Consider the following 57671-nt stretch of genomic DNA (forward strand, 5'->3'; position numbering starts at 1 on the left):
GCTTTTCTATCCGCAACTACCTTTGAAATTCTTCCCTTGCCTTCTAGAACTTTATATTCATTAAAGTTTAGAAACTTATTAACACTTTCAGCAAGTTGTTGCATTGTAAAGGTATTTTGCCTTTCTATCAATCCTTCTATGTAATCAAAATATCCTGAAACAGTTCTTTCCAACTGCTGTATCTCTTTCTCTTGAAGATAATTTTTTGCAACTACTACATCTTGTTTTAAAATTCTTCCATCTGGAGCATTTTTCCACGTAGCTAACCCCATATTTTCTCTTGCTTTATTAGCAGAAGAATAAATAATTTCTGGTGCTGTTTTTCCTGTTATCGCATAATGAAATTTATTCTGAACCATAGCATAAAATCCTTTTGTTATCTCAGAATTTTTATCATAATCTATGCTACATTCTGCAAAAATATCAGTAACCTGTTGATAGATCCTTCTTTCACTAGCTCTAATAGAGCGGATTCTTTGGAGTAATTCTTTAAAATAGTCTTTACCAAATATTGTTTGACCTTGTTTCAATCTATTATCATCTAAAATAAAGCCTTTAATAATATATTCTTTTAAAGTTTGCGTCGCCCAAATCCTGAATTGAGTAGCCTTTGTAGAATTCACCCTATAACCAACAGAAATAATAGCATCTAGATTATAAAACTCTATTTCTCTACTTACGCTTCTATCCCCCTCTTGCTGAACTTGTGCAATTTTTGCACTTGTTGATTTTTTTTGAAGTTCAGCCGTCTCATAAATATTACCTAAATGCTTAGTAATCACACTCCTATCTACACCAAACAATTCTGCTATAGTTTTTTGGGTTAACCATACAGACTCATCCTGTAATAATACATTAAGTCTCACATCTCCTTTAGGAGTGGTGTAAAGAATAAAGCTTGAGGTATTTTCTTCCATAGAGTAAATTTCTAAAAAAATTTCTAAAAAATAAAATTTTAAAATGTCTATTATTAAACTTTTCCCTAAACTCTCTAATACCTACTAAAAAAAATCTGCAGAAAATTAATTTCTGCAGATTTATATTTTAAAATGAATCGATGACACTAGTCATTCAGTTTCAAAACAGCCATAAATGCAGATTGCGGAACTTCTACTCTACCAATTTGCTTCATCTTCTTTTTACCCTCTTTCTGTTTCTCAAGAAGTTTTCTCTTTCTTGAAATATCTCCTCCGTAACATTTTGCAGTAACGTCTTTTCTTAAAGCTTTAATGGTTTCTCTTGCAATAACTTTCGCTCCTAAAGCAGCCTGAACAGCAATATCAAACTGTTGTCTAGGAATTAGTTCACGCAATTTCTCACACATTCTTTTACCAATGTAATAGGCATTAGAATCGTGAATTAATGAAGATAAAGCATCCACCATATCTCCATTAATAAGAATATCCATTTTCACTAATTTAGAAGCACGCATTCCGATTGGTGAATAATCGAATGAAGCATATCCTTTAGAAATAGATTTTAATCTGTCATAGAAATCGAAAACAACTTCCGCCAAAGGCATATTGAAGGTTAGCTCTACTCTATCAGCTGTCAAATAACTTTGGTTAACAATTTCACCTCTTTTCTCAATACACAATGTCATTACCGCTCCAACGAAATCAGATTTTGTAATGATAGAAGCTTTAATATAAGGCTCTTCTACTCTATCTAAAAGATTAGGATCAATCATTTCAGACGGGTTGTTAATCAAGATGGCTGTATCAGGATCTTTTTTAGAATATCCGTGATACGAAACGTTGGGAACCGTAGTAATCACGTTCATATTGAATTCTCTCTCTAATCGTTCCTGAACAATTTCCATGTGAAGCATTCCTAAGAATCCGCAACGGAAACCAAAACCTAATGCTGCTGAGCTTTCAGGTTCGAAAACTAAAGAAGCATCATTTAATCTTAATTTTTCTAATGAAAATCTTAATTCTTCGAAATCTTCAGATTCGATAGGATAAATTCCGGCAAAAACCATTGGTTTTACTTCTTCAAAACCATCAATCGGTCCATCAGCAGGATTTACAAAAGAAGTAATGGTATCTCCTACTTTTACTTCACGAGCATCTTTAATACCGGAAATAAGATAACCTACGTCACCACACTCCACCGTTTTTTTGGGTACTTGCTTTAGCTTTAAAGTTCCTACTTCATCAGCGCCGTATTCTTTTCCTGTTGCAAAAAATTTGATTTTTTCGTTTTTAGAAATACTTCCATTAACAATTTTAAAATACGCTTCAATACCTCTGAACGGATTGTAAACAGAGTCAAAAATTAATGCCTGAAGTGGCGCATTTGGATCTCCAACTGGTGGTGGAACCCTATTTACAATCTGCTCAAGCAGTTCATGAACGCCTTCTCCTGTTTTACCAGAAACTCGAAGAACGTCTTCGTATTTACAACCTAGAAGTCCCATAATTTCATCGGTAACTTCTTCAGGATTAGCAGACGGAAGATCTATTTTATTAAGGATTGGAATAATTTCCAAATCATTTTCTAAAGCCAGATACAAATTACTAATCGTTTGTGCCTGAATACTTTGCGCAGCATCTACAATCAAAAGCGCACCTTCGCAAGCAGCAATCGAACGAGAAACTTCGTAAGAAAAATCTACGTGTCCTGGTGTATCGATAAGGTTTAATATATATTTTTCGCCATTAAGCTCATAATCCATCTGGATGGCGTGAGATTTAATCGTAATCCCACGTTCTTTCTCCAAATCCATATCATCGAGCGTCTGAGATTGTAATTCTCTTTGGGTCACCGTATTGGTGTACTCCAAAAGACGGTCTGCCAAAGTAGATTTACCGTGGTCGATATGAGCGATTATGCAAAAATTTCGTATGTTTTTCATTTAAGAACTATGTAATTTGCAAAGATAACAATTTGAAGGATAATTTATCATTCTTAATTTTACGGAGAGGAAATTATTTTTCAAAAACATAAGCTCCTGTTAAAGAATCAATATAAACATTTGCTTCTATAGTAGATTTAAAACCAATTCCGTTTATTGCTCCACTGTTCCTGTTCGAACCCGAATCTATTGCTGCTCCAATAACAGCGCCTACAACTCCTCCTGCAACAGCACCAACAAGAACACCTCCCGTTTTGGATTCTTCAAAAAGATTTGCTCTTGAAGAGTAAATATAAAATCCTTTTTCATTTTTTTTCATTTCATCAAAACCCACTGGTGTAAGTTTGTACCCCTTACCTTCTTCCACATAGCAATACATTTCTGATAAAGAAGTTTGTACGTCTTTATCTATCAGTTTTACCACTTTACCATTTTTATTTTTTTTAAGAGAATAATTCGCATTAGGCTCTTGTTTATAAAAGCTTTTAAAATCAGTATAAACTCCCTCTTTTAATTCAGAATTATTTAAAGCATTATAATTTTTACTTAAATATTTACTGTAATTATGAATCTCATTTTCAGGAATTGAATAAGAAGTAACCGTATTAGTATAAGAAGCCTTGATAAAGTCTGTGATAATCTCTGAAATCTGCTCAGCCAAATATTTCGGTGCGTGAGCCACTCTTTTAGGGTTGCAAACAATCACATTATCAAAACGATAAATAAAATAGTAATTATTATTTCTTTTTAGAAAACTTGAAACTTTTATTTTGGTTTTGGCATAAGGATATTCTTTATCTGAGTCTTGCTCATTATAGACTTTTAATTCTTCCAATACTACAACAATGTCTGTATTACCCGTCTTTTTATTGTCTTTTAAAAACCAACTTTCTACGTGACTTTTCAAATCTTCATCTTCAAATCTTATAGTTACAAGTTCTCCTTTATCATCTATTTTACCGATATTTTTATCAGTCCTGTTATCTATTAAGGTAAGTGATCTGGTAAGAGATTTTCTATCTTTAATACTTTGATCAAGCTTAATGAATTCTGTTTTTTGGGCAGAGATACTTATTGAAATAATCAAAAAGAAAAATATTTTTATCATAATTATTTTTTTTTGCAAAAATAGATATTTCCTAAAAACTAAACGACCCTTACAATAAATTGTAAGAGTCGTCCAACATTAAAAAAATAAACTATTATGGAGTTTGCTTTGCTCCTGAAGTATTTTTTTTACCACCATGAGGGTGTTTTTCATTCATTTTATCTCTCATCATTCCTTCAGATTGAAAAAGCTTCAAAACCTTTTGACAAGGAATCACAGTCTGCATCTTCTCAGCATACTTTTTTCTGTTATCAAATAGTTTTTGACCTACTTCAAAACTTTGCTGCAATTTTACTTTTGCTTCATCCTCAGAAAGTTTTTCAGGATCAAAATTAGAATCAAATTGATTTTTTATATGTTTCTGATTATCTAAATATTCGTTGTACATTGCAGTAAACTCAGCTTTATCCTGTGGAGCAACATCCAGCATATCAATAACCATATTATTTCTAAATTGGGTAAGAAGTGCTTTTCTTTCATCTGGCGAAAGATTGTTTATTACCTCTTTTCTTTGATCTGGATTCATTTTTTTCCAATCATAATCCTTGATTTGTGCGCTGAGCCCCAAACCTGAGATAATAAAAAGTGTAAATAATAATTTTTTCATCTTTCTTTTAATTATATAAATCTAAATAAACATCTTGGCTAGAATTGTTTGCCAATTCTGCTATTTCCGAATTGTTAAGCGATTCTAAATATTCGTTCATATGGATTTCATTAACCGTTTTTACCGTTTTTTTATTCTTCTTTTCAGAATCATTATTAGCAACTTTCGAAACGATGGACTTTATATTCATCTGTTTTTCAGTTCTTTGATTCGGATTTTCTATCGAAGTTAAATCTGATTCCAAAGTTTCATATGCAAGTTGACTTTCTTTCTTAGGTGCAGTTCTGTTATCAGTATAGTTAAGGTTTGAATCTCCATTGGTTGAAGAATCTGAGTTTAAATTATAAACAAAAGTCGACCCAAAAATAAGAGCTAAAGACGCTGCTGCTGCATATCCCCAATTCATTTTGAAAATTGGAGCTTTTCGCTCAGTCTTTATTTCACCCATCACTCTGTTCTGAATATTTTCAAACATATTTTCAGGTACTGCGTAAATGTTTTGGCGCTCTAATTTTTCCAGATCAAAACCTTGAACTCTGCTTAGAACCTTTTCCTGAATATCTTCAAATATATTCTCAGAAACTTTGTAAATATTTTTACGTTCTAAATTCTCCAGATCAAAATCTTTTACTCCACTCAACACCTTATCCTGAATATTTTCAAACATATTTTCAGGTACTGCGTAAATGTTTTGGCGTTCTAAATTATCTAGATCAAAATCTTTCATGTTGTAGGTTCTCAAAAATTATCTCTCGTAATTCTCTTTGATATATTCTTCTATTTTCTGTTTGGCATAATGATAATTTGTTTTTAAAGTTCCTACCGACATATCAACTATTTTAGATATCTCTTCGTAAGGTAAATCATCATAATACCGCATCATAAATACCAGTTTCTGCTTTTCAGGCAGGCTCTGTATAGCTTTTTGCAAAAAAACTTGTATTTCTTCAGCATCACTGTGTGTATTATCGGCAACCAGATTTTGCATATAATATTCCGGATCTTCATCAGTTTTCTGCATTTTTTTCAGTTTATTGATTTGTTGCAGTGCTTCATTGGTGGCAATTCTGTACAGCCAAGTGTACAACTGACTGTCATTCTTGAACTGATGAAAATTTTGGTAAGCTTTTATAAATGTTTCCTGCAAAGTATCCTGAGCAAGGTCTCCATCTACAATAATACGTCTGATGTGCCAATATAATCTACTCTGATAAGCATCCATCAACACCCGAATACCTTTTTCAAGCGTTCGTGGGTTTTGCATCAGCGCAATAATCTCTGCGTCTTTAATCTTCATAAGATGCTTTCATTGTTTTGGATTACAAAAATATCTAAAAGTTAAATTACTTATTCAATTTTGAGTCCAATATATTAACTTTTAAGATTTATATCAATAATATTAATTTGAAAACATCCGTTATCATTCAACTTTCCTTCCAAAACTAAAAACGCTTATCTTTGTTTTATGCAAACAGTCATTATCGGTTCCGGGAATGTTGCCTATCATTTGGCAAAAGCTTTCGTTCAAAATGGTATTTCTATAACCCAAATTTTTGGAAGAAATGAGAAAGAACTTCAGAAAATTTCTTCTGAATTAAATATTTCCTATTCCACAGAAAATCTGGAAGATGCAGATCTATATATTATTTGTGTAAGTGATAATTCTATAGAAAATGTTTCAAAAATTATCTCTAAAAAAGATTGTTTAGTTGCTCATACTTCAGGTTCTTTACCTAAAGAAGTTTTGACAGGGGAGTACAGAAGATCAAGCTTTTACCCTTTACAGACTTTTTCAAAAACTAAAGATTTAGATTACACGAAAATTCCTTTTTTTATTGAAACTGAAAATGAAAAAGACCAGAAAATCTTAACTGATCTAACTTCCAAAATTTCAGAAAATGTAATGGAAAGTACTCATGAAAAGAGAAAATATATTCATTTAACGGCGGTTTTTGCCTGCAATTTTGTGAATCATCTTTTTGCAAGAGCTAAAGAAATTTCAGATGCTCAAGAAATTCCGTTCGATTATTTTTTACCGTTGATCAATGAGACCGTTCAGAAGATCTCTGAAATAGAGCCAAAATCAGCACAAACCGGACCCGCAGTGAGAAATGATAAAAGAGTTTTGGAATTACACGAACAGTTATTAAAAGACGAAAGTCTTGAGATTTATAAGACAATGAATCAATCGATTAAAACGATGTATAAATTGCCATAAATTTTTAACTTTGAGGAAAACCAAAAAAATGAATACAAACATTATCCGTTCCCTCATCATTGGAGCATCTATCGTTATTACAGCTTTTGTCTTGGGCTCAAGTTTTAAAAACAGAAATTTAAAACAAGATACAATTTCCGTTACTGGCCTTGGTTCTAAAGATTTTATTTCAGACGAAATAAGTTGGGGTGGAAGTTTCGACGCCAGTGCAATGGATGCAAAAGAAGCTTATAATTTGATCTCGCAAGACAAAGAAAAAGTAAAGGCTTTTTTCTACAGCAAAGGTTTCAAAGCAGGAGAGTTTGCTTTTGGTGGAGTTAATTTTTCAAGATCTTACCGTACAGTGACGACAAAAGAAGCAGACGGAACAGAAAAGTCTGAAGATATTTTTGATGGATATAAAGCGACTCAAAGTGTATTTTTCAGAGCTAAAAAGAATCCGGTCTTGATGAAAAAAATCGAAAGTGTGATCGACAAAACGGCCGAACTTATCAATAGAGGAGTACAGTTTGAGCCATCTTCAGCACAATATACTTATTCTGACCTTGCTTCATTGAAACACAGTTTAATAGAAGCGGGTTCAAAAGATGCCAAACAAAGAGCTGAAAAAATTGTAAAAAGTGCAGACGGAGATCTTGGGAAATTGAAAGACGCCTCCATGGGAGTCTTTCAGATCACAGCAAAAGGTTCTACTGATGAGGATAGTTATGGTGGAAATTTTGATACCTCAAGCAAGGAAAAATCAGCGAGAATTACAGTAAGACTTACTTACAATCTCGACTAAAATATTTATTAATAAAAAACAAAGGATTAATAAATGCGATTGATTTAATTTTTTATCAATCATCATTTATCAATCATTAATTAAAATGAGTTATAAAGAGAAACTAAAAGACATAAAAGCATTTGTATTTGATGTAGACGGTGTATTCACAGACGGAAGTGTTTATTTGATGCCAGGTGGAAATATGAGCCGAGTAATGAATGTTTTGGATGGTTATGCAGTTGTAAAAGCTTTAAAAAATGATTATCTGATAGGTGTTATTACCGGAGGAAATGATGAAATGGTGAGACACAGGATTAATTACTTGGGAATACAGGATTATTATGCAAAGTCTCATGATAAAATGGTGGATTATGAAGATTTTAAAGCTAAATATGATCTTAAAAACGAAGAAATTTTAACAATGGGAGACGATGTTCCGGATTTTCATATGATGCAGAATTCGGCAATTGCCACCTGTCCTGAAAATGCTGTTCCTGAAATCAAAGGAATTGCAGATTATATTTCGCAAACCAAAGGTGGAAGTGGAGCAGTGCGTGATGTCATTGAGCAGGTAATGAAGGTTCAGGGAAAATGGCATGATGATAATACGCAATCTGTATAATTATCAGATAGCAATTATCGTTTATCAATCATCATTTATAAATACTAATGAAAATACTTTTAGCATCACAATCTCCGAGAAGGAAAGAGCTACTATCAAGTTTAGGTTTTGATTTTGAAGTCGTAAAAATTGACTGTGAAGAGATTTTACCTGACCATATAAAAATAGGAGAGGCCGCAGCTTATTTATCTGAATTAAAAGCCAATGCATTCAGAATTCTTCAAAAAGATGAAGTTTTATTGACCGCAGACACGGTCGTTGCCCATGAAAACCAGGTTTTAGGAAAACCAAAAGATGAAATGGAAGCAAGAGAAATGCTTCAGTCATTATCAGGAAAAATACATCAGGTCTATACGGGAATTACAATCAAAACTTTAGATAAGATCATCACCGAAACCGATGTTGCCGATGTAGAATTTGATGAAATCACTTCAGAAGAAATCGATTTTTATATTAAAAACTACAAACCATTCGACAAAGCAGGAAGTTACGGGATCCAAGAGTGGCTCGGAATGGCAAAGATTAAAAATATCAACGGAAGCTTTTATACCATAATGGGACTTCCAACGCATTTAGTTTATAAAATTTTGAAGGAATTATAAATATTTTCAAAATAAAATTTTATTATTTTTACAAAATCATCAAACTGCTGATAATAAAAAGTAAATTAGCGAGTTATATTGAAATAATGAAAAAAAATATAGTATTTCTTTTAGTAGCGATTGTCGTCGTTTCCTGTGGCACGAAAGTGAAAAAACCGGAAGCACGCTCTAAGTTTTTGAAAGGATTTTCGACATATTACAATACCCTGTTTAATGCAAAAGACGCTTTAAATAGTGAGTTTACGGAAAGAGACAAAGCCCATAAAGATAATTTTTATGCGCCTTATATTCCTATATTAACTTACGAAGAGCAACCTTTAGGAAGTGATTTGGGACAATCTTCAGTGTTTGCAGAAAATTCTATGAAAATGGCGGAAGTAAACCGCCCTCAACAAAACGGAAGAACTGCACTCGGAATGCAGGGAAATAAGCCTCAAGACCCTAATAATCCGGAAGAGAAGAAAGGAGCCAGTGTTTTGGAAATTGCTGAAGCAAAAGCCTTAAAAGCCATTAATAAATATTCGGTCATCAGAAAAGGAGAGGAGCAAAACAAAACTATTTTTGATGCTTATATTATTCTCGCTCAATCCAGAATTTATCAGGGAAAATCAATTAAAGCATTGGATGCTTTAAACTATGTTTTCACCCATATGAAAGAAGATAAAAGGCTTCCATTGGCTCATATCTATGAAGCTTTAGCTTATTCTCAGATTAAAAATTACCATAAATCTGATGAAATCTTTAATAAACTTAGAAGTGAAAAATTAAGCAAGGATCATGATAAATTATTGAGTATTTATTATGCTGAATCACTTTTGGATGCAGGAAAAAAAGAAGAATCTATCAAAGAATTAGACCGTGCTTTTGAACTGAACGGAAACAGAAAACTAAAAAGCAGAATTGCATTTTTACGAGGTCAAGTTTTACAAGAACAAGGAAAACAAGATTTAGCAAGAGAAAGTTTTTTAGCCGCTTATAAATATGCTAATGATTTTGAATTTGAAGTAAAATCTCAGATCGAAATTGCCAAAACATTCAACGGAAAAGGAAATTATGAAGGCGCAAAAGATTATCTCGAAAAAATAAGTAAAAAAGGAACTTATGGATCTCGAAAAAACGAATTTTATTATGCTTTAGGTTTAATGGCCAATAAAGCTGGTAAGAAAAGCGAGGCACAAGAATTTTTCAGAAAATCATTGCTCGAAAAAATTTCTGATGGGCAGGTGAGAGGTTTGGCTTACTATGAGATTGGTAAAAATTATTTAGATAAAAATGATTATATAGGAGCTGGAGCTTACTATGATTCTGCATTGGCTTCTATGACATACGAACCTTCGAGAATCTTGCTACAAGACCAATCAAGTTACATTAAAAAAATCTCTAAAAATTATTATTTAATTAAGAAAAATGACAGTATTCTTTCTTTGGCGAAAATGACCGATGTACAGAAAACTGATTATTTTGCAAAATACATAGATAAACTAAAAATAAAAGAAGAAAAAGAAGAACAGGAAAGAAGACGTGCTGAGAGAAGCAAAGGTTTTGATACCGGAGATTACAATGCCAATTCTCTTTTTGCCAACAGTTCAAATTCTTTTGAAGATTTTGGGACTACAGCTAAAGGCTTTTATTTTGGAAACACCGGTACGGTAAGCAAAGGTACATCTACCTTTAAGCAGGTTTGGGGAGACCGTGCATTGGTCGATAACTGGCGTTTCTCTAAAAAAATGGCTTCGCTGGAAGACATGAAAAATGAAGCTTTGGGAGTGACTTCGGCACCCAATCCGAGACGTTTTGAGCCTTCTTTTTATATTGAGCAGATTCCTGCAGATGCTGGTAAATTATCTCAGCTGAAAAAGGATAGAGATACTGCTTCATTAGGTCTAGGCGTGATGTATCAGAATTATTTTACCAATACACCTTTAGCTACAAAAACGCTTTATGATTTGATCGATGTAAAACCGGAAGAGAAAGTAATGCTTCAGGCATTATATGAAATTTTTGCGATGAATTATGAGAAAGACCCTCAGGCTTCAGCCCGAGCAAAACAGATTTTATTGACCGATTATCCTTATTCTTCTTTTGCAGAATTTGCAAGAAATCCTAAAAATAATACGTTTGTAAAATCTTCTGAAGAAGTTGAAAACGAATATAAAATGGCTTTTGCGCTCTATGAATCTGAAAAATTTACAGAAAGTCAGGGCAAAATAGAGCAGGTGATTCTTAAATATCCAAAAGATGCGTTAATTCCTAAACTGAATCTTTTAAATGCATTTAACGCCGGAAAAACTGGCGGAAAAGAAGTAATGATTCTGCAGCTTGAACAGATTGTTTTGAATTATGCCAAAACACCGGAAGGAATTAAAGCTAAAGAAATGCTGAATTATCTGAAAAGCGACATTGCATTCCAGGCAACGGATAATAAAGGAAATAAAACCCCTAATAGTCCTTTTAACGGTCCGGGGCAATCTAATAATATTCAGCAATCTCAAACCAGTAATTTCGTTCCTAGCGACTCAGCTGGTCAGCCAATGAAAAATAATCCTCCTCAGAATAATAACAATATTCCGAAAAAAGCAGGAAATAATACCATGCAGAAACTACAGCAGACTACGGATGAGGTAAAAACAATGAAACAATAAAAAAAGCGAAGATTTATTCTTCGCTTTTTGCTTTTTTCTTTACTCCATGAAAATCTTTCAGATAGAAAGGCTCGAAGTAAGCAATATCTTCAAAGTCTTCATTCTTTATTTTTTCTAACGTTTTCTTTATTAAAAACTGAGCAGAAGGATATATTTCTGTATTAAATTCGGCATTCGGGAGTTGCAGTATTTCTTTTGCTTTTACAGCTCCATCGCCTACAAAAAGTACTTTTTTATCTTTTAATTCTTCAAAAGAATTTTCATCTAAAACTTTAGCTTCAGTCGGAATAAGTTCTTCGCCCGAAACACCGTCATATGCAGCAGTATAAACCTCCATTCTTCTCGCATCGACCAAAGGGATGATTAATTCATAGTTTTGCCCTAAGAAAGGCTCTATCATACTTTCCATGGAATTAACCGCAATCAAAGGAATTTTTAGTCCGTAGCAAAATCCTTTCGCAGATGCAGCCCCGATTCTCAAACCAGTATAAGAACCTGGTCCTTTACCCAAAGAAATGGCTTCAATATCTTTCATTGACAAATTGGCACCTTCCAAAGCCCATTCTACAAAAGTGTGTAGCGATTCGCTCTGTTTATAGTTTTCTGAAACTTCTTCCGTAGAACAAAGTAGTTTTTCACCATCTGAAATGGCTACTGAACAGTTTTTTGAGGACGTTTCGAGATATAGTATTTTCATTTTAATATAAAAATTTATGCAAATTTATAGCTTTATTTCCACACTTTGTCGGCTCCATAATTTCCAATTAGATTTCCTTTTGCTCCAAATTTCAAGTAAGGCTAGTTTCATTTCAAAATCCTGATTTTTATAAAGTCCTTTTACTTGTATAGTTCTTCGGATGCTTATCGTATTTTTAAACTGTTTTAATTCTGAAATTTCAAGTTGCTTGATTTCTTTATAACTGACTTTTTTTAATGAGAAATCTTTCTTAAAATCATCTAAATTCTGAATCCAGCCGTTGGAATGACCAAACGAAACATCTGAACAAAACAGAGTAACGATTTGAGCATCATTTTTCATCATCAGAGAATCAAGTTTTTTTGCTCGTAATAAAACAATTTTCTCATCTCTTGAATATTTTTGAGAAAATCCAAAAACAAAGCAAAACAGAAATATTGAAAGAAGAATTTTCATTTTCAAATTCTCAAATTAATTAATTTTCAAATTAAAATTATCCTTTTCTGTAAATTGTTCTTGGTTCACTCTGTGCACTAGGATAAATCGTCATATCAGAAACCGTAACGTGTTGTGGAGCATTAATGCAATAGGCAATTGCATCGGCAATATCTTCCGCTTTTAAAGCTTCATAACCTGCATAAACGGTTGCTGCTCTTTCCTGATCACCTTTAAATCTGATTAAAGAAAAATCGGTTTCTACAGCTCCCGGCTGAATATTGGTGACTCTGATTCCGAATTCTGTAAGTTCAATTCTCATTCCTTCCGAAATCACATCAACGGCTTTTTTAGTTGCACAATACACAACGCCATTCGCATAGGTTTGTCTCGCCGCAACCGAACTGATATTAATGATTTGTCCCGAATTTCTTTCTTTCATCATCGGAATAAGCGTTTTAGAAACGTATAGAAGACCTTTTACATTCCCATCAATCATAGAATCCCAATCGCCTGTACTTCCTGCTGAAAGAGGTTCTAAACCATGTGCATTTCCTGCATTATTGATCAGTACATCAATGTTTTTCCATTCTTCAGGAAGTGATGCAATGGCAGCTTCAACTTCTTCAAGATTTCTTACATCAAATTTCAAACTAAAAACTTCGGTAAAGTTTAATAATTCCTCTTTTACAGATTCCAAAACTTTTGGTCTCCTTCCACAGATAATGATTCTGTTTCCTTGTTTTGCTAAAAGTTCAGCAGTAGATTTTCCTATTCCGGAAGTAGCTCCGGTGATGAGTATTGTTTTCATAAAAATTTTCAATTTTTAAATGTAACAATGTATCAGTGTACTAATTTACCAATGGTTGGTATATTGCTAGATTGTTACATTAATTCAGTTGGCATCAAATGCTTCAAAAGCATCTGGAATATGTTCTATAATTAATTTTCCTTTTTCGTCAGGAAGCACAGAAATAATATCAAATCTTACTTCCTGATCTTTATTAAATTCTTCCATAAAATGATTGGCTGCGGTAACAATAAGCTTGATTTTACCTTTAGTAACCGCTTCCTGAGGCAGAATAAAAAAATCTGTGGATCTTGCTTTTACTTCTGCTATAATAATTAAATTCTCCTTTTCAGCGATAATATCAATCTCGGCTTTTTGATAACGATAGTTTCTCACAAGAATTTTATAGCCGTTTTTTAATAGAAACTCTGCTGCAAGGTCTTCTGCTAGTTTTCCGAGGTCGTTGTGAGTTGCCATTTTTTTAAGTTGGAGTGTTTGAGAGTAGGAGAGCTTTAGGGGTTATTTAAAATTCAACCTTTACCTTATTATTAACTTTCATCTTAACCTCACTTCCAATAATCAACGGTCGGTTGTCTTTAATATGACCATTTGGAAAATCAAAAACAACCGGGAAATTATACTTTGAGATTCTTTCAGCAATAAGTTGGTTTGCAAATTCATCAAAGCTTTCTTCGTATTGTTTATTGTCTTTTTCGTCTCCCATGTTTGTCATTCCGCCAACAATTAAACCTTTTATTTTTGTAAAAACTCCGGCTAATTCAAGACTCATCATCATTCTGTCGAGTGCGTAAAAATTTTCGCCAATATCTTCGATAAATAATATTTTATCTTTAAAATCAAAAGAATATTTGGTTCCGAGAAGCGCATAAATAAGCGCTAAATTCCCTCCAACCAACTCTCCTTCAGTATTTCCTTGTTTATTATATTGATTCGACTTTAAGCTGTATTTTGGATTTTTTCCTTTTAAAATATCAAAAAGTAAATCATAGCTTTCCTCAGTCACCCCAAAACTCGAAGTCTTAATAGTCTGCCCATGAATGGATGCAAAACCTTTTTTAAACAAATAACTTTGTATTACCGTGTTATCAGAATAACCGATATACCATTTCGGTTTTTTGGTAAATTTTTTTAAGTTTAAACCATGAATTAAGTGTTGACAACCATAACCTCCTCTCGAAGCCCAAACTGCGGAAATTTCACTGTCATTTAAAGCCCAATTTATATCTTTCAGTCTTTGTTTCTCAGTTCCTGCGTAATTATAGCCATTAGAAAATTTGGTATAAAGATTTTCTCCTAAAATAGGTTCAAAACCTTTAGATCTAATCATTTCAATTCCTTTTTCCAGTTGAGTAGGTTCTACAGAACCTGCAGGAGAAATGATGGCTATTTTGTCGCCTTTTTTAAGTGATTTGGGAAATATTTTCATTAATCAGCTGTTGTTTTTTTAATAGGATTATTTTAGTGATTCTTAAATTTAACGCAAAGTTCGCAAAGGTTTCTTTATTATTATTCTGCATATTTTTTGTTTGCAAAGGCGTTCTACTTAGCAAAGAAACCCAAGATAACTCAATTGAAAAATGATTAAGATTTTAATTATTTTTTATATTTTAATTCCTTTTTTTCAGCTTCTTCCAATTGTTTATCAAACTGATTAAACATTTTAAAGCTCTGAAGAAATATGAAAAAACTGAAAATAATTAAAACAACACCAACACCTTTTCTGATATTATTTGCCAGTTTTTGAGTAAGTCTGTCGTGAAACTGTTTCGAAAGAAAAATTTTAGCAAAATCTATTAAAAGATAGGTTGCGATGACAATTGCTAAGTAAAGAATCAGCGTTTCTGTATCTGGATATTGATTTCTTACCCCAATAACCGTTACTAACCAAAAAAGAATTACTCCAACATTAAGCAGGTTTAATAAAAAACCATTGATAAATGTTCTAAAGTAATTCTGACTAATTATTTTTTCTTCTCCGGGCATATGCATTTTGGTTTTGGTTACCATCATGATAATTCCGTAGGCAAGGATGAGTATCGATGTAATTCTGTAAAATCCTGGATGCTTATCGATAAGATCAACAATATCTGCACTGGCGTAATACGCTGCAATAATACATAATAGATCTGCTGTAATAACACCAAAATCTAACGCTAAGGCGTGTTTTGGACCTCTTGTGAAGCTGGTTTCTATCAAAAGGAAAAAAATAGGACCAATGAAAACCAGGCTCAACATAAAACCCAGGCCAATGGCCGATAATATAAGTTCAAACATTTAAAATTGTTTCTATCCCAAATTTAAAAATTATATTTCTATTTGTCTGCAAAAATGAGTTTTTTAAGTCTGAATTGTATCATAAAAAATTTTTAAGACAAAAAAGACTGTCACATTCGGACAGTCTTCTGTAATTATCTTTAAAATATATTATACAATCTTAAAATCGAGCTGTTTCTGGATTAAGTTGGCTTTTACAACCTTAATCTGAAGCTGATCTCCCAATTGGTATCTGTTTCCTGTTCGGGAACCATAAACGGCATGAGTTGCTTTGTCGTAAGTGTAAGAATCATCCATTAAATCTCGTAATTTAATTAAACCTTCTGCACCATTTTCAGGAATTTGAACCCAGAAACCAAATTCTGCTACCCCCGAAATAACTCCCGTAAAAGTTTCTCCCAAATGTTTCTCCATGAATTTTACCTGCATAAATTTGATAGAATCTCTTTCTGCATCGGCTGCCAAACGTTCCATTGCACTGCAATGTTTTGCTTTTTCTTCCAGCTCATGTCTGTCTGGAGATTTTCCTCCATCCAAATAATGCTGCAACAATCTGTGGGCAAGCAAATCGGGATAACGACGAATAGGAGAGGTGAAGTGCGAATAATAATCAAATCCTAAACCGTAGTGACCAATTGGCTCGGTAGAATAAACTGCTTTGCTCATGCTTCGCATTGCCAAAGTTTCAATCATATTTTCTTCGCCTTTTCCTTTTACATCTTTCAACAAAGTGTTTAAAGATTCAGCAACTTTTTTGGTATTTGTTAAGTCTATTTTATATCCAAAAGTAGAAACAAAATCTCTTAAAGCTTCCAATTTCGCAGGATCCGGATCATCGTGAATTCTGTAAATAAAGGTATTTCCATTTGGACTTCCTTTTTTAAGCGAAACAAATTCTGAAACTTTCTTGTTGGCAAGCAACATAAATTCTTCGATCAAATGATTTGAATCTTTACTGATTTTAAAGTAAACTCCAATCGGCTGATTGTTTTCATCTAAATTAAATCGAACCTCGCTTCTGTCAAAGGTGATTGCACCGTTTTTAATACGTGCTGCACGCATAATTTTTGCTAAATCGTCGAGAATATTAATCTCTTCCTGCAAATCGCCCTCTTTGGTCTCAATTCTTTCCTGAGCTTCTTCATAAGAAAATCTTCTGTCGGAATGAATAACCGTTCTTCCAAACCATTCTTTCTGAATTTCTGCTTTATCATTCAATTCAAAAACAGCTGAGAAAGTATATTTATCTTCATTCGGACGAAGCGAGCAAACATCGTTACTCAAAACTTCCGGAAGCATCGGTACCACACGGTCTACCAAATAAACCGATGTGGCTCTTTCATAGGCTTCATCATCCAGAATTGTTCCGGGAACCACGTAATGAGAAACGTCTGCAATGTGAACACCAACTTCCCAGTTTCCGTTTTCCAGTTTGCGCATCGATAAAGCATCATCAAAATCCTTGGCATCTTTCGGGTCAATCGTAAAGGTCAAAACATCACGCATATCCCAACGCTTTGCAGCTTCTTCATCGGTAATTCTGCGGTCGATTTTATCGGCATCTCTTTCCACTTCTTCAGGGAATTCGTAAGGTAAACCGTATTCTGCAAGAATAGAGTGAATCTCCGTTTCATGATCACCCGGATTTCCTAAAACCTGCAAAATTTCTCCTTCAGGATTTTTGTCGCCAGGTTTCCATTCAGTCATTTTTACAACGACTTTATTGCCATCTTCAGCACCATTTATTTTCCCTTTCGGAATAAAAATATCAGTGTTTATTGTTTTTTTATCACAAACTACAAAACCAAATTCTTTATGGGCAACCAATTGAAAAGTTCCTACAAATTCTGATCTTTTTCTTTCTAAAACTTCTAAAACAGAACCTTCCAGTTTTTTACCTTTGAAATTATAGGTAACGATAAGAACTTTGTCGCCCTGTAATGCATCTTTTACGTTTTTCGAGTGGATGAAAATATCCTCTTTCAGATTTTCTACAGTAACGTAAGCATTTCCAGATTGGTTAAAATCGATTGTTCCCGTTAAAGTTCCTTCAATTTTTAAGTTAATACTGAATTTTCCTTTTTCGGTTTCTTTGATTCTCTGGCTTGATAAAAGCTTGTGCAAAGCCTGAATAACCATTTCCCTTTGTCTGGGGTTTTTGTGATCTATCCCGTCTGAGATTTGTTTGTAATTGTATAATTTGGTTTGGTTTTGATTCATAAATTTCATGATCAATCTTCCGATTTCCATTAATTTATGATCGTTTTTCTGACTTATATATTTTTTCTTTTTTGCCATTTTTAATTTAATTGTATAAAGGTATTTCCTTTAGCTTGTAATCGGAAATAATTTCGTTCTAAATCTGAATATTCATTTATCTTGATGAAAATTTCATCGTTTTCTTCAAAGAAGATGTAGATATGAAAGTTTCTGTATGGATCAATTTCTTTACTATTTAATTCTTTAAAGTTATTTTTTGCGTTGTAAAAGGTCATTCCGTTACTTTTTTTAGAATAAATCTTTTTAAAAGATTGTACTTTTTTATTTACACCTTCATTTTCACTGTATGGAAAAACAATTTTTGATGGAAATTTATTGACAAACTTTTTAAAGTTATTTTCATTCCAAAACAATTCTGAAGCCAAATTTACTTTTAGATTTATTGGTGAGTAATCTGTTCTATCCTGTCCACAACCTGCCATTTGTGAAAAACTCGCAATTTCTAAGGTTATCATTCTTGATTTAAATCCTTTTAAATCAATTTTACTAAAGATAAAATCTGCCAGTTTTCCGTAATTAATATTTTTTGTTTTGTCTAAAAATTTCTTCTTTACTTCATCCAATTCTTCTTGAGAATACCTATGGGATTGATAAATATTTTTCTTGGGACAGCCTTCTTCTTCGGGTACCCCTGGAACATTAGGGCACGCATCATCTTTATCATAAATACCATCTCCATCTGTATCTGGCCACGGGCAGCCATTATTTTCCTGAGGTCCTGGAACATTAGGACAGGCATCATCTTTATCTATTACTTCATCACCATCAATATTTTGCCAAGGACAACCATTATTTTCTGTAGGTCCTGTATCTTTCGGACAATGGTCTAAATAAAATAAAACACCATCTCCATCCTCGTCTGAAAGGCAAATCTTTTTACTGAATTCTTTCTTGCATTTTTTGAAGGATTCTTTGTCAATGATGTCCTGAGAACTACAACACAGAAAAATAAAAATGAAAAAGAAGGTATAATAAAATCTCATAACTATGCTTTATTTATTCTTTAAAAGCTTCCACTTTCCATCTTTGTATTGGTAAAGCAAATATCTTTTGCTGAGTTCTTTTTCTCCATTTCCTAAAATGATTGTAACGCTATAAACGCCCGTACTTTCACTTACGACAGGAAATATTTTCATATCAAGTTGAAGATAATTCTCTGCAATTATTTTATTCTTGTCAATACTAATTTCTAAGCTCTCTGTTGGTTTTTTATAAGATGAATAATAAAATCCTTTCTTTTTATTATTTAAATCTCTGTAAACTCCTTTGTATAAAGATTCAATATTTAGTGTTTTAAGATAATTATTTTCATCATTCATATTTTGTTCAAAAGACAAAAATGGTAATCCAACTAAGGGAATCATTATTTTACTATCAAAAAATTGCTGAATTTTTAAATAATTTCTTTTCTTCCATACTTTCTCAAAAACATCTTTGTTAATATACTTTTCGTAGTGTTTACAATTAAAAAAAGAATTATTTCCGCATGAAGATATTATTCTTTTGTAGTCAGGATTAAGTATAACTATTTTGCTTTCATCAGATTTTATTTTCTGAAATTCTTTCAGTTCTAAGAACTCATCAAATAGTGTTTCAAAATTAAGTTTCTTAAGTTCTTCAGACTGCTTATCATAAAGAGCTTTTTCATCATTATAGAGTTTCTGACAATCTACTTTTGGCCTTCCTAAAATTACAACATTTTCAATTTTTTCATTGTTTACAGAATCTTTTTCCTGTGCTTGAAAACACAGAAAGCTCAACAACAATAAAAATGAAAATAAAAATTTCATCAAAATCTAAAATTCGTTAATCAAAAAAGCATTAGTTTCCACTTGAAAATTCTAAAATGGAAGTTTCAGTTAAATTTAAAACAAAAATGGAGAAGAAGAGAGAAAAAATTTGTGATAACCTTTGTAAAAGAATCTGAAATTTTGAAGGAATCAACAGTTTGGTAAATCTTGTTGGACAGTGCAAATATATAAAATAAAAAATAAATAAGGCTTGAAATCTGATTTACAAGCCTTTATCAATTTAGCAGAATGCTATTTTATCTACTCTGTTTTGGTGTCTTCCTCCTTCAAATTCTGTATTCAAAAAAGTTTTAACAATTTCCAAAGCATATTCTTTAGCTACAAATCTTGCAGGTAATGCAACCATATTGGCATTATTATGTTGTTTAGATAAGGCCGCAATTTCTGGCATCCAAGAGAGTGCACAACGAATTCCCTGATGTTTATTAGCAGAAAGCTGTACGCCTTGCCCGCTTCCGCATACCAAAATTCCTAGTTCATTTGCTCCATTTTCAACAGAAGAAGCTGCTGGATGTACAAAATCAGGATAATCTACACTTTCTAGAGAATGAGTTCCAAAATCCTGAATTTCAAATTCGTCTTGTAACTGCTGTTTCAAATATTCTTTATACTCAAAACCTGCATGATCCGCCGCAATAGCAATTTTTCTTTTCATTTTTTACTTTTAAATTTATTTTTACTTTTATCTTATATCTGCAGTCATTAAATCTTTTGGCAAAGTTACATTAAATCCAAATTTAATCTTCTTTGTTTCATTAGGTTTTATATTAAAATTCCAGATTAAGAAACCTGTACTTTTATCATAATCTGCTTTATCCGGATTCATTGCTTCAATTTTTATATTTTCAGCCATTGAAAGTGGAATCTGATCTTTCAGTTCAAGAGTAACGGCAGTGTCTTTATTGTTTTTAATAGTGATTTCGTAAGCGTAACTTTCAAACTTTTCCTTATCACCTAAACCTTTAGTTTCTTTCTTTGTCAACTCTCTTTTGGTAAGAATATTCGGATCGCTTCCAAGACTGATTAGCATTTCACTTGTTAGTTGATTGGTATCAATATTTATCGTCCCAATCTGTACGTCTTCCATAAAAATATCAGCGTTTCCGGGTAAGAAATTATACTTTGAATAGTCTTTTATAGAAGCCAAAAGAAAAGTCTTATTCTCTAATTTCGCTGTCGCAAAATACTTGTAATTAGTTGTTACTTCAAACTCATTTAAATCTTCTGTCACTTCAACATCCGAAGGAAGAACCACATTCTTATCTAAAGAAATTTCAGTTTTCATCGTTCTTTGTGAAATTCTTGAACTTCCTAAAACGGCAACTTCAGCAATACTTTTCGAACTTACATCATTACTTTGTGGTCTTTGAAATGCCTGATTGGAAACATAATAATCTCGTTCCGTTCTCAGGAACCAGCGGTCTAATTCATAAGGTTTATCTTCTAAACTAAAACTTCCGTTTATTAGTTTTATAGGAATATTTTTAAATTCCAAACCTGTATTTTGCTGAATTTTTGCTTTGTAAGAAATCTTAAGTGGTGATTTTATTCCATTAGATTTTATCACATAATAAGGTCGCCAATTCGCATTTTGAATTTGCTGATTCACTTCAAAATTGACTGTTTGCCTTTTGTCACTTGTGATTTGAAGAACGATGATGTTATTGTTAAAAGTCTCATCATCTTTAGACGATGCATATCTTTTATTCTCCAAAACCGAGATTCTTGATTGATTTTTTGCAATCTTCACCTGAAAATCGGTTTCCTCTTTGTATAGATTTTTAAGAGTCGTTTGATTAAAATCAATCATTTTTAAAATTGCTACTGAAGAAGGGTTTCCCAAAGTCTGGTTTTTCTGAACAATTCCTATAGAATTTCTAGTCAGAGTCAGCTCCTGTTCAATCTTTTTATTAGCATTCTTATAAAACTCTATACTGTCATTGATAGGTCCAAAGTTTTTATTTTTTCCTAGTTTCTCTGCGTAAAGCGAAGGATTATTATTATATGACTCATAGCGGATGAGATTAATTTTCTTATCTGGTTTAAAAGACGAAATATCCATACCACTGTTTCTCCCGAATTCTTTAATGATGATGAAATTTTTCCCCTGAGATATGTCAGCAGAAAAAGAATGTTTGATAATTCCGCCGCTTGAATAGATTTTTACTTCTTTAATTTTTGAGGTGGTTGTAGTATAGTTTTCTTGCCCGAAACAATTAAAAACAATGAATACAAAAGACAATAAATTGATTTTCAGCATATTTTAATATTTTATTTTTACTTTTTTTCGATTCTCATAAATTGTTAGTTAGTTCCTAACAAATTGTTAAGATCATTGTTAATAACTGTGGAAAAGTTTGTTAAAAATAATATTTTTTTTCTTCAAAAAAAGTTGTAATGAAAATTACTTCCTAATATTTGAGTGAAAATTTTCAAAAACTTTTTTCAGAGTAATCCTTAGCTTTTCCATAAATCAGTTATCAAGAATTAGAATAGTGGAAAAGTTATCCATAATTGTTAGTAAGTAGGTGAAAAAACAGATTTTCAGCATTTTAAAATGTGAATTAAATCTGAGTTACGCATAAAATAGATGTTATCAAATTTTATCGTTAAAGTTATCCCCGAAACTCACAACACTCAACAACAGTATTCACTCTTTCTTTTAAAAAAAAAGATGATAGTGTTGATTGGTGGGTAAGGCTTTGTGGGGAATTTTTTGAAAACTTTTAAAAGATTCGATTTTTTGCGAGACTTTAAAATCATACATTTGTGAAACTAAAATTCAAAATTATTTGTGAAATGCTTCTGAGCTTTGAAAATTTGAAATTTTAATTTGACGAAACAATTTCACAGCGCAAAAAATATAGATTTAAGTATGAAAACAATCAACGATTTCAATTTTAAAGATAAAAAAGCTCTGGTAAGAGTAGATTTTAATGTTCCGCAGGATGATCAACAAAAAGTTACAGACAATACAAGAATTGTTGCGGTGAAACCAACTGTTGAAAAAATTCTTAAAGATGGAGGTTCCGTTATCTTAATGACGCATCTTGGCAGACCCAAAGGAGAAGTAAAAAATGAGTTTTCTCTAAAAAATATTTTAGAAGAGGTTTCTGCAGTTTTGGGACAAGAAGTAAAATTTGTAGAAGAGTCTATAGGAGAGAAAGCAGAAAAAGCAGCTTCTGATCTTCAACCTGGTGAAATTTTATTATTAGAGAACTTACGTTTTCATAATGAAGAAGAAAAAGGTGATGAAGGTTTTGCTGAGCAACTTTCTAAGCTAGGTGATGCTTATGTGAATGATGCCTTTGGTACTGCACATAGAGCTCATGCTTCTACTGCAGTGATCGCTAAATTCTTTAATTCAACTAAATTCTTCGGTTTATTGATGGCCAATGAACTAAAAGCTATTGATAAAGTTTTGAAAAGTGGTGAAAAACCGGTAACTGCAATACTTGGTGGTTCAAAAGTTTCAACTAAAATTACCATTATAGAAAATATTTTGCCTGCAGTAGACAATTTGATTATTGGTGGAGGTATGGCTTTCACATTTATTAAAGCGCTTGGTGGTAAAATTGGTACTTCTTTGGTTGAAGAAGATAAATTACCATTGGCTCTAGAAATTTTAGGAAAAGCTAAAGAGCACAATGTAAAAGTATATCTTCCTTCTGATACTATCATTGCTGAAAGTTTTAATAATGATGCTGAAAGAAAAGAAGTTGATATTTACGAAATTCCTGAAGGATGGATGGGATTAGACGCTGGTGCAAAATCTAGAGATCAGTTTAATGATGTACTATTAAATTCTAGGACTATTCTTTGGAATGGACCAATTGGAGTTTTTGAAATGTCTAATTTTGCTGCTGGAACAATAGCTCTTGGTGAAAGCATCGCTGAAGCTACGAAATTGGGAGCTTTTTCTCTTGTTGGAGGAGGGGACAGCGTTGCCTTTGTAAAGCAGTTTGGTTATGCTGATAAGGTAAGCTATGTTTCTACCGGAGGTGGGGCTATGCTTGAAAGTTTAGAAGGTCTTGAACTTCCTGGAGTTGCTGCCATAAATAACTAAACTTTAAAAATATATTGAAGTCTGCTATTTATAGCAGACTTTTTCTTTTTCTATTTCCTCGATTTCTTTCTATTTCCTTAATTTTTGAAATTAAATTTAAAAATTTTAAGGTTTTCTCTATCTGATATACTGTGTTGTTATCAATAAAAAAAATTCTATGCGATTCTCAGAGGGTTTGTTTGAATTTTTGTCTATGTTCTATTTCAAAATTAGATAATCATTTCAAAACCTTTTAAAATATAGAATTATTTGAATTTTACTTTTTCGATTTGTGCCGTTTTCTATCTCATATACTGAGCTATTATTAATTAAAAAATTTATGTGGCATTCTCAGAGGCTTAATTTAAATTTGGAATTATTGCTAAATTTTGTAAATCAATACTTTCTTAAAGTAAAGAAAAATTTAATAGTATTCTGTTTTTCATTTTTTTAAATTATACAATTCTGAGTTGTCTATCATGTATAATTAGTAATTAAAAAAAATCTACGGGATTCTCAGGCTATTAGTTTTAATCTAAATTTGTTTTGTCTTTGAACTCATTATATTACTTACTAACATTTTGCTAATATTTTTTATAATTAAAAATTTAAATTTTGTGATTTTAGTTTTTTAATAATTATTATAAGATTGAAGTTGGAGTAGGGGAGTAGCTGAACAAAATAAAAAAGCTCGAGATGGTGTCCCGAGCTTTTATTTTTTAGTGAAATTGATGAAAATTGACCTCTATAAATAGGTTAAAAATCGATTTTCTATTTTTTTTCGATAATGTATATCAAACTTGAAAATTCGTTTGAAAAAAGGGCTTTTATGTTAGAAATCGTTCCGTAGATGACTGCTTTTAGCCAAAATAGAGGTGATTTTTTATATTTTTCGCTCAACATTGAGATGTAGTACGAATCTAAAACTAGTGGCTTGATTTTTCTCATTTTCCAATTTGGTTTTTTAGAAATAAGATTTTCCATTCCATTTTTTGAGAAATGATAAATGTGTCTCGGTACATCATAAGCTGCCCAATATTCTTTGTAATGTTTTGCATCGTAAGAAGTAGGATTCGGAACAGCAATTATTAATAATCCTTTTTCTTTTAATTTTCTATTAAAAATTTCGAGTATCTCGTCTTGATTTTCCACATGTTCGAAAACATGCCAAAGTGTAATTGCATCTAAACTGTAATCTTCAATTGTATTGATATTATCTAAGATTGTAGCTTTTGAAATTTTATTTTGTCCAGCTTTTCGGGCATCTCCATTTGGTTCAAAACCGAAAACTTCAAAATCACTTTCTATATATTTTACAAATTCTCCGGCTCCACATCCATAATCTAATACTCTCGACCCTTTCTTTATTCTGTCTAAAAGAATTGTTTTTTTATACTGTAAATTGAAAGATTGTAAAAATTTGTAAAGCTTTTCTTTTAAACTTCCCGAATCCTGATGATGAGAAATATAATCTTCACTTTCATAATATTTAGAAATATTCGATGGAATAGGTGTGGTCTTGAAAACTCCCTTTGTCTCTGTTTCTTTTATTTCAAATATTTCCTGAGTAAGAAAATGATCCTTTATTTTCATTGAGTTATATTCTATTAAATTAAAAATTAAGATATTTTGAGTTTTGAAATAGGCTCATAAATACCTTAATTTTCGCTTTTATTTTATAAATGTTTCACGTGAAACATTTTGTGTTTAACGTCCTAAATAGATCAGTAAAACGTTGATATCGGCTGGTGAAACACCACTGATTCTTCCAGCTTGTGCTACCGTTTTTGGTCTCACGTTATTCATTTTTTGTTTAGCTTCTGCAGATAAACTTGATATCTTTAAATAATCAAAATCTTCAGGAATCTTTACATTTTCTAAACGATTAAGCTTTGCAACGTTTTCTTTTTCCTTTTCAATATAACCTTTATACTTGATATTTACTTCAGCCTGCTCTCTTACTTCATCATTGTATTGAGAAGAAACTTCTTTAATTGCATCAATTTCTTCTAATTTTTCTAAAGTAATGTTAGGTCTTGTAAGAAATTGAGAGGCTCTATAAGCTTGATCAACAGGATTACTTTCTATGCTTTCAAGAATAGGGTTAATTATTTTAGGCTTTAAAGATGTTTCTCGTAAAAAGGTTTCAAGTTCCTGACTTTTAGCTATTTTCTCTGTAACTCTTATTAATCTTTCTTCTTTTGCTAAACCTAAGTGATAAGCTTTTTCTGTCAATCTAATGTCTGCATTATCTTGTCTTAAAAGAAGTCTATATTCTGCTCTTGAGGTAAACATTCTATAAGGTTCCTCAGTACCTTTTGTAATTAAATCATCAATTAAAACACCAATATAAGCTTCGTCTCTGTTAAGGATAAATTCATCTTTTTCGTGAACTTTATTGTGTGCATTGATACCCGCCATCAAACCTTGCCCTGCAGCTTCTTCATAGCCGGTTGTACCGTTTATCTGACCTGCAAAATATAAATTATCTACTAATTTTGTTTCTAAAGTATGTTTTAATTGAGTAGGGGGGAAGTAGTCATATTCAATAGCATAGCCTGGTCGGAATACTTTTACATTTTCAAATCCTGGGATATGCTTCATTGCTTTGATCTGTACATCTTCCGGAAGAGACGAGCTAAAACCGTTTACATAGATTTCCACAGTTTTCCACCCTTCTGGTTCTACGAATAGTTGATGTCTGTTTCTTTCTGCAAAACGATTAATTTTATCTTCAATACTTGGGCAATATCTTGGGCCTAAACTTTGAATTGTACCATTGAACATTGGGCTTCTATCGAAACCTTCACGTAAAATATCATGTACCGCTTCATTGGTATAAACGATATGACAGCTTAATTGTTTGGTTAACTTAGGGCTGTCTAAATAGCTGAATTTTTGAGGATTTTGATCGCCTCTTTGTTCTTCCATTTTAGAATAATCGAGGCTTCTTCCATCTACTCTCGGTGGAGTACCGGTCTTCATTCTTCCAGCTTCAAAACCTAAAGAAACCAATTGCTCGGTAATTCCAAAAGCTCTGGGTTCACCCATTCTTCCGCCTCCTAATTGCTTATCACCAACATGGATTAAACCATTAAGAAAAGTACCATTGGTTAAAACAACAGATTTAGATCTGATTTTAATTCCTAATGAAGTTACAACACCAACTGCTTTATTATTTTCGATTATTAAGCTTTTTACCATATCCTGAAAGAAATCAAGGTTTGGGGTATTTTCTAAAGCATAACGCCATTCTTCTGCGAAAAGCATTCTGTCATTTTGTGTTCTTGGAGACCACATTGCAGGACCTTTTGAAAGATTAAGCATCTTAAATTGAATTGCAGATTTGTCTGCAATAATTCCTGAATATCCTCCCATCGCATCGATTTCTCTTACGATCTGTCCTTTGGCAATTCCACCCATTGCAGGGTTGCAGCTCATTTGTCCAATGGTCTGCATATTCATTGTAACCAATAAAGTTTTTGAACCTAAATTGGCAGCAGCAGCAGCAGCTTCACAACCTGCGTGACCTGCACCTACTACGATTACATCATATATTTCTGAAATCATTTTTTATTGCTTGTTTTAAGCCTTAAGTTTTAATCTTTTTTCTAAATGTTTCACGTGAAACATTATTTAAATTTACAAGCTATAATCGCCTGTAAAGCGTTTCATCTAGCCCCGATCGCAGCGTTTTTTTGAGCTCATTTTCTTTTATAAAAGAAAATAGCTAGTGCGGAGAGCGGGAATAAGCTCTAAAAAGATTAATTATATTTTGCAATATAAAAATCTTCCTTACTTCTCATTAACAATTCTTCTTCCTCAGTTTTATCTTTATATCCGCAAAGATGAAGAATGCCATGAGCTAAGACTCTTCTGAGTTCTTCTTCGTAATTTTTGGATAGAGTAGAAGCGTTGTCTAAAATGCGCTGCAAAGATACGAAAATCTCTCCGCTTATTGTTTTACCTTTTACATAGTCGAAAGTGATGATGTCTGTATAGTAATCGTGCTGTAGATAATCTTGATTGACTTTTAATAAATATTCGTCGTCACAAAAAATATAATTGATTTCTCCCAATTTTTTGCCTTCTGAAAGAATGATGTCTTCCAGCCATGTTGTGTATTCTGTATTTACCGATTCTGGTAAATTTTCGTAAAAGAATTGTATCATTTTTTTTAAAACCAGTGCCCTAATATAACACTGAATATGCCTTTTTGGTTATTTTTTAATGAATGACTGAAGTTTAGTTTTATTTGTCCAAACGGAGATTTATATCCTAAAGTAGCTCCTACAGAACTGTAATTTACTTTTACAGCGTCTTCAAAACTGATGTCGTCAGAAAGATTGGCGAAAGAAAAATTTCCGCTCAAAAATAAATTTTTATAAAATTTAAATTGCAAATCATTTGAAACTAAAACTACATTATTGGTATTAAGCTGTGCAAAATAAAAGCCTGAAAAGTTTTTGAAATTGATGATGTTCTGTTCAAAAATTCCTCCTAATCTGTATTGATAATATTCTGGAAGATTTTCACCAATGGTAATTCCTCCATAGAGATTAAGATGGTAACTTAACTGTTTTGTAATTGGTAGATTAATTCTTAAATCAGCTTTTACCTGAATGAGTCTTTTATCAACTTCAGATTTTAATAAATCAATAACTTTTCCTTCAGCGTTAAGGTAGAACCCTTTTGTAGGAAAATCTCGGTCGTTTTGTGTATCGCTTTTCAGAAACACATAAGGGTTTAGGAACCGGTTGTAGCGTTTGTTTAAACCATTGATTTCTGCTTCGAAATAATCATGGCTCATTCCTGTTCCGATTGCAAATTTATCTTTCCATACTGATTGAATGTAGACTTCATTTCGAAGCCATTCCCATTTGTCTGTATTAATATTTAAATTGTTTTTTAAATCGAAACTCATTCCCGAAGAGTAAATACCAAAGCCAGGAATATAGCCGTTGTCTATAAAATAGTTAAAATAATATCTGGGTTTATCTCCTACAATAACATCTAAAGATAAGGTTGAATTTTTGAATAAAAGCCTTTTGGCTGAATAATTGAGCAGAAGCCCTGTTTTGAAAATTTCGTCATAATGAAGTCCTAGTTTCAGAAAATGTCTGGCATCATCTTCGGTGACATATAATTTAAGATAATTAAAATTATTTTCGGTAACAATATCATAATTAATGAAGCGGTAGTTGTTGGTGGCAACTAACTTATCTAAACCTTTGTTTATGCTTCCATACGTTTGCAGTGAGGGAAGACGAAGACCCATTTTACCAAGGACATAGTTTTTACCGTATATTTTACCGCCATCAATCGAAATACTATCAATCTTGTATACATTAGAATATATTGGATTTACGGCCTGTCTTAAGCGGTCAAACTCCCGTTTAGGTAATTGGTCTAATATTGCTGTATATTTTAATCCTTCTACATAGCCGCTATCAAGAATTTTTTTCTTGTCGTCATAGCTTGTAGCAGTCATTCCGATAAGATTGGGTTTTATATTGATATCAGTATGTTTATACTGTCTTCTTGTATCTTTCTGAATACCAAAATCTATGACTTGATTAAGAATCGAAATAATATTATTCAAGTCTTCTCTTTTAGATAGATCCTGATTTAAATCTACTCCAATCACGATATCTATGCCCTTATCTTTTAAAGGTTTTGAAGGATAATTAACGGTCATCGCTCCGTCAATATAAATACTGTCACCAATTTTCACGGGATCCATTAATGATGGAAAGGCAGAGCTTGCCATAATAGATTGTACCAAATCGCCACTTTCAAAAATTTTCATGTTTCCACTTTCAAGATTGGTGGCAACACACATAAATGGAATAGGAAGTTTTGAAAAATCATTAACGTTGGAAACGTTTTTAAACAACTCTTTCAAAAGATAAACATTCTTCTGTCCAGAGCTGATAGAAGAGGGGAGCGTTATTTTTCCGTTTTTTAGAGGAATAGAAAAAAGATATTTATCTACAGATTTATTGAAAAAAGAACTTTCTTTTCTTGATTTTGGATCTCTGATTAAAGAATAGAAATCTGTATCCATCACTATTTTTTCAATCTCTTTACCAGAATATCCTGAAGCGTACAAACCTCCAACGATAGCCCCCATACTTGTGCCCGAGATATAATCTACCTTTACTCCTAAAGAATCTAATACTTTGAGAACACCTACATGTGAAAAACCTTTCGCTCCGCCACCCGCAAGTGAAAGTCCTATTCTTGGATTTTTGGGAATTACCAAATCTTTCTTTACCTGAGATTGTATCAAAAGCATTTGAAATGCGAATAGAAAAGTGAGGAGTTTTCTCATAGTTAATCTTTTACATAAATCCGTTTTACGCGAGGTGAAATGGAGGTTAATACTTCATAAGTTATGGTTTTGCAATAGTCTGCAAATTCTTTAAGACTTGGTTTTGCATTGAAAACAGTTACTTTATCACCTTCTTTTAAATTTGGAATATGGTCTACGTTTATCATCATCATATCCATACAAATGCTTCCTACAATAGGAGCTAAAGTTTTATTTACACCAACACTTCCGATTTGGTTTCCAATTAATCTAGGAATTCCGTCTGCGTAACCAACAGGAATAGTGGCAATTTTTGTAGGTTGATTAGGTTTAAATCTTCTGCTGTAACCTACAGATTCTCCGTTTTCTACTAAAGAAATTTGAGAAATTACCGTTTTAAAGCTTACCACAGAATGCAGTTGTTTTTGTATTTCACTATTTGGTGACTCCCCCAGCATTCCAATTCCAATTCTTACCATATCATATTGATAGTTGGTATAATTTGTAATTCCTGAGGAATTGAGGATATGGCGAATAGGAGTGTATCTTAATTTTTCAATTAAATACGAAGAATTTTTCTCAAAAGTTTCCAGCTGATGTAAAGTAAACTCTTTCTCGGTAGGCAAATCAGAAGATGAAAGATGACTGAATATACTTTGAACTTTTAGGGTTGTTTTATTTAAAATTTCAACCAAATCATCCAATTCAAAATATTTAAAACCAAGACGATGCATACCTGTTTCCAGCTTAATATGGATAGGGTAGTTTTTATCATACCCTGATTTTTGAAGTGCCTCATAAAACAATTCCAATACACGGAAACTGTATATTTCCGGTTCCAAATTATATTGAATGAGTGTTTCATAGCTATGTTGCTCAGGATTCATCACCACGATAGGAACAGTGATCCCTTTTTTTCGAAGTTCAACCCCTTCGTCAACGAAAGCAACTCCCAAATAATCAATATGGTGATGCTGTAAAAATTCTGAAATCTCGTAGCTACCTAATCCATAAGAATTTGCTTTTACCATTGCCATCATTTTGGTAGCAGGCTTAAGTAAAGATTTATGGTAATTAATATTATGCAAAAGTGCATTAAGATTGATTTCTAAAACCGTATCATGCTTTCTAAGCTCAAGTACATCTTTTATTTTTTCAATCTCAAATTTTCTTGCTCCTTTAAGAAGTATAATTTGATTTTCAATTTCTGTAAGATGTTTACTGTCAATTAATTCCTTAGTATTAATGAAAGTATGAATTTTAGCCTTAAATAAATCACTAAATTTTGATATTTCATTTCCAATAAGGAAAACAGAATCAAATTTTTGCTCATTAACCAATTCCGAAACTTCATCGTACAGCTCTTTCGAATTTGAATTAACACCGACAATATCAGTTAGAACCAAAGATTTTTTAGGCTTTTTATATTCATTCAAAAATTGAAGGGCAGTCTTAAGAGAATCTAAATCCAGATTAAAAGAATCATTGATAACAATATTGTTTTTAATTCCTTCAATCGCTTCAAGCCTCATTTCTACAGCTTTCAAAGCATTGATTTTTTCGATGATATTTTGATTTTCGACCCCTAATTCCTTCAAGATAGTTATCAGCGCTAAAACATTCGTCAAAGTAGCTTCATCTTTTTGATGAACTGGGAAGGAGATTTCTTCATCGAAGTATTGAAAGGTAAACTTTTCATCTTTTGAAATGCTATTTTTAAAGTAAACCTGATTAGAATCTGAAAGTCCGTAAGAAATTAATTTTTTACTCGAATATAAATCGTTTAACTTTTTATCAACCAAAGTATTATCGCCGTTGTAAATAATGACTTCAGAATCTTTGAAAAGTTGTATTTTTTCATCAATTAATTCATCTTCAGATTTGAAATTGGCAAGATGCGCCGTTCCGATATGAGTCAATAAACCAATTTGTGGCTGAAAAATATTTTCCAGCTTTTCCATTTCGTTGGGTTTAGAAATGCCAACTTCAAAAATGCCTAGCCTGTGAACATCATTTATTTGAAGCAAAGAAAGTGGCAAACCGACTTGGGAATTAAAACTTTTAGGACTTTTTACGGTCGGAAACTCATTCCAAAGACATTGATATAACCATTCTTTTAAGATAGTTTTCCCATTACTCCCAGTAATTCCGATTGATTTTATGTGACAGTTTTTGAAATGATATTTAGCTAATTTTTGAAGAAATTCTACAGAATTTTCTACAATAATCCAGGTTATATTGTCAAACTGAGAATAATGATGCTCGGAAATAATGATATTAATTCCTCTGTCAATGGCAGATTCAATAAATTTTTCTCCAGAATTTTTAGAAGTATTAATGGCAATAAACGCAGTATTTTTGGTGGAATAAATAATTCTGCTATCAAAAGCAATGTTTTTGATTATTAATTCTCCGTCTCCAATAATTTTAGAATTGGTGATATTTGCGATTTGGTTTACTGTGTAATTCATTGGTACCTCTCTCCTTTATTTTTTTAGCCGTTACGCTAATTTAATTATTTTTTTTATTCAAAACTTCATCCACAAAAACTCTTCGGCTTACCGCATCATAAGATTCTGTTTCTCCGAGTTCTACCAAATTTTTTCCTTCAGAAGTTCTCATTGAATAATTGGCTAAATTTCCTGTTCTTCTACAGATGGCGTGTACTTTTGTAACGTATTCTGCCGTTGCCATTAAATTTGGCATCGGTCCAAACGGTCGTCCCAGAAAATCCATATCAAGACCTGCAATGACCACCCGAATTCCGCTGTTTGCCAAATGGTTGGCAACATCTACAATACTTTCGTCAAAAAACTGAGCTTCATCGATTCCCACTACATCACAATTTGACCCCAACAAAATAATTTCATCAGGGTTTTCTACCGCAGTACTGCGAATCTTGTTTTTGTTGTGTGATACGACATCTTCATCAGAATATCTTGTATCAGTTTTAGGTTTAAAAATTTCCACATTCTGCCCCGCCATTTCTGCCCTCCTCAGTCTTCGGATTAACTCTTCGGTTTTTCCGGAAAACATTGAGCCACAAATAACTTCCATCCAACCACTTTGTTTGGAATGATTAATTGTATTTTCTAAAAACATTTGTTAAATTAGCCGTAATATTTTAACATCAAAAGTAAGCAATTTTAATAAGAATCTACGATGCAGAACATTCAAGATTTAAAGGACAAGATTTTTTTTGAATCCAAGAATATCATTGATATTTTGGGCGGAATAAACAATGTTGACGAACTGATTTCGAAACATGATCTCTTGAATGATCTTGTGGAAAAAATTGCTTTTTTAAAGTTGTTGGATAAAAATCTGGGAGATTATAAACGAGAAAATTCAAATTTTTCCCTTTTTCAGCAAGATGAATCTTTGGTTTCAAATTATTTGGTGACTGAAGAAGAAGCGATTTTTAATAATGAATTGAACGAAATAGGGAATGAACCTTTTTCTGAAGACGAAAATAAAAGTGAAGAGGAAGAAGCTATTTTTAATAATCAATTAAATGAAATTATTGAAAGTGATTTCTACGAGAATATCGTCAACATTGCCGAAGAAAACCAGCCTGAAGCTAACGAAAATTTTATTTCAGATGAGATTTCTGATCATTTAGATTTAGAAGAGGAAGCGGTTTTTAATAATCAGTTAAATGAAATTGATGAAGAATCGGAAAATACTGATCAGGTTTTGAGTTTTGTAGATGAAGAAAGAATTTTGGAAGATTCTCAACCAGAAAGTGATGATGATTTTAGCGAAGAAACCTTTAACGAGGAAGCTACTCAAGAAGAAGTTATTTTCACTAATCAGCTAAACGAAATTATTGAAGAAGAAAATTCTAATTCTGAAAATGAATCTGGCAAAAATAAAATTATTACTGATATTTTTGAAACTGAAAACAACGAAGATGAAATCTTGATTGAAGAAACAGAAAATGAATATACGTCTACCTTTAATCATGAAAATGATGAGATTATCAGTGAAAGTTCAAACGTAGAATCTATCTTAAACGAAATTAAAAAAGATATTGAAGCTTCTCAAGAAGAAGTGGATTTGAAAACGGACGATTCAGACAGGCGAAAAATCGTAGATATTGATAAACCTCAATCTGATAAAGTAACCGAAGTTCTGAAATCTGACGAAAGTTTTGAAAATCTGGATGACTATCATCAGAAACAGAAAATAAAGCTTGCTAACATAAGAGGTTTAAAATCAATTCAAACCTTATTTGATGACGATCCTTTGGAAAGGGAAACTCCACATGAAAAAGTTGAGATTCCGGTTGTAAAAGAAGATACGGGAAGTTTAATAAAAACAAATATTCCGACCCAATTTATGGAGGCCGAAAAACCAAGACCAGAGTTTAGACTTGATCTGAATGATAGGATTGCTTTTACAAAGGTACTTTTTAACGGAAGTCAGAGTGATTTGAATACATCAATTTCAGAGTTGAACAAATGCAAAGATATTGAGGAAGCAAAAGAGTTTCTTAGCGAGCTGTATTATGACAGAAAATGGGAAAAAGTAGATGAATATGCCCAAAGACTTTGGGTATTGGTAGAAAATAAATTTTTATAATTTTGAGCGGTATTTTGTATTTTGTTCCGACACCGGTCGGAAATCTTGAAGACATGACTTTCAGAGCGGTGAATACGCTGAAAGAAGTAGATTATATTTTGTGTGAAGACACCCGAACTTCGGGAGTTTTATTGAAGCATTTTGAAATTTCGAAACCTTTAAGGTCTTACCATCTTCATAATGAGCATCAGGCAACTGAAAAAGTAATTGCAGACCTTAAAAATGGTCAAAACGTTGCGATTATTACTGATGCAGGAACTCCGGGAATTTCAGATCCCGGTTATTTATTGGCGAAAGCTGGATCAGATCACAATATTGAAATGATTTGCCTTCCCGGTGCAACGGCATTAATTCCGGCTTTGGTGGTTTCGGGTTTGCCAAATAATGAATTTCTTTTTGCAGGATTTCTTCCTCCGAAAAAAGGAAGACAAACGAAGCTTAAACAGCTTGCAGAAGAGAAAAAAACAATCGTTTTATACGAAAGTCCACACAAAATTAATACGACTTTAGAGCAAATCAAAGAATTTTTCGGTGAAGATACAAGAGCGAGCTTGAGTAGAGAGATCTCGAAAAAATTTGAAGAAACTAAAAGAGGAACTATCAATGAATTAATTGAATTCTCTAAAAGCAAAACTTTAAAAGGTGAAATTGTTTTAATTGTTAATAATTCTTTAAAGTAATTTCATTGAAAAAAATAGTTTTCATTCTGTTTTCAAGTATTTTTTCAGCACAAAGCAATCAGTACAAAGAGATATTATTGTCTAAGCAAATTGGGAAAGAAGTACGCTTTTATACTAATGGTTACGGAATTATTACCGATCCTTTTACAGGAAGTATTTCTATAATAGATTCTCTAGGAACTATTTCTTTTAGTTATCCTTTTAAAAGTGAAATTCTCCGTCTTTCGAAAGAAAGATTTATTTTGAAAGTAAAAGAGGGTGAAGCGAGCGGAAAAACAGCTCTAATTGATGGAAAGGGAAATCAAGTGATCCCATTAGATCAATTTAAATACAGAACTTGGGAAAATAAAGACCGTTTGATTATATCAAAAGATGGAAAAGATGGTGTTTATGATTACAATGGAAAACAAATTATTCAGGATCAGGATAAAATAGAATTCGCAAACGACAGCAGATTTTTTGTTAAAAAAGATAAACTTTGGTTTATTTATAATTTTGACGGTCAACAGGTTTCTGATAGAGAATTTAAGGAAAACTTGAAGTTTTATAAGGGAAAAGTTTACTTACAAACTGGAACAAAAACAGGAGATGTGATTGATATCGATGGTAAAACGGTGAGTCAATTTTCGAATCATTATATCGAAGACATTAATGGTTATCCATTTTTAATCACGAAAAACATTGCTAAAAATAAGTATGGAATTGTAGATGAAAATGAGAAGGTTTTGGCAGAAAATATCTACGAACAGGCCTTTGTAGGCAGGAATTATATTTACCTTATTAAAGACAACAAAGTAAGCGTTTTTTCTAAAGCAGAAAGAACGGTTTTCCCTACCGAATATCATTATGTAAATCATTTGTTTAATGGTATTTTTAAAACGCTCAAAGACTCTAAAAATCCTAAAATTGCGGTTGTTAAAATTAGTGGAGAAATTATTTTGCCTAAAGAATATGATGTAGTAGAAGGTTTTAAAATAAAGAATGAAGATTATGTTTTTGTAAGCAAGGATGGCGAAGAAAGACTTTTAGATAAAAACTTTGAAAGTGTTTTGGATGAAGGATTTCAGATTGAAAAAATCTTCTTTAATAATGTAATTGTTAAAAAAGACGACGTTTATTATAAGTTTTCACCACAAGATAAATCTTATACGCCCATTAAAGATATTGTTTCTATAAAACCGTTTCAATTTTATCCTGCGATCATCTGTAAAAACAAAGAAAACCTTTACGGAATGCTTGATGAAGAAGGAAAAGAGATTGTTCCTTTTATCTACGATGATATTATAAGTTTTGTTTCAGGAAATGAAGTTGTGGTACAGAAAGGAGATAAATTTGGGGTCACCAATCTTAAGAATGAACCTCTTAAAGAGGTAATTTACGATAAATATTCTGCAGACAACAAAAAGCTTACGCTTACCAAAGATAAAGAATCAGAAGTGCTTAATTTTAGTTCTTCAGAAGACAAATTGATGTTTTAGAATATCAATTTGATTTAAAACTCGCAAAAACAAAATATATATATTTGCAAACTGAATAATTTTAAACCACTCAAGTTATTTAGATTTTTTAAATAAATAATCATTATATGAAACTATTAGAAGGAAAAGTAGCGCTAATTACCGGAGCTACAAGAGGAATCGGAAAAGGAATTGCTGAAATTTTTGCTCAACAAGGTGCAAAAGTAGCATTTACATATGCCGGTTCTGTAGAAAAAGCGAAAGAATTGGAAACTGCTTTAAGTTCTGTTACTCAGATTAAAGGTTATCAGTCTGATGCATCAGATTACGATGCTGCACAAAAATTGGTAGATGATGTAATGGCTGAGTTTGGTAAAATTGATATTTTGGTAAACAATGCAGGAATTACCAAAGACAATCTTTTGATGAGAATGTCAAAAGACGATTGGGATACGATTATCAAAGTAAATTTAGATTCTGTATTCAACCTTACTAAGGCTGTAATTAAGCCAATGATGAAGGCTAAATCGGGCTCTATCATCAATATGACTTCTGTTGTGGGTGTAAAAGGAAATGCAGGACAGGCAAATTATGCTGCTTCTAAAGCTGGAGTTATCGGATTTACAAAATCTATTGCTTTGGAGTTAGGTTCAAGAAACATCCGTTGCAACGCAATCGCTCCAGGATTTATTGAAACTGAAATGACAGCTGCTTTAGACGAAAAAACAGTTCAGGGATGGAGAGAAGGAATTCCTTTGAAAAGAGGAGGACAACCAGAAGATGTAGCGAATGCTTGCGTTTTCTTTGGTAGCGAGATGTCTTCTTATATTTCCGGTCAGGTTTTAAACGTTGACGGCGGAATGTTAACGTAAGAAAAGTATTATTCTACAATAAAAAATCCCTTTCATAAGCTTTATGGAAGGGATTTTTATTATTCGGAATCAATGTAATTTCTAAGCCATATTTGAAGATCTTTTTCGGGAGAAAGATTGATCTTTTTTCTGAAATTATAACGGTTGTTTTCTATTGTTTTTATTGCCTTAAAAGTACAATCTGCAATCTCTTTTGTTGTAAAACCAAGATAGACATAGGCTGCAAAGGTGAGTTCACTCGGTTTCAGATTTTCATTAAGCAGAAGCATTTTAGACTGAAATTTGGGATAAACCTCCTGAAATCTTGTGTAAAATGAAGGGCTATTATCTTTTGCAAGTTGTATAATCTCTTCAAAGGCTTCATTTACCTGTAGTTTCAGTTTATGCGTTTCCTGTTCTGTAATTTCTTTTTCTTTAATCAGTTTTTTTGTAATTTCAATAGATTCCAGATTCTTAGATTTCGTTTTTTTAAGAAGATAAATAATAATAAATACAGTCATTAAAACCAATAAAGAAATAATAATAAAAGTCGTTCTCTGAGTTTTTTTTACTTCAAGATTGTTCTTTATTTTTTCTTCTTTCATTACCTCATTTAGTGCAAAATCTCTTTCCTTCTTCATTTTGTCATCAAGTTTCTTCTGAATGTTAAGGTAAAGATCTTGATAATATTTTGCTTCTGTAATAGCTCCTTGGGAGACTTTCAACTCTGCAATTTTTTTGTATAATTCGCTCAGAATATCAGGGAAATGATGCTGATTAAAACTCTTTAAAGCCAAATCATAGAAAGCTTGAGCTTTGGGATAGTTTTTTTGAAAAGTATATAGATTTCCGAGGCCAATTAGAGATTCTATTTTGCAAGGATGTATCTTATTTTTAAAATGATTTAATGATTTGTTATAATAATATTGGGCAGAATCTGTATTATTTTTATTCAAATAATAATTTCCAAATCCTAAAGACGAACACCCTTTTTGAATATAAGCATATTTTAAGTCGATTTTTTTAAGAATTTTAGCTTCTTTCTGCAAATAATAAAGAGTAGAATCCGGCTTATTTATATTATCATAGATGTAACTCATATGAGAATAAACACTACATTCTATAAGAGCGTCTGAAGTTGTTTTATTTGCCTTGTTTTTTAAGATTTCAAGCGATTTTCTGTAATTCTTAAAAGATAGGGTATAGAGCTCGAGAAGTAGATAGTTTCCGGCTAACAATGACGAAATATTAGCTGCATGGGTTTGATCACGCTCTAAATAGGAAGAATATTGTTGCGCTTTCTTTGCATAATCAATACTTTGTTTGAAATTGGCATGATCGTAATGATAGGATGCTAAAAAATAATTGCCATACGATAAACCCTTATCATTTTTTGAAATATGAGATAATTTAATAAGTTTCTGTGTAGCTTCCAAAACTTGGTCAGATTGTCCGGACAAATGGATGGTGTTGATTTCTTTCACCAAAAAATCAACATCAGGCTGGCTTTGAGCATAAAAACAATTGCTCAAAAGAATAAAACTAAATAAATATTTGAAAGAATGGAAGTAACCCATTTAAATAATTTGGTATTATTAATTTATTAAATCTAAAAATGAACAAAATCCCCTATCCATGGGTGTTTCTGTCTTTTTTTGACGAAATATTTTTTGCACAACTATTGTGCCATTATAAAGTGATTTATTGAAAAATAAACGGTGCCAGCCAGCTTAATTTCAATAAATTAATAAAATATAATTCTCCTTTTTTACTTAAAAATAAGAGAAGTTTGCTGTTCGCATTAAATACATCATAAGATATATGGTTTTGAAATTTGTTATAAATTAAAACCGATGCATAATAAATTATTTATTGTAATCTCAAAAACTATTGAATTTTTGATAAACGAGGAGTAGGAAAGGAGTCATATTTTATTATAAAATTAGGTTTAAAAAATAAAAAATCCCCGAAGATTTTAAACTCAATAGGTTTAAAATCTCCGGAGATTAATTTTCCTCCATCATTCGGATTCTAGTTTTTTTTGAACGGTACAAATAGAAGAAAAACTCAGAAAAAGAGCAAAATATCTACCCCTCAATTTGCCCTCTATTTAAATAAATCTTTTATTTATAGGGTTTTAGGATAAGCTTTATATTGATGTTTTTATTTCATTTTCCCAAAATTTAGATAATAATTAGTCATTATAAACTTGATTTTCCTGCTCCTGTACTCTTATAAAAGTCGTTCTTTTAGAAAGTTCTTTCAGGGTAGAAGCACCCACATAAGTACAAGTAGAGCGTACCCCACCTAAAATATCTTTCACGGTTTCGGAAACAGAACCTTTGTATGCTACTTTCACGGTTTTACCTTCTGATGCCCTGTATTCTGCAACACCGCCTGAATGCTTGTCCATTGCTGTTTTTGAACTCATTCCGTAAAATAGTTTGAATTTTTTACCGTTTTCTTCCACCATTTCGCCACCACTTTCATCATGTCCTGCAAACATTCCGCCGAGCATTACAAAATCTGCTCCGCCGCCAAAAGCTTTGGCTACATCGCCTGGAACTTTGCAACCTCCGTCTGCAATAATGTGACCCTTCAAGCCATGAGCGGCATCAGAACTTTCAATAATTGCTGATAATTGAGGATAACCAACTCCAGTTTTTACCCTTGTTGTACACACAGAACCGGGGCCAATACCCACTTTGATAATGTCTGCACCTGCTAAAAGAAGCTCTTCTACCATTTCTCCGGTTACCACATTGCCCGCAATAATAATTTTATCGGGAAAATTAGCTCTTGCTCTCTTCACGAATTCTACGAAATGCTCAGAATAACCATTGGCTACATCAATGCAGAGAAACTCAATTTTTGGATGGTTTTTGAGAATCGTTTTTAACTTTTCTTCATCTGCTTTTCCTGTTCCTGTACTTAAAGCAATATATTGATAAATATTTTCGGGTTGATTATTGAGAAATTGACTCCATTCTTCAATGGTGTAATGTTTATGAATGGCTGTAATAATATTTTCTTTGGAAAGTTCAAGAGCCATTTCAAAAGTTCCCACCGTATCCATATTGGCTGCTATGATCGGTGTACCTTTCCATTTTTTTTGGGTGTGAAGAAAGGTAAACTCTCTGTTTAAATCTACTTCTGAGCGTGATTTCAGGGTAGAACGTTTTGGTCTGAACATCACATCTTTAAAACCAAGCTTTATATCATTTTCTATTCGCATAATTTGGAAATTATTTTAAATAAAATTAGGGAAAAGATTGATAGAAAAGCTTAAAATAAATGATTTTATGGTTTATTTATGAGAGTTTTAATTTTTTCACAGATTCCACAGAGTAGTACAAAATTCTAGGTGCAATCATCTTGAAAATAAGTGTAATCTATGAAAGAATAAAGTATTGAAAAATAGTTGTATCATCATCAATTGAAATATCTTACTTTTGAGTCAATGGATTTTCCTGTTACATTTCAAATATTTGGTAAAACGATTCTTGCGCATCCTGTGTTTGAAACTTTGGGAATATTTCTCGGCATGCGGTTTTATTTTTATTTGAAACGAAAATCAACCGAAAAACTGTCTTTCAATACTTCTGCAGCAGTTCTTATCGGTGCTACAGCAGGAGCTTTAATTGGTTCAAAACTCATTGGAAACTTAGAGAATCCGTATATTTTTTTTAATGATTTTAATTTCAAAAGATTCTGGACAAATAATACAATTGTTGGCGGATTGGCTTTCGGGCTTATCGGAGTAGAACTGGCAAAAAAAATAGTAGGTCATAAAGAAAGCACCGGAGATTTGATCGTTTATCCTTTGATGTTGGCAATGATTATCGGACGAATAGGCTGTTTTCTCACAGGAATTCATGAAGAAACTTACGGATTACCGACGGATTCTATTTTCGGAATGCGTCTTGGTGATGAATATTTAAGACATCCTGTTGCGTTGTATGAAATCGCTTTTCTTATTGTTTTGTGGATTGTTTTAACAATGATTCAGAAAAAAAATAAATATCCTTCGGGTTTTGTTTTTCAGCTGTTTATGCTGAGTTACTTTAGTTTCAGATTCTTTTTAGATTTTATCAAACCTAAAATTGACATCATCGGAAATTTAGGAACAATTCAATTGGTATGTCTTTCGGTGATTATTTATTACATTTATAAGATTAAAACATCAAAATATTAAAAATGAAAATCCTCACGTTTCTGGAAGTTGGCGGCCTCGGCGGATTGGTCGCTATAATTATAGGAATAATCATCGTTATTTCTTTGGTGGTTTCACTTATTATTTCGGGAATTGCAAAGGTAATTTATGAATGGAATAATGATAAAAAATTTACCCAGAAACAGTTTTGGCAGACCATGTTGATCTCATTACTGATCTGTGGTTTGATCAGTGGTTTTGTATGTGGAGGAATGTAATACATTGAATATTATGCCGGTAAGAAATTATACTTATTACGATTATACGATCAGCCTTTGCCCGGAATGTCTGAAAAGGGTAGGAGCTAAGATTATCATTGAAGATGAATCTGTTTTTATGACCAAAAGATGCCCAGATCATGGTTTTTTTAAAACGATGATTGCTTCTGACGTTCAATATTATAAAAACATCAGAAATTATAATAAAGCATCTGAAATGCCTGTTCATTTCGGAACTGATGTTGAATATGGTTGTCCTTACGATTGTGGCTTGTGTGTTGATCATGAGCAGCATAGCTGTCTTTCGATTGTAGAAGTTACAGATCGCTGTAATCTGACTTGCCCAACTTGTTATGCGATGTCTTCGCCACATTACGGAAGTCACAGAAGCTTAGAGGAAATTGAGGCAATGTTTGATATCATTGTTAAAAATGAGGGGCAACCCGATGTTGTACAAATCAGTGGCGGCGAACCGACTATTCATCCTGAGTTTTTTAAAATTATGGATATTGCGAAGTCGAAACCTATTAAACATTTAATGCTTAATACCAACGGAATTCGTATTGCGAATGATCCTGGTTTTGCTGAAAAATTGGCAACTTATGCTCCCGAATTTGAAATTTATCTTCAGTTTGATTCTTTTAAACCGGAAGTTTTGGAAGATTTTCGAGGGAAAGATCTTACAAATGTTCGGATGAAAGCTTTGGAAAAACTAAATGCCTTAAACCTTTCTACAACGTTGGTTATTGTCTTACAAAAAGGAAAAAATATTGATGAAATTGGAAAATTAATTGACTTTGCTTTAAAACAAAAATGCGTTCGCGGAATCACTTTTCAGCCTGTAGAAGTTGCCGGAAGAAACAGAGAAGATTCTGCACACGAAAAAATTACGTTGACGGAAGTACGACAGGAAATTTTAAACCAGTTCCCACTTTTGAATGGAGATGATATTATTCCTGTTCCGTGTAATCCGGATGCGTTGGCAATGGGCTATATTTTAAAATTAGAACGCGAAACGATTCCTCTAACACGATACATTAATCCTGCCGATTTATTGAATAATGAAACTAAAAATACCATCGTTTACGAACAGGATGAAGGTTTGCAGATGCAACTTTTAGACATTTTCAGTACAGGAATTTCTGTTGATAAAGTACAGCCTAAAGTAAACCAATTACTGTGCTGTCTTCCAGAAGTTTCGGCTCCAAATTTAGATTATGATAATCTGTTCAGAATTATTATCATGAATTTTATGGATGCCCATGATTTTGATGTTCGCGCCGTAAAAAAGTCTTGTGTTCACATTGTCAATAAAGATTTAAAAATGATCCCTTTTGAGACGATGAATCTCTTCTACAGAGATGATAAAAGTAAATATCTGGAAGAACTGAGAAAAGAGGATAAGGTTTTATTTTAAATAAAAATTCCACAGATTTTGTTTGTATTTTAAACGACATAGGAAAATGAAGCGTTAAGAAAATGAATTCTGTGAACGTTAAAAAAATTCTACTGTCTGAAGTGCGGGACAAATATTAAAACGAACCGATAATTAATAATCCGCACGAGTTTTAGAATTTTTAGAGAATAGAATTTATTTTTAGCGGAAGTTTCCAAGTCTTGAATTTTTCGTTCTTTTGTTTCAAGACAAAAGGACAATATAAAGGGCGTAAAAATTATCTTTTTACACCCCATAAATTTATTTTACCTCTCAAATCAAAACCTAGTTTTTCGTAAAGTTTCTTTGCTCCGAGATTATTTTCAGCAACATGTAGGAAAGGCGTTTTACCATCTTTAAATATGGTATCAGAAACAAATGCGACCAATTGTTTGGCAAAGCCTTTCCCGAGATAATCTGGGTCTGTAATGACTGCGCTTACTTCTGTCATATCATTCATCTGCATTCTTTGACCTGTTACGGCAACCAGCTTATCATCTTTAAAAATACCAAAATATCTTCCTAATTCCGGAGTTCTGTTTTTGAAATAGTGAGGATAAAACTTTTTAACAAAAGCCAATAATTCTTCATGATTTTCATTGTGAAGCTCAATAATTTCTTCGGTATAGTCAAGCTCAATTTTGTTTTCCAAAATATATTGATCACAAACAAGCTGCGACATTTCTGTTTTAAATTCTCCTAATTCAGGTTTCGCTCCGAAAATAAGAAAGTCATCACAGATCTTTGCATAGTCTGTGATGTCATTTTCTTTTGCGTTTAATGAACCTCCAAAAGCGGCGACTTCAGGATTGTAAAATTTAGAATCACCGAAGTTTAAGCAAAACTTTTTGTGATATTCATTAAGTGAATGATAGACAGGGTTATGTAATTTTTCGTACATTATTCAAAATCCATTACTTCACGAAGGGTATTCATATACTCATAAGCGGTCATATCAAACTTTACCGGTACAATCGAGATATATCCGTTTGCCAAAGCTGTTTCGTCTGCATCTTCAGATTCATCCATATTGTTGAAATAACCAGTAAGCCAGTAATATTTTTTACCGTGCGGATTGATTCTTTCGTCAAAACTTTCTTCCCATTTTGCATGAGCCTGCTTGCAGATTTTCACGCCTTTTATTTCTTCTTTTAAAAGCTTAGGAATATTTACATTAAGAACAACACCTTTGGGCATTGGGTTTTCTAAAGTTTTTCTGACAATATTTTGAATGTATTCTTTTGCCTGTGTAAAGTCTGCTTCCCAACTGAAGTCTAAAAGTGAAAATCCGATTGAAGGCAGACCTTCTACACCACCTTCTACAGCAGCAGACATGGTACCAGAATAAATTACATTAATTGAAGAGTTGGCGCCATGATTAATTCCCGATACTACAAGATCTGGTCTTCTGGGAAGTATTTTATCCAAAGCCATTTTCACACAGTCAACAGGAGTTCCGCTGCACGAATAATCGGTTTGTGGCCCTTCAAGCTGTACTTCTTCATAACTCAATGTAGAGTTTATCGTGATTGCATGGCCTTTTCCGCTTTGTGGGGAGTTGGGAGCAACCACAATTACGTCTCCTATTTCATTCATAAATTCTACAAGATTTCTGATACCCGGAGCTGTAATACCGTCGTCATTTGTTACCAGAATAAGTGGTTTTTCCATAAAAATTTAATTTTAACAAAATTACTTAAAACTAATTGATAATTGTAAATAAGGTATTAAATTTGATAGTTTGTAACAGTCATTTAATAAATGCTACTTATTGGATGATTTAAAAGAATTTAATAAAAATATATTACAGATTTATGTGGAAAAATTTTAAGCTAAATAAATTTCTACTCTTTATTCCATTAACAAGTCTTATGTTTTGTTTCAACTCGCCAAAAAATGACGATGAGAAAATGCAGACGATAATGGTGAGTGTTAAAAATACTCTTTCTTATTTACACTACAGCCCCAAACCTATTAATGATGCCTACTCAAAAGATGTTTACAAACATTATTTTGAAATGATTGATCCGGGTAAAAGATATTTCCTGCAGTCTGATATGAACGAATTTGGCAAGCATGAAACAAAGCTTGACGATTATATCAATCAGGGAGATTTGCAGTTTTATAAGCTTACAATTGACAGATTGTACCAAAGAGTAGATGAAATTGATAAGATTACTCAGGAAATTTTCAGCAAGCCAATTAATCTTGAAGAAGATGAAACGCTTACTTTGGAATCTAAATTGAAAAAAGTTCCTGTAGATCAAAAGGAGCAGTATAACGAGTGGAAAAAATTCATCAAATACAATATCCTTCAGGAAATTGAATCGATGAACAGCAAAGAAGAAGCTCAAAAAGAAAAGAAAGATTCTGTACAGAAGTTTAAGCTGAAAGATACCATCAAACTTGAAATTCTTTCTCCACAACAGAAGCTTACAAAAGCAACGGATGAGGTGAAAGATTTGGTAAAAGAAACATTTACCAGATTCAAAAAAAGAAAGAAAATGGATTGGTTTTCGGTGTATATGAACGCTTATACAGAAGTTTTTGATCCGCATACCAATTATTACTCTCCAAAAGATAAAGAAGATTTTGATACCCAGTTTAAAGGTAAAGTAATCGGAATTGGTGCTATTATTCAGGAGAAAAAAGGAAATCTTTATTTAGGTGCTTTAACGATCGGTGCGCCGGCTTGGAAATCTAAAAAATTGTCTGATGGCGATAAAATCTTAAAAGTAAAATCTAATCCTAAAGAAGACCACGTCAATGTCGTAGGAATGCTTTCTGATGAAGCGGTACGTTTAATCAGAGGTGAAAAAGGAACTCCGGTTACTTTGACGGTTCAGAAAAAAGATAAAACGATTGTAGAAGTAACGATGATTCGTGAAGAAGTGGCTATTGAAGACACTTTTGCGAAAAGTATTATTGTAAATTCTCCAAACGGAAAAAAATACGGATTTATCAATCTTCCTAGCTTTAATGCAGATTTCGAAGATGAAAAAGGAAGAAACGCTTCTGATGACATCAAAAACGAAATCATCAAGCTGAAAGCTCAGAATATTGAAGGAATTGTTTTAGACCTTAGAAATAACGGTGGTGGTTCATTAACTGAAGTTGGTGACATCATGGGATTATTTATGAATGCAGGTCCTTATGTTCAGGTAAAAGACGGAAACGGAAAAATTCAGACACTAAAAAACAAGCAGGAAGCACCAATCTGGACTGGTCCTTTAGTAATTATGCAGAATGAAATTTCAGCTTCGGCTTCAGAGATTTTAGCTGGTGTAATGCAGGATTACGGAAGAGCAATTATTGTAGGTTCGCCTCAATCGTATGGTAAAGGAACGGTACAAACTTTCGTAGATCTAAACAGATTCTTAAATAGTGAAGACGATTTCGGATCTTTAAAACTGACGATTCAGAAGTTCTACAGAATTACCGGAGAATCTAATCAGAGAAAAGGAATTGTTTCTGATATTCAGATGAAAGACTTCTTTACTTATGCAGAAATTGGTGAAAGATATGATGATTTTGCTTTGGCTTGGGACAAAATTCCGAGTGCTACTTTCCAAAAGCTTAGTTATTTTGATGTGAAAGCTTTAGAAAAAGCGAGCAACGACAGAATGGCAAAAAATGCAAACTATCAGCTGTTGCTAGAATCTGCTCAATGGAGAGAGCAATTAGACAAAGAAGAAACCATTACTTTAAATATCAATAAGTTTAATGACTTGATGAAACACAGAAAATCTCAAATTGAAAAGTTTAAAAAACTGACAAAATTTGACAACGGATTAAAATTTGAAATGTATCCTGCAGAGATCGAAAGAGAGAAGAAGGATGAGGTTTTCAAAAAGAAATCTGAAATGTGGATGAAAAACCTTAGAAAAGATTCTTACCTTCAGGAAGCAATGAATATTGTTGCAGATATGAAGGCTAAAGTTTAAGATAATATTTAAAAAGCGGCGCTAATCGAAGATTGGCGCCGCTTTTTTGTAAAGAATAGAAGACGTTATTTAATTTCTATACAACCCACTCTTCCACCTGCATTTCCTGTTGGCTGCGTCATAAAGTCGTCTTTATCGGCATGAATGATGATTCCTTTTCCGATGATATTTTTAGATTCGTCTACACAATCAAGACACCATTTATCGGTTTTAAAAGTCAGTTTTGCTTTTCCGTCTGTACCAGCTTCCAGATTTCCGATGTCACCCATGTGGAAGTGTTCAGACCCCCATTTTCCGTGGTCATTTTTACCGGGATTCCAGTGTCCGCCTGCAGAAGTTGCGTCCGGAGCAGAGCAATCACCTTTTTCATGAATGTGTACTGCATGAATTCCTGGGGTAAGATTCGTTACTTCCAAATCCATAACCACTTCGTTACCATTTTGAGTAAATTTTGCCGTTCCGCCGGTTTCTGTCCCGCTTTTTGCCAGAACGTTGTAGGTTTTACTAGAACTGCACGATGCTGCAAATAAAGCGCAACTGGTTAATAATGTTAATGTTTGTAGTTTCATAAATTAATATTTAAATGTTGTGATTATAATTACAGAGTAACAATCTTGATACCGAAATTAATTTAGAATAAATTTCTAAAACCCAAAAAAGCGATTCAGTTTCCAAATTCTACAGCTCAGTAACAAAAAATTTAAAGACATCAAAATTCATCCTATTTTTGATTCGAATTAAAACAGCCATGAAAACAAAACTATTATTTTTCATCTCTTTTTGCTCTTTTGCTCTGAGTTTTTCTCAGATAAAAATCACAGGAAAAGTGACTTTTAAAAATAAAGGAATAAGCGAGATAAATGTTACTTTAGAAGATACTTACGATGGTGCAACCACAGATTCTGACGGGAATTTTTCTTTCGAAACTTCCGAAAAAGGGAATCAGATACTGACTTTTGTTCATCCAAAATACAATGAAGTTCAAAAACCTATTTTAATTGAGGATAAAGACATTTCCGTAAACACTGAATTAAAGGAACAAATCAATGAAATCGATGCAGTCGTAATTTCTGCTGGTTCTATCGAAGCGAGCGATAGAAAAAGAGCGACCGCTTTATTGACGCCGATTGATATTTATACAACAGCCGGAGCCGACGGACAAATTTCTTCTGCTCTGACTTATCTTCCCGGAGTCCAGAAAGTGGGCGAAACCGAAGGATTATTCGTTCGTGGAGGAACAGGAACCGAAACCAAAATTTTTATGGATGGAAGCTTAATCAATAATTATTTTTCAAGCTCTGTTCCCGGAATTGCAGGAAGAGACCGTTTCAATACCTCTCTTTTCAAAGGAAATATTTTTTCGAGTGGTGGATATTCTGCTTTGTACGGACAAGCGCTTTCCGGTGCGTTGATGCTTGAAAGTGTAGACCTTCCCGACCAGAGTTCTTATGATTTCGGGGTTTCGCCGATATTTTTAAATGGAGGTTTCCAGAAATTAAGTGAAGATAAAAATCATTCTTACGGAGCAAGTTTAGGATATTCAAATTTAGGTTTGATGCAGAATGTTTTTAATTTTAATACCGATTTTATTGGTTCAATTCAAGGATTAAACGCTGATGCGAATTTTAGAATCAAAACAAAATCCGGAGGGTTTTTCAAATATTACGGAATGTTTGATAACAATAAAATGGGCGTAAAAACCGAAAGTTTAGAACCGGGATATGATTTTGCATTAGTAAGGTTAAAAGGTGAAAATACCTATCATAATTTATCTTTCAAGCAAAAATTCGGGAAGTACCTTTTCAATACGAGTGCTTCGTATTCTTACAATCAGTCGGATTTAAATTTTTCTACGGAAACCAATCAAACCGAATCGGAGAAAACAGAATTACTTAATGACGGAAATTATATCAATTTTAAAGCAGTTATCGATAGAAAAATCAATAAAATAAGCGCTTTGCGAGGCGGATTCGAATTGAATTATGCCAATGAAAAACTAAATTTCGGTGAAGTCAATAAAAATTATCGTGATTTAATTTCTTCCGGTTTTGTGGAAACAGATTTGGGTTTCAGCAACAATTTATCAGCAAAAATTGGAGTAAGAGCCGAAAATTCTTCTTATTTAAATAAAAATAATATTGCCCCACGTTTTGCTTTGGCTTATCGTTTGGCAAAAGATTGGACAACTTCTTTCGCTTACGGATTGTTCTTCCAAAATCCTGAAAGTAAATATATTAACTCATCTGCAAATTTAGATTTTCAAAAGTCACAACATTATATTTTTCAGGTTCAAAGGTCGACTGAGGGACGAAGTTTAAGATTTGAAGCTTTTTATAAAAAATATGATGAATTAATTAAAACTCAGAATATTGTCCCGAACAGCAATCAAAATCAGCAAGTGCAAACTGCTTTTAACAATAATGGAAACGGTTTCGCAAAAGGTCTTGAAGTGTTTTGGAGAGATAAAAAAACATTCGAGAACATCGATTACTGGATCAGTTATTCGTTCCTGGATTCTAAAAGAGATTTCCTGAATTATCCTGTAAGTTTAAAGCCCAATTTTGCCGCTGAACATACGCTTTCCGTTGTCGCCAAAAGATTTATCCCCGAATGGAAAACTGGCGTTAATCTTTCGTACACCTACGCAAAAGGCAGACCTTATTACGATATTGTCACACAAGATGATAAAAATATTATCCGAAATGAAGGAAGGCTGAAAGATTACAACGCTTTGAATTTAAGCTTTAATTATCTTCCGAATCTTGGTAAAAAAGACTCAAAAGCATTTACTATTTTCGTTTTAAGCATCTCAAATATTTTAGGAACCAAAAACGTTTACGGATATAATTTTTCACAAAACGGAAGCAGAAGTTCTGCGGTGGTTCCGCCAGTCAATACGTTTGTTTTTGTGGGAATGTTTATCAGTTTTGGGGTCGATAAAACGCAGGATGCAATTAATAATAATCTTTAAATAAAATTAATTTTAACGCAAAGTTTAATTCTCGCAGAGCTCATATTAAGGAGCAAAGATGAATCAAAATTGATTTTATAAAGCTCATGATTTCAAGCTTCATCAGCGACATTGTCGCCATTCTTTGCTCTTTTAAATAATACGTTTGAAATTAAAATCTTTGCGTCAACAATATTTATGAATTTAATATTTTAACAATAACATTAAACAATTTAGAAATTATGAAAAAATACATTTTAAGTTTTGCTTTAGCTTGTATGAGTTTATTATCTTTTGCTCAGGCTAATTATGAAAAAATAATGACCGAGAAAATCGCTAAAATCGAAGCGTGCAAAACGCCGGAAGATTTCCAGGTTTTGGCTAATGATTTTCAGAGAATTGCTGAGAAAGAAACCACAACATGGTTACCGAATTATTATACTGCTTTTTCTTACATCCAAAAAGGAAGAGTGTTGATGAGAGAAGGAAAAATGCAGGACATGGATGCTGTTGCTGATCAGGCTCAGAAATTTATTGACGCTGCAGAAAGTGTTGAAAAAGAAAATTCTGAAATTCATTTGCTTCAAAAAATGGTTTATTCATTGAAAATGATGGTCAATCCTCAGGAAAGATACATGACTTTTGGAATGAAAGCTCAGGAAGAGCTTAATAAAGCTGAAAAATTTAATCCAAATAATCCAAGAGTGACGCTTATAAAAGCGGAAGATATTTACTTTACACCAGAACAATATGGAGGAAGCAAAATAAAAGGAATGGAACTGTTTAAAGCTGCTTTGGAAAAATTTAATTCGTTTAAACCAAAAACAAGTCTAGAACCGAATTGGGGGAAAGAGGAAGCCGAGTATTTTATCGGATTGGAAAAAGCAAAATAGTTTTGTTTAAAAACAATTCCTTAAAAATTTAGAATTAAACACTTTCAGTATTTCAAACGCTGAAAAGGTTTTAAGATTATAAAAAAGCTTTGGAGGTTGCGAATAGTTCTTATTTATCTATTTTTTTAAGTGTGTTGGTCATGCTGTAAGCATCTCTACAAAGTTTGTTTAGATTCTTTCAGAATGACAAACATACTGTTTATCAGTTTAAATATGAACATGTAAAAAGTTTTACGACAGTTCGGAACAGAAAAATAACCATTCAGAAAGAAAATATTTTCACAGAATTTAATAAAAGCTACTTTTGAAGTATAAATTGACCAATGAAACGTAAAGATTTTATCATATTACTTTGGATTTCTCTCGCAACGGCACTTTTCTTCTTCTTTTTCTTTAATCAGGAGATGACACTAGAGAACTTTGCGATTACTTTTTTAATTTCGGCGATGTATTCATTTATTATCGGCGTAGGAAATGGTGTTATTAATGAATTTCTTAATAAAAAGTTTCCTTGGTCTGAAGAGACTAAAAAGAGAGCTGTTTTAAGTATTATATCAATTGTGATTGCCAATTTTGTGCTCGTATACTTATGTAATTACATCAATTTTGTGATTATTCAAAAAGTTGCAACTACAGAACAGTTTTTTGGTGGTGATTACAATTTCAGGAATTGGTTTATGATTAATATTGCGTTATTAATTTCTGCATTTCTTCACGCTAAAAGTTTTATGTCTGAGCTTAGTAAAACCTCTAAAAAAGAAGTTGTAGAACAGAAACTTATCGCAAAATCTGCCAATGCACAATTTGAAAGTCTAAAAAATCAGTTGGATCCGCACTTTCTTTTTAATTCTTTAAATGTTTTAAGCTCATTAATAGACGAAAATCCAAACCAGGCTCAGAAGTTTACTGCTTCAATGTCAAAGATTTACAGATATGTTTTGGAGCAGAAAGATAAAGAATTGGTGACGGTAGAAGAAGAAATAGAATTTGCAAAAACCTATTGCGAATTACTAAAAACAAGATTTGAAGACAGCGTAGATTTTGAATTTAATGTTGAAAAAGAAGACTTGCGAAAATTTGTAGTTCCGCTTTCATTGCAATTGCTGTTGGAGAACTGTATCAAACATAATTTTGCAACGTCTTCAAAACCTTTATTGATCAAAGTTTTTTCTGAAAATAAGACATTGTGTATAGAAAACAATCTTCAAGCAAGAGAATTGATTAAAGAAAGCGCAGGAATAGGTTTGGCAAATATTGTTCAGCGTTATGCTTTACTTACAAAAGAAAATGTTTTTATTGAAAAATCTGAAGATTATTTTAAAGTAAAGCTTCCGATTTTATTCGGAAAACCGAAGATTGTATCTGAAAAAATAGAAGACGGAGACAAAGCGTATAAAAAAGCCAAAAAGAGAGTAGAGGAAATCAAAGGATTTTATTCTAATCTGGTTTCTTATTGTATTGTTATTCCTTTTTTAATTTTTATCAATCTTACTACAAACAGCCGCAATCACTGGTTTTGGTTTCCGTTACTGGGTTGGGGAATTGGTGTAGCGACTCACGCATTTCAGGTTTTTGGAGTAGGAGAATCGTGGCAGGAAAAGAAAATTAGAGAAATTATGAACAAAAACAGAGACAATGGAAAAATTTGACGAAAATGATATCCGATATCAACGGGCGAAAAAGGAAGTAGAAAGATTACGAGGTTTTTATGGACATTTATTTGCCTATATTACTGTAAATCTATTGATTGTTTGGTATAATTATACCAATTTGAAACCGGGAGAAAGCTATTTTCAATTTAAAAATTTCTTTACGGCAACATTTTGGGGAATAGGGCTTATTGCGCATGCGTTTGTGGTTTATTTTCCTAAAATAAATTTTGTGAAAAGATGGGAAGAAAAGAAGATTCAGGAATTTATGGATAAAAATAAGTGAAATGAATGCATTATGTCTGCTTTTTTACATTTCTATTGCTGGGTGGTTTTTGAGCGAAATTTATTACAAGCAAAATTTTAAATCAGAAATAAATGTCCAAAACAAAGATAAGTCTACGCTCAATATTTTGTGGGTCGTTATTATTCCGTCAGTTTTTTTGGCAGTAGCGGTTTCTAAACTGACTTCTTTTCATATCAGGAACCAATATTGGCTTTTATATTTAGGCGAAATTTTAATTGTGACGGGAGTACTTTTCCGATGGATAATCATTAAATCTCTTGGGAAATTTTTCACGGTAGATGTTTCTATTAAAGAAGATCATCAGATCAAAAAAGAAGGTTTTTACAGGTTTGTAAGGCACCCTTCTTACTCGTTTGCACTTCTCACTTTTCTGGGTTTGGGATTATTTCTAAATAATTGGTTTTCTCTGTTTATTGCTTTTGTACCTACATTTTTAGCATTTTTATATCGAATTAAAGTAGAAGAACAGGCTTTGATACAACAATTTGGAAATGAATATTTAGAATATAAACGGAAAACAAAAAAGCTGATTCCTTTTGTATATTAATTAAAAAGATAGTTTTTAAAACATAAAATAAAATCCCGATTTCCGTTGAGTCGGGATTTTTGCTGTTCAGTCAATATTTTCCACAGTTCAGTAATATAAAGTTGATTTGAGGAAGCTAATCGACTTAAATTTGATTCAAGAAAACAAACAAATAGTAATTTAAAAATAAAAGATCATGGAAAATCTATCATTAAACAAAGAAAACTTATCGTACAAAAAAGCAGCAAAAAGAGTAAAAGATCTGAAAGGTTTTTATGGAAATCTTACTTCTTACTGTTTGGTTATTCCTTTTTTATTGATTGTAAATCTTTTGACATCACCTGGTCATTTATGGTTTTATTGGCCAATGTTAGGATGGGGATTGGGTCTTACTTTACATGCCGTAAGTACTTTTGGAATCGGTAAAAACTGGGAAGAGAAAAAAATAAGAGAATTGATGGACGAGGAGAAAAGAAATTTAAAATCACTTTAATTAATTATCAGTAAAATATTAATACAATGGACTATAATAGCGCACAAAAAAGAGTAAAAGACTTAAAGTCATTCTATAAAAACTGCATGTGGTTTACGATCGTTGCCGGATTTATTCTTATTAGAAATTTTATTAAAGATAATGGAACAGACCACAATTTTCAAGGATGGTTTATTCTCACGGTATGGGCAATAATTTTAGCAGTGAAAGCTTTAAATCTTTTTATATTTGATGCCGAATGGGAAAACCAGATTTTGGAAGAAGAACTTAAGAAATCTAAATAACCGATTATTTTTTAAAACTAAAAAAGATTTAATTATTTTTATTTAAAATTAAACTTAAAAGCCAATTAATGATTAAAACAGTCATCATCGAAGACGAAAAACCTGCAGCAAGAAAACTAGAAAGAATGTTGAGTCTTTTTCCTGATCTGCAATTGGTTGCCAACCTGGGATCTGTGGAAGAAGCGGTAAGCTGGTTTGCCGAGAATGAGCATCCGCAACTTATCTTTTCAGACATTGTTTTAGGAGACGGTCTTTCGTTTGATATTTTTGAAAAAATTTCAACCAAAGCTTTCATCATTTATACCACGGCTTTTGATCAGTATACGTTGAAGGCTTTTAAACTCAACAGCATCGATTATCTTTTAAAACCTATTATGGAAGAAGATCTTGCCGGAGCAATTGAAAAATTCAAATCATTTATTCCTTCCGGTGAATCGTTTAACTCGCAAGAAATTAAGCAATTAATTAAAAAAGAAAAAACGACTCTGTCGAGAATTTTGGTGAAGATCGGGTATAATTTAAAAATTGTACAGACTTCAGAAATCAGCTGTTTTTTCAGTGAAAATAAAATTGTTTATCTGCAGACCCAGGATCGGGTTTATCCTTCAGAATTTACTTTAGATGAACTAACGGATGTGCTTGATGATAAGAAGTTTTTCCGTGTCAACAGACAGTTTATTATCAATTCAGATTTTATTAAAAATATTCATACTTCACCCAATTATAAAGTGGAGCTCAATTTTCAGCCAAAAGAAGAAATTACCGTGAGCCGTGAAAGGGTAAAAGATTTTAAAGACTGGTTGGTTAATTAGTAGTTTTACAGGATGTTTGAAGTATTTATAATCCTTTTTATTATACTGTTTGCAATTGGCAGTATTTTTTATTTAATTAATACAGAAAAGCGTGAAAATCACCGTACTGCCTATCAAACAATATTTATGGTTATCCTTTTGGCTGTATGTTGGTTTACAGCGGTACATTCCTTTAATGATAAAACAAGAATAATTAGTTTTTCTGGTAGACTAGCTAATTTGGGATCGAGTTTATTATTTCCGATTTTGCTTTACATCATCCATAAATTGATTCCCCGAAAACTTAAAAACGATTATTTTCTGTACATGCTTTTGTTTCTAATTTCTGCATGCACTGTAATGTTCGTCTCATTTTTGGCTGTGATAGCGGTTGCTAAAACCGATTAAAAATAAAAAAAGGCTTGAATTTCTTCAAACCTCTATTTATAATTATTTCTGAATTTCCTTTTCCGGTTTATAACCATATTTTTCAACCATAATATAAGTTAAAACCACCAAGATAATACTTAGCGTTAATCTTGAATTTTCTGGATGTACGATTTCCTGATAAAGATTGTACCCTAAAGTTGCAGAAACTACCGCAATTAAAATTTGGTTTACGTAAGCGTACTGATTTTTTAAAGTCGTTTTCATGATAAATATTTTTAATTGTTATTTACTAAGTAAGTATCACAATCTGAAATATGTTACAGAAAACTTTTTCCTTTTTAAGGAACAGAGGTATTAGCTTTATTCAAGCTTCATCAGCGACTTTATCGCTATTCTTTGCTCCTTAAAATATAAGCTTAAAAATTAAAATCTTTGCGTTAAAAATAATCTCTTCAATATTAAATTACGAAATTACTCCGCTTCCAATCAATTCATCATCAATGTACCAGGCTGCAAATTGCCCTTCAGCAATCGCAGATTGAGGCTTCTCAAATTCTACAAAAAAACTGTTTTCAAACTGATAAATAATGGATTTCTGAAGTTCTTGTCTGTAACGGAATCTCGCCATTACTTCCATTGATTCTCCGTTTTTTAATCTTAAATCTTCACGTACCCAATGCAGCTCAGAATTATCAATTTTCAGCGCTTTTTTATGCAATCCCGGGAAGCTGTGACCTTCGCCCACAAAAATAATATTGTTTTCCATGTCTCTCGACACGATAAAGCAACTTTCTTTATGTCCGCCGATTCCTAGTCCTTTACTTTGTCCGATCGTGAAAAACTGAGCACCCTGATGCTTTCCGATTACTTTTCCGTCAGCTTTTTTATAATTAATTTTTTGACTTAAAAATTCTAATTCTTCCTCTTTAGATGAAAAGCTTGGCGTTTCCTGTGCGAAAAGCGGAGAGTCTTTGAAAATTTCTACGATTTCACCTTCTTTAGGAACCAATTGCTGTTGTAAAAACTGAGGAAGGCTTACCTTTCCAATGAAGCAAAGACCTTGAGAGTCTTTTTTATCAGCCGTTACCAAACCAATTTCTTTGGCAATTTCTCTTACTTCAGGCTTTGTCAGTTCACCGATTGGAAATAATGCTTTTGACAATTGATCCTGATTTAGCTGACAAAGAAAATAAGACTGATCTTTATTGTTGTCTTTTCCTGCCAACAAATGAAAAATTTCTTTTCCGTTTTCATCAAAAGTAGAATCTACTCTTGCGTAATGTCCTGTTGCCACTTTATCAGCACCTAAAGACATTGCGGTCTTCATAAAAACATCGAATTTTACTTCTCTGTTGCACAAAACATCAGGATTCGGAGTTCTTCCTTTCTGATATTCATCAAACATATAATCGACGATGCGTTCTTTATAAAGTTCGCTCATATCAATCACCTGAAACGGAATTCCCAGTTTCTGAGCAACCATTAAAGCATCATTACTGTCCTCAATCCACGGACATTCGTCTTCTAAAGTTACCGAAGCATCATTCCAGTTTCTCATAAAAAGAGCAACCACTTCATGCCCTTGTTGCTGCAGCAAATATGCTGTAACACTCGAATCTACACCTCCAGAGAGGCCTACTACTACTTTCATTTAATTCAATTTTACGAAACTCTTAACGGGAGTTCTTAGTTGAGCCGCAAAATTACAATAATCCTATTCACAAAAAAAATGATAATTTTATACATCGATAAAAACGATAGTATCACCAAATGATATTTGATATATTTCACAAAACAAAAAATATTTAATATGAAAAAACTATTTATTTCTTCAATGATTCTTATTTCCGGATTATCATTTTCTCAGGTTGCAATAGGAACACCAACTGCTGAAACCAATAAATGGACCTTCGGT

At 32.5% G+C, this 57671-nt stretch carries 52 protein-coding genes and 1 pseudogene (2 of these 53 running past the window's edge); 23 read left to right on the forward strand and 30 right to left on the reverse strand.

Annotated elements, in window-relative coordinates; genetic code table 11:
• The 6 genes from B5X64_RS00600 to B5X64_RS00625 all read right to left on the reverse strand — a co-directional run.
• Positions 1-917: the 5' portion of a virulence RhuM family protein gene (locus B5X64_RS00600; protein WP_079463421.1), read on the reverse strand. 106 nt of this gene lie to the left of the window's left edge; 917 of the gene's 1023 nt are visible here — the first part of the coding sequence; its start codon is at positions 915-917; the stop codon falls past the left edge of the window.
• A gap of 146 nt (positions 918-1063) precedes the next feature.
• Complete coding sequence (lepA, locus tag B5X64_RS00605; RefSeq protein WP_066681227.1) at positions 1064-2860, reverse strand: translation elongation factor 4; 1797 nt, start codon at positions 2858-2860, stop codon at positions 1064-1066.
• A gap of 73 nt (positions 2861-2933) precedes the next feature.
• Positions 2934-3968: a hypothetical protein gene (locus B5X64_RS00610; RefSeq protein ID WP_066681222.1), complete on the reverse strand. Its 1035-nt coding sequence runs from the start codon at positions 3966-3968 to the stop codon at positions 2934-2936.
• Positions 3969-4062: 94 nt separating this feature from the next.
• Positions 4063-4575 carry a hypothetical protein gene (locus B5X64_RS00615; protein WP_066681220.1) on the reverse strand — a complete coding sequence of 171 codons (513 nt, stop codon included), beginning with the start codon at positions 4573-4575 and terminating at the stop codon, positions 4063-4065.
• Positions 4576-4582: 7 nt separating this feature from the next.
• The gene (locus B5X64_RS00620; protein ID WP_228418672.1) at positions 4583-5302 is read right to left on the reverse strand and encodes a hypothetical protein; all 720 of its coding nucleotides are present in this window, start codon (positions 5300-5302) and stop codon (positions 4583-4585) included.
• Positions 5303-5320: 18 nt separating this feature from the next.
• Entirely contained in the window at positions 5321-5872 is a 552-nt protein-coding gene (locus tag B5X64_RS00625; RefSeq protein WP_066681218.1) for an RNA polymerase sigma factor, read from the reverse strand.
• A gap of 168 nt (positions 5873-6040) precedes the next feature.
• Between B5X64_RS00625 and B5X64_RS00630 the strand changes: the two genes are divergently transcribed.
• The 5 genes from B5X64_RS00630 to porW all read left to right on the forward strand — a co-directional run bounded on the left by B5X64_RS00630 (position 6041) and on the right by porW (position 11425).
• Complete coding sequence (locus tag B5X64_RS00630) at positions 6041-6793, forward strand: Rossmann-like and DUF2520 domain-containing protein (RefSeq protein ID WP_079463422.1); 753 nt, start codon at positions 6041-6043, stop codon at positions 6791-6793.
• A 28-nt stretch (positions 6794-6821) separates the two neighbouring features.
• The gene (locus B5X64_RS00635) at positions 6822-7577 is read left to right on the forward strand and encodes an SIMPL domain-containing protein (protein WP_066681214.1); all 756 of its coding nucleotides are present in this window, start codon (positions 6822-6824) and stop codon (positions 7575-7577) included.
• A gap of 85 nt (positions 7578-7662) precedes the next feature.
• Entirely contained in the window at positions 7663-8181 is a 519-nt protein-coding gene (locus B5X64_RS00640) for a KdsC family phosphatase (protein ID WP_066681212.1), read from the forward strand.
• Positions 8182-8228: 47 nt separating this feature from the next.
• The gene (locus tag B5X64_RS00645) at positions 8229-8783 is read left to right on the forward strand and encodes a Maf family nucleotide pyrophosphatase (RefSeq protein ID WP_066681211.1); all 555 of its coding nucleotides are present in this window, start codon (positions 8229-8231) and stop codon (positions 8781-8783) included.
• Between the two features lie 86 nt (positions 8784-8869).
• Positions 8870-11425, forward strand: a complete 2556-nt coding sequence (gene porW / locus B5X64_RS00650) for a type IX secretion system periplasmic lipoprotein PorW/SprE (RefSeq protein ID WP_079463423.1) — start codon at positions 8870-8872, stop codon at positions 11423-11425.
• 13 nt (positions 11426-11438) lie between these two features.
• On the opposite strand, the gene tsaB is transcribed toward porW, so the two are convergent.
• From tsaB to B5X64_RS00705, 11 genes and pseudogenes are all read right to left on the reverse strand, one after another.
• Entirely contained in the window at positions 11439-12122 is a 684-nt protein-coding gene (gene tsaB / locus B5X64_RS00655; protein ID WP_079463424.1) for a tRNA (adenosine(37)-N6)-threonylcarbamoyltransferase complex dimerization subunit type 1 TsaB, read from the reverse strand.
• A 24-nt stretch (positions 12123-12146) separates the two neighbouring features.
• Positions 12147-12578, reverse strand: a complete 432-nt coding sequence (locus tag B5X64_RS00660; RefSeq protein ID WP_079463425.1) for a nuclear transport factor 2 family protein — start codon at positions 12576-12578, stop codon at positions 12147-12149.
• A 37-nt stretch (positions 12579-12615) separates the two neighbouring features.
• Entirely contained in the window at positions 12616-13368 is a 753-nt protein-coding gene (locus tag B5X64_RS00665; RefSeq protein WP_079463426.1) for an SDR family NAD(P)-dependent oxidoreductase, read from the reverse strand.
• Positions 13369-13452: 84 nt separating this feature from the next.
• The gene (locus B5X64_RS00670) at positions 13453-13824 is read right to left on the reverse strand and encodes a YraN family protein (protein WP_079463427.1); all 372 of its coding nucleotides are present in this window, start codon (positions 13822-13824) and stop codon (positions 13453-13455) included.
• A gap of 46 nt (positions 13825-13870) precedes the next feature.
• On the reverse strand, positions 13871-14794 hold the full coding sequence (locus B5X64_RS00675) for a S66 peptidase family protein (RefSeq protein WP_079463428.1): 924 nt from the start codon (positions 14792-14794) through the stop codon (positions 13871-13873).
• A gap of 167 nt (positions 14795-14961) precedes the next feature.
• Positions 14962-15642: a LysE family translocator gene (locus B5X64_RS00680; protein ID WP_066681184.1), complete on the reverse strand. Its 681-nt coding sequence runs from the start codon at positions 15640-15642 to the stop codon at positions 14962-14964.
• A 150-nt stretch (positions 15643-15792) separates the two neighbouring features.
• A complete protein-coding gene (gene rnr / locus B5X64_RS00685) occupies positions 15793-17940 on the reverse strand; it encodes a ribonuclease R (protein ID WP_079463429.1) in 2148 nt (715 codons plus the stop codon).
• Positions 17941-18524: 584 nt separating this feature from the next.
• Positions 18525-18782, reverse strand: a pseudogene (locus tag B5X64_RS22955) (thrombospondin type 3 repeat-containing protein); the annotation flags it as partial.
• Positions 18783-18914: 132 nt separating this feature from the next.
• The gene (locus tag B5X64_RS00695; protein ID WP_079463430.1) at positions 18915-19712 is read right to left on the reverse strand and encodes a hypothetical protein; all 798 of its coding nucleotides are present in this window, start codon (positions 19710-19712) and stop codon (positions 18915-18917) included.
• A 241-nt stretch (positions 19713-19953) separates the two neighbouring features.
• The gene (gene rpiB, locus B5X64_RS00700) at positions 19954-20388 is read right to left on the reverse strand and encodes a ribose 5-phosphate isomerase B (protein ID WP_079463431.1); all 435 of its coding nucleotides are present in this window, start codon (positions 20386-20388) and stop codon (positions 19954-19956) included.
• 27 nt (positions 20389-20415) lie between these two features.
• Positions 20416-21993, reverse strand: a complete 1578-nt coding sequence (locus tag B5X64_RS00705; RefSeq protein ID WP_079463432.1) for a DUF4139 domain-containing protein — start codon at positions 21991-21993, stop codon at positions 20416-20418.
• 615 nt (positions 21994-22608) lie between these two features.
• Between B5X64_RS00705 and B5X64_RS00710 the strand changes: the two genes are divergently transcribed.
• Entirely contained in the window at positions 22609-23799 is a 1191-nt protein-coding gene (locus tag B5X64_RS00710) for a phosphoglycerate kinase (protein ID WP_079463933.1), read from the forward strand.
• A gap of 750 nt (positions 23800-24549) precedes the next feature.
• Here B5X64_RS00710 and B5X64_RS00715 read toward each other — a convergent pair.
• The 6 genes from B5X64_RS00715 to B5X64_RS00740 form a co-directional block, all read right to left on the reverse strand.
• Positions 24550-25371, reverse strand: a complete 822-nt coding sequence (locus B5X64_RS00715) for a class I SAM-dependent methyltransferase (protein ID WP_079463433.1) — start codon at positions 25369-25371, stop codon at positions 24550-24552.
• Between the two features lie 114 nt (positions 25372-25485).
• A complete protein-coding gene (gene mnmG, locus B5X64_RS00720; protein ID WP_079463434.1) occupies positions 25486-27348 on the reverse strand; it encodes a tRNA uridine-5-carboxymethylaminomethyl(34) synthesis enzyme MnmG in 1863 nt (620 codons plus the stop codon).
• 194 nt (positions 27349-27542) lie between these two features.
• Entirely contained in the window at positions 27543-27950 is a 408-nt protein-coding gene (gene ybeY, locus B5X64_RS00725) for an rRNA maturation RNase YbeY (protein WP_079463435.1), read from the reverse strand.
• A 5-nt stretch (positions 27951-27955) separates the two neighbouring features.
• Entirely contained in the window at positions 27956-30112 is a 2157-nt protein-coding gene (locus tag B5X64_RS00730) for a patatin-like phospholipase family protein (protein WP_079463436.1), read from the reverse strand.
• A 2-nt stretch (positions 30113-30114) separates the two neighbouring features.
• Positions 30115-32562, reverse strand: a complete 2448-nt coding sequence (locus tag B5X64_RS00735; protein WP_079463437.1) for a bifunctional UDP-N-acetylmuramoyl-tripeptide:D-alanyl-D-alanine ligase/alanine racemase — start codon at positions 32560-32562, stop codon at positions 30115-30117.
• 40 nt (positions 32563-32602) lie between these two features.
• Positions 32603-33193, reverse strand: a complete 591-nt coding sequence (locus tag B5X64_RS00740) for a thymidine kinase (protein WP_079463438.1) — start codon at positions 33191-33193, stop codon at positions 32603-32605.
• A 60-nt stretch (positions 33194-33253) separates the two neighbouring features.
• Here B5X64_RS00740 and B5X64_RS00745 point away from each other — a divergent pair, with 60 nt between their 5' ends.
• The 4 genes from B5X64_RS00745 (at position 33254) to fabG (ending at position 37684) form a co-directional block, all read left to right on the forward strand.
• Positions 33254-34675, forward strand: a complete 1422-nt coding sequence (locus B5X64_RS00745; protein ID WP_079463439.1) for a hypothetical protein — start codon at positions 33254-33256, stop codon at positions 34673-34675.
• A 2-nt stretch (positions 34676-34677) separates the two neighbouring features.
• Positions 34678-35355 (forward strand): 16S rRNA (cytidine(1402)-2'-O)-methyltransferase, encoded by a 678-nt coding sequence (rsmI, locus tag B5X64_RS00750; RefSeq protein ID WP_079463440.1) that lies wholly within the window; start codon positions 34678-34680, stop codon positions 35353-35355.
• A gap of 5 nt (positions 35356-35360) precedes the next feature.
• Positions 35361-36833, forward strand: coding sequence for a WG repeat-containing protein (locus B5X64_RS00755; protein WP_079463441.1), 1473 nt, complete (start codon positions 35361-35363; stop codon positions 36831-36833).
• 107 nt (positions 36834-36940) lie between these two features.
• Positions 36941-37684, forward strand: a complete 744-nt coding sequence (fabG, locus tag B5X64_RS00760; RefSeq protein ID WP_066675951.1) for a 3-oxoacyl-[acyl-carrier-protein] reductase — start codon at positions 36941-36943, stop codon at positions 37682-37684.
• A 59-nt stretch (positions 37685-37743) separates the two neighbouring features.
• Here the strand turns inward: fabG and B5X64_RS00765 are convergent, their stop codons facing one another.
• Positions 37744-39240, reverse strand: a complete 1497-nt coding sequence (locus tag B5X64_RS00765) for a tetratricopeptide repeat protein (RefSeq protein ID WP_079463442.1) — start codon at positions 39238-39240, stop codon at positions 37744-37746.
• 617 nt (positions 39241-39857) lie between these two features.
• Entirely contained in the window at positions 39858-40898 is a 1041-nt protein-coding gene (locus B5X64_RS00770; protein WP_079463443.1) for a GMP reductase, read from the reverse strand.
• A 225-nt stretch (positions 40899-41123) separates the two neighbouring features.
• On the opposite strand from B5X64_RS00770, the gene B5X64_RS00775 reads away from it, so the two are divergent.
• Genes B5X64_RS00775 through B5X64_RS00785 form a run of 3 tightly spaced genes read left to right on the forward strand, consistent with a single transcriptional unit; the run spans position 41124 to position 43511 of the window.
• Positions 41124-41858, forward strand: a complete 735-nt coding sequence (locus B5X64_RS00775) for a prolipoprotein diacylglyceryl transferase (protein WP_079463444.1) — start codon at positions 41124-41126, stop codon at positions 41856-41858.
• A 2-nt stretch (positions 41859-41860) separates the two neighbouring features.
• Positions 41861-42094 carry a hypothetical protein gene (locus B5X64_RS00780; RefSeq protein ID WP_079463445.1) on the forward strand — a complete coding sequence of 78 codons (234 nt, stop codon included), beginning with the start codon at positions 41861-41863 and terminating at the stop codon, positions 42092-42094.
• Positions 42095-42107: 13 nt separating this feature from the next.
• Complete coding sequence (locus tag B5X64_RS00785; protein WP_079463446.1) at positions 42108-43511, forward strand: radical SAM protein; 1404 nt, start codon at positions 42108-42110, stop codon at positions 43509-43511.
• Between the two features lie 256 nt (positions 43512-43767).
• Here the strand turns inward: B5X64_RS00785 and B5X64_RS00790 are convergent, their stop codons facing one another.
• Together B5X64_RS00790 and surE are read right to left on the reverse strand one after the other, a co-directional pair.
• The gene (locus B5X64_RS00790) at positions 43768-44430 is read right to left on the reverse strand and encodes a GNAT family N-acetyltransferase (RefSeq protein ID WP_079463447.1); all 663 of its coding nucleotides are present in this window, start codon (positions 44428-44430) and stop codon (positions 43768-43770) included.
• Entirely contained in the window at positions 44430-45200 is a 771-nt protein-coding gene (gene surE / locus B5X64_RS00795) for a 5'/3'-nucleotidase SurE (protein WP_066675936.1), read from the reverse strand. The genes B5X64_RS00790 and surE overlap by 1 nt, the downstream gene beginning before the upstream one ends.
• A gap of 143 nt (positions 45201-45343) precedes the next feature.
• On the opposite strand from surE, the gene B5X64_RS00800 reads away from it, so the two are divergent.
• Entirely contained in the window at positions 45344-47473 is a 2130-nt protein-coding gene (locus B5X64_RS00800; protein ID WP_079463448.1) for a carboxy terminal-processing peptidase, read from the forward strand.
• A 65-nt stretch (positions 47474-47538) separates the two neighbouring features.
• Here the strand turns inward: B5X64_RS00800 and B5X64_RS00805 are convergent, their stop codons facing one another.
• On the reverse strand, positions 47539-48042 hold the full coding sequence (locus B5X64_RS00805) for a superoxide dismutase family protein (protein ID WP_079463449.1): 504 nt from the start codon (positions 48040-48042) through the stop codon (positions 47539-47541).
• A 179-nt stretch (positions 48043-48221) separates the two neighbouring features.
• Here B5X64_RS00805 and B5X64_RS00810 point away from each other — a divergent pair, with 179 nt between their 5' ends.
• The 8 genes from B5X64_RS00810 (at position 48222) to B5X64_RS00845 (ending at position 55387) form a co-directional block, all read left to right on the forward strand.
• Positions 48222-50444: a TonB-dependent receptor gene (locus B5X64_RS00810; protein WP_111944898.1), complete on the forward strand. Its 2223-nt coding sequence runs from the start codon at positions 48222-48224 to the stop codon at positions 50442-50444.
• A gap of 221 nt (positions 50445-50665) precedes the next feature.
• The gene (locus B5X64_RS00815) at positions 50666-51316 is read left to right on the forward strand and encodes a hypothetical protein (protein ID WP_079463450.1); all 651 of its coding nucleotides are present in this window, start codon (positions 50666-50668) and stop codon (positions 51314-51316) included.
• 323 nt (positions 51317-51639) lie between these two features.
• Positions 51640-52965, forward strand: coding sequence for a 2TM domain-containing protein (locus tag B5X64_RS00820; protein ID WP_079463451.1), 1326 nt, complete (start codon positions 51640-51642; stop codon positions 52963-52965).
• Positions 52952-53251, forward strand: coding sequence for a 2TM domain-containing protein (locus tag B5X64_RS00825; protein WP_076561357.1), 300 nt, complete (start codon positions 52952-52954; stop codon positions 53249-53251). Before B5X64_RS00820 ends, B5X64_RS00825 begins: the two co-directional genes overlap by 14 nt.
• Before the next feature lies 1 nt (position 53252).
• Positions 53253-53819, forward strand: a complete 567-nt coding sequence (locus B5X64_RS00830) for a methyltransferase family protein (RefSeq protein ID WP_079463452.1) — start codon at positions 53253-53255, stop codon at positions 53817-53819.
• A gap of 175 nt (positions 53820-53994) precedes the next feature.
• Positions 53995-54291: a 2TM domain-containing protein gene (locus B5X64_RS00835; RefSeq protein ID WP_079463453.1), complete on the forward strand. Its 297-nt coding sequence runs from the start codon at positions 53995-53997 to the stop codon at positions 54289-54291.
• A gap of 26 nt (positions 54292-54317) precedes the next feature.
• Positions 54318-54575 (forward strand): 2TM domain-containing protein, encoded by a 258-nt coding sequence (locus B5X64_RS00840; RefSeq protein ID WP_079463454.1) that lies wholly within the window; start codon positions 54318-54320, stop codon positions 54573-54575.
• A gap of 68 nt (positions 54576-54643) precedes the next feature.
• The gene (locus tag B5X64_RS00845; RefSeq protein ID WP_079463455.1) at positions 54644-55387 is read left to right on the forward strand and encodes a LytR/AlgR family response regulator transcription factor; all 744 of its coding nucleotides are present in this window, start codon (positions 54644-54646) and stop codon (positions 55385-55387) included.
• 429 nt (positions 55388-55816) lie between these two features.
• Here B5X64_RS00845 and B5X64_RS00855 read toward each other — a convergent pair whose 3' ends face one another.
• Entirely contained in the window at positions 55817-56020 is a 204-nt protein-coding gene (locus B5X64_RS00855; protein WP_079463457.1) for a hypothetical protein, read from the reverse strand.
• Positions 56021-56219: 199 nt separating this feature from the next.
• On the reverse strand, positions 56220-57407 hold the full coding sequence (gene mnmA / locus B5X64_RS00860) for a tRNA 2-thiouridine(34) synthase MnmA (protein WP_079463458.1): 1188 nt from the start codon (positions 57405-57407) through the stop codon (positions 56220-56222).
• Positions 57408-57566: 159 nt separating this feature from the next.
• Here mnmA and B5X64_RS00865 point away from each other — a divergent pair, with 159 nt between their 5' ends.
• Positions 57567-57671: the 5' end (the start) of a hypothetical protein gene (locus B5X64_RS00865; protein WP_079463459.1), read on the forward strand. 423 nt of this gene lie beyond the right edge of the window; only the first 105 of its 528 coding nucleotides appear in the window; its start codon is at positions 57567-57569; its stop codon lies beyond the right edge, outside the window.

The organism is Chryseobacterium balustinum (assembly GCF_900168205.1).
Taxonomy (GTDB): domain Bacteria; phylum Bacteroidota; class Bacteroidia; order Flavobacteriales; family Weeksellaceae; genus Chryseobacterium; species Chryseobacterium balustinum.

What these genes read in the sequence shown, in the direction of transcription:
- lepA (WP_066681227.1), bottom strand. Translation starts at nt 2,860, where the DNA reads ATGAAAAACATACGAAATTTTTGCATAATCGCTCATATCGACCACGGT.
- B5X64_RS00610 (WP_066681222.1), bottom strand. Translation starts at nt 3,968, where the DNA reads ATGATAAAAATATTTTTCTTTTTGATTATTTCAATAAGTATCTCTGCC.
- B5X64_RS00615 (WP_066681220.1), bottom strand. Translation starts at nt 4,575, where the DNA reads ATGAAAAAATTATTATTTACACTTTTTATTATCTCAGGTTTGGGGCTC.
- B5X64_RS00620 (WP_228418672.1), bottom strand. Translation starts at nt 5,302, where the DNA reads ATGAAAGATTTTGATCTAGATAATTTAGAACGCCAAAACATTTACGCA.
- B5X64_RS00625 (WP_066681218.1), bottom strand. Translation starts at nt 5,872, where the DNA reads ATGAAGATTAAAGACGCAGAGATTATTGCGCTGATGCAAAACCCACGA.
- B5X64_RS00630 (WP_079463422.1), top strand. Translation starts at nt 6,041, where the DNA reads ATGCAAACAGTCATTATCGGTTCCGGGAATGTTGCCTATCATTTGGCA.
- B5X64_RS00635 (WP_066681214.1), top strand. Translation starts at nt 6,822, where the DNA reads ATGAATACAAACATTATCCGTTCCCTCATCATTGGAGCATCTATCGTT.
- B5X64_RS00640 (WP_066681212.1), top strand. Translation starts at nt 7,663, where the DNA reads ATGAGTTATAAAGAGAAACTAAAAGACATAAAAGCATTTGTATTTGAT.
- B5X64_RS00645 (WP_066681211.1), top strand. Translation starts at nt 8,229, where the DNA reads ATGAAAATACTTTTAGCATCACAATCTCCGAGAAGGAAAGAGCTACTA.
- porW (WP_079463423.1), top strand. Translation starts at nt 8,870, where the DNA reads ATGAAAAAAAATATAGTATTTCTTTTAGTAGCGATTGTCGTCGTTTCC.
- tsaB (WP_079463424.1), bottom strand. Translation starts at nt 12,122, where the DNA reads ATGAAAATACTATATCTCGAAACGTCCTCAAAAAACTGTTCAGTAGCC.
- B5X64_RS00660 (WP_079463425.1), bottom strand. Translation starts at nt 12,578, where the DNA reads ATGAAAATTCTTCTTTCAATATTTCTGTTTTGCTTTGTTTTTGGATTT.
- B5X64_RS00665 (WP_079463426.1), bottom strand. Translation starts at nt 13,368, where the DNA reads ATGAAAACAATACTCATCACCGGAGCTACTTCCGGAATAGGAAAATCT.
- B5X64_RS00670 (WP_079463427.1), bottom strand. Translation starts at nt 13,824, where the DNA reads ATGGCAACTCACAACGACCTCGGAAAACTAGCAGAAGACCTTGCAGCA.
- B5X64_RS00675 (WP_079463428.1), bottom strand. Translation starts at nt 14,794, where the DNA reads ATGAAAATATTTCCCAAATCACTTAAAAAAGGCGACAAAATAGCCATC.
- B5X64_RS00680 (WP_066681184.1), bottom strand. Translation starts at nt 15,642, where the DNA reads ATGTTTGAACTTATATTATCGGCCATTGGCCTGGGTTTTATGTTGAGC.
- rnr (WP_079463429.1), bottom strand. Translation starts at nt 17,940, where the DNA reads ATGGCAAAAAAGAAAAAATATATAAGTCAGAAAAACGATCATAAATTA.
- B5X64_RS00695 (WP_079463430.1), bottom strand. Translation starts at nt 19,712, where the DNA reads ATGAAATTTTTATTTTCATTTTTATTGTTGTTGAGCTTTCTGTGTTTT.
- rpiB (WP_079463431.1), bottom strand. Translation starts at nt 20,388, where the DNA reads ATGAAAAGAAAAATTGCTATTGCGGCGGATCATGCAGGTTTTGAGTAT.
- B5X64_RS00705 (WP_079463432.1), bottom strand. Translation starts at nt 21,993, where the DNA reads ATGCTGAAAATCAATTTATTGTCTTTTGTATTCATTGTTTTTAATTGT.
- B5X64_RS00710 (WP_079463933.1), top strand. Translation starts at nt 22,609, where the DNA reads ATGAAAACAATCAACGATTTCAATTTTAAAGATAAAAAAGCTCTGGTA.
- B5X64_RS00715 (WP_079463433.1), bottom strand. Translation starts at nt 25,371, where the DNA reads ATGAAAATAAAGGATCATTTTCTTACTCAGGAAATATTTGAAATAAAA.
- mnmG (WP_079463434.1), bottom strand. Translation starts at nt 27,348, where the DNA reads ATGATTTCAGAAATATATGATGTAATCGTAGTAGGTGCAGGTCACGCA.
- ybeY (WP_079463435.1), bottom strand. Translation starts at nt 27,950, where the DNA reads ATGATACAATTCTTTTACGAAAATTTACCAGAATCGGTAAATACAGAA.
- B5X64_RS00730 (WP_079463436.1), bottom strand. Translation starts at nt 30,112, where the DNA reads ATGAGAAAACTCCTCACTTTTCTATTCGCATTTCAAATGCTTTTGATA.
- B5X64_RS00735 (WP_079463437.1), bottom strand. Translation starts at nt 32,562, where the DNA reads ATGAATTACACAGTAAACCAAATCGCAAATATCACCAATTCTAAAATT.
- B5X64_RS00740 (WP_079463438.1), bottom strand. Translation starts at nt 33,193, where the DNA reads ATGTTTTTAGAAAATACAATTAATCATTCCAAACAAAGTGGTTGGATG.
- B5X64_RS00745 (WP_079463439.1), top strand. Translation starts at nt 33,254, where the DNA reads ATGCAGAACATTCAAGATTTAAAGGACAAGATTTTTTTTGAATCCAAG.
- fabG (WP_066675951.1), top strand. Translation starts at nt 36,941, where the DNA reads ATGAAACTATTAGAAGGAAAAGTAGCGCTAATTACCGGAGCTACAAGA.
- B5X64_RS00765 (WP_079463442.1), bottom strand. Translation starts at nt 39,240, where the DNA reads ATGGGTTACTTCCATTCTTTCAAATATTTATTTAGTTTTATTCTTTTG.
- B5X64_RS00770 (WP_079463443.1), bottom strand. Translation starts at nt 40,898, where the DNA reads ATGCGAATAGAAAATGATATAAAGCTTGGTTTTAAAGATGTGATGTTC.
- B5X64_RS00775 (WP_079463444.1), top strand. Translation starts at nt 41,124, where the DNA reads ATGGATTTTCCTGTTACATTTCAAATATTTGGTAAAACGATTCTTGCG.
- B5X64_RS00780 (WP_079463445.1), top strand. Translation starts at nt 41,861, where the DNA reads ATGAAAATCCTCACGTTTCTGGAAGTTGGCGGCCTCGGCGGATTGGTC.
- B5X64_RS00785 (WP_079463446.1), top strand. Translation starts at nt 42,108, where the DNA reads ATGCCGGTAAGAAATTATACTTATTACGATTATACGATCAGCCTTTGC.
- B5X64_RS00790 (WP_079463447.1), bottom strand. Translation starts at nt 44,430, where the DNA reads ATGTACGAAAAATTACATAACCCTGTCTATCATTCACTTAATGAATAT.
- surE (WP_066675936.1), bottom strand. Translation starts at nt 45,200, where the DNA reads ATGGAAAAACCACTTATTCTGGTAACAAATGACGACGGTATTACAGCT.
- B5X64_RS00800 (WP_079463448.1), top strand. Translation starts at nt 45,344, where the DNA reads ATGTGGAAAAATTTTAAGCTAAATAAATTTCTACTCTTTATTCCATTA.
- B5X64_RS00805 (WP_079463449.1), bottom strand. Translation starts at nt 48,042, where the DNA reads ATGAAACTACAAACATTAACATTATTAACCAGTTGCGCTTTATTTGCA.
- B5X64_RS00810 (WP_111944898.1), top strand. Translation starts at nt 48,222, where the DNA reads ATGAAAACAAAACTATTATTTTTCATCTCTTTTTGCTCTTTTGCTCTG.
- B5X64_RS00815 (WP_079463450.1), top strand. Translation starts at nt 50,666, where the DNA reads ATGAAAAAATACATTTTAAGTTTTGCTTTAGCTTGTATGAGTTTATTA.
- B5X64_RS00820 (WP_079463451.1), top strand. Translation starts at nt 51,640, where the DNA reads ATGAAACGTAAAGATTTTATCATATTACTTTGGATTTCTCTCGCAACG.
- B5X64_RS00825 (WP_076561357.1), top strand. Translation starts at nt 52,952, where the DNA reads ATGGAAAAATTTGACGAAAATGATATCCGATATCAACGGGCGAAAAAG.
- B5X64_RS00830 (WP_079463452.1), top strand. Translation starts at nt 53,253, where the DNA reads ATGAATGCATTATGTCTGCTTTTTTACATTTCTATTGCTGGGTGGTTT.
- B5X64_RS00835 (WP_079463453.1), top strand. Translation starts at nt 53,995, where the DNA reads ATGGAAAATCTATCATTAAACAAAGAAAACTTATCGTACAAAAAAGCA.
- B5X64_RS00840 (WP_079463454.1), top strand. Translation starts at nt 54,318, where the DNA reads ATGGACTATAATAGCGCACAAAAAAGAGTAAAAGACTTAAAGTCATTC.
- B5X64_RS00845 (WP_079463455.1), top strand. Translation starts at nt 54,644, where the DNA reads ATGATTAAAACAGTCATCATCGAAGACGAAAAACCTGCAGCAAGAAAA.
- B5X64_RS00855 (WP_079463457.1), bottom strand. Translation starts at nt 56,020, where the DNA reads ATGAAAACGACTTTAAAAAATCAGTACGCTTACGTAAACCAAATTTTA.
- mnmA (WP_079463458.1), bottom strand. Translation starts at nt 57,407, where the DNA reads ATGAAAGTAGTAGTAGGCCTCTCTGGAGGTGTAGATTCGAGTGTTACA.